This window comes from Rubripirellula tenax (genome assembly GCF_007860125.1).
Taxonomy (GTDB): Bacteria; Planctomycetota; Planctomycetia; order Pirellulales; family Pirellulaceae; genus Rubripirellula; species Rubripirellula tenax.
On record NZ_SJPW01000006.1, the window covers coordinates 416,858 to 474,528 of the forward strand.

Genomic DNA, 57,671 nt, shown 5'->3' on the forward strand with positions numbered 1-57,671 from the left:
CTCGCTCGCGATCGTTGAAGGAGTGGAACTCGTCCATGACGACCGACGAGACGTCGGCGAAATCAAACGCTTCGGTATTGAGCAATCGATTCAACAGAATTTCGGCGACCACGACCAACACCGGCGCATCGGGATTGACGCGACGATTGCCCGTGACCAAGCCGACTTGATCGGGCGAGAAGCCCCAGCGGACGGCCGATTCGCGAAGCTCGTCGAGTTTCTGGTCCGTCAACGCGATCAGCGGCGTGGTGTAGTACATCCGTGTGCCGGTTCGCAGCGCCTCGTACACCGCAGCTTCGGCGATCATCGTTTTGCCGGTACCCGTCGGGGCGCATACCAAGACTCCTTGCTCGCCCGTAAAATAGGCTAACATCGCCTCTTCCTGGACCGGATAGGGCGCGTAGGGCAGGACCTCGAAATACTCTGCCGCCAATTCATCGCGGTCGGGCACATCGCTGGTATCGGCGGCTGGGTGCTTGTTCGTCATGCGAAACAACTTACCTTGCCCAGCGATAGGCTGCGACGGGAGCAGCGTTTGTGTGCGATGACTGATCAAGAATGGCGAGAGCGGCGATGAATTTAGCACGGCAACACGCGACACAAATATGGATGGCGGGATTGGATGCGGTTCGCGCCGAGGGCCTGGTTCGGCGTGAGGTCGTTGTCGACGTCGATTCGCTGTTAATCGATGGTCACGAATTTCATCGTAGTGACTTTGATCGAATCATCCTGGTTGGCGGTGGCAAAGCCGGCGCGGCGATGGCCGTGGGTTTGGCCCGCGCCGTCGGTGACTGGTTACCGATCGTGGGATGGATCAACGTGCCCGAAGGGACACAGTGTGATTTGCCGGGCATTCGTGTTCACCCGGCCCGACCGGCGGGAGTGAATGAACCGACGGCCGAAGGTGTCGAGGGCGTGCTTCAGATGTTGCAGTGGGTCCGCAGTGCCGATTCACGTGACCTATGCGTCGCATTGATTTCGGGTGGCGGAAGTGCGTTGATGCCAGCGCCGATCCCGGGCGTGACTTTGTCGGACAAGTTACGGGTGACCCGATTTCTAAGCGCCGCCGGAGCCGACATTACCGAACTGAACACGGTTCGCAAACACTTGAGCATTGTGAAGGGTGGTGGATTGCTGCGTGCCTGTCGTGCGGGTCATCTGGTCACGCTGGTGTTGTCGGATGTGCTTGGCGATTCATTGGACTTGATCGCATCGGGGCCAACGGTCCTGGACATGTCGACCGCCAGGGAAGCGCGGACCGTGCTGGAACGATTTGATCCGAATCGGACGCTTCCGTCGGCGGTCTACGCGGCTCTAGAGGGCCAGGCGGCGAGCACAGCGGATGCGGAAAACAGATGCGCCAAAAACAGTCACAACGGGGTTTGCCCGCATACGACCATCGTGATCGGAAACAATGCGGTGGCGGTTGACGAAGCGGGCGTCTGTGCGGAACGACTCGGCTACAACCACGTGATGCAATCGGCAAGAACGTGCGAAGGAAACGCCGAAGACGTTGGTCGCCACTTGGCATCCATGACGATGCAGATGTTACGTGCTGATCCCGAGGATCATCGTCTTGATTGTTTGATCACCGGGGGCGAACCGGTGGTGAAGTTGGCACCGGTCGAAGTACGCGGTCGGGGTGGACGCAATCAGCAACTGGTGTTGGCGGCGTATCAATGGCTGTGTCAAGAAAACTTATCGTCCGAGCAATGGCAGCGCATCTGCATTTTGTCGGGTGGAACCGACGGCGAAGATGGGCCGACGGACGCGGCCGGCGCCTTCATTGATCAGAAGGTTCACGCCAAGGCCATCGCATTGAAGTTGGACGTCGCTGCGGCGCTTCAGCGGAACGACGCGTACACCTTTTTTGCTGCGGCGGGCGGTCTGTTGACGACCGGCCCAACCGGAACCAACGTTTGCGATGTAAGAGTCGCGCTGGTCACGCGATGATTGTCATGCCACCAAAAGCTAGTTATCGCGAGTACACGTAGAACGGCACATGGACACGCCGCGAAGTGTAGCGGCTCTGCATCATCGGCAAAGCACTCCACTGGGGACGTGAAGGTTCGTAACCGATCCAAGCGTTGTACTCCATCCGCGCCGCCCGCTGGTCGGCTCGCAGAAGTGCCCGTGCTTGACGCAATTCGTTGACACTTGAGAACGACGTTCGTGCGGATTCACTCTTGCCGGGTGACGCGTCCAAGGAATCAAACAGCTTGATTCGGTCGATAGCGTTGTCCGCGGAAAGGTCGCTGGGCGACTTAGCGACATCTTGAGCGATGCCGACACTGGCAAGTGCGAGAGAACCGACGAGAGCGGCGATTGAAAAAATGCGTCGGATTTGCATGACGAATCCAGAGCCCCAAAGAGAGCGATAGAGAGTTCTTGTAGTTGACCAGTGGATGCATCGACGTTTGGGAGTCGCCGATCTGCGGCGAATTCCAAGGTTTGCCCGAGTTCTGGTCCGGGATGGTCGGTGGCGCGTTCTGTGAGGATCTTTCGCGGTTATTCGGGGCCTGACGGATGCGGATTCCGTGCGGGATGCGGGCGGTCGTCGGCCCGTGGGGCGCCGGATTGCCCAAGAATGCCGTCCAGTCGCTAGGACAAATCCGAACCATCAGTTACGATGGCTGCACAGTCCCACCTTTCCTTTCGATGGAGAATTCCTGCCGTGAAATCAGCTCTCGTATTGTTCCAAGCCACTATCGCAGCCTTCCTTTTGACGTTCACGTTCGGCTGCGCTCCGCCGGCGCCGATCCAAGCTGATACGTCGACGGATATTGCACCGGAAACGAGCTCGAACATGACCACCGGCGGTGAAGCTCCCGGCAGCAACATGACCACCGGCGGCGACGCACCCGCAGCCGAAGCACCGGCTGAGTAACTTTCTCTGTCTGGAACGCTTTGAATCGAAGCGAAGCCTTGCGATGTGGAATCACGTCGCGGCTGCTGTGAATGGTCTTAGATTTCGCCGCTGACTGATGTTTCTGCAATTTCTGATTGCAGAAAGCGGCGACAATGGTTGGCCGTGGTCCGTGTTGTGATCACGACCGGCCGTTCGCCTTCCTACTTCTCGATCAGATCCCGCGCGAGGTTCCCAGGCAATGCCTGGGAACCTTTGACTTGAGAACGTTCAATTGGGAACGTTGAATCGGGAACCTAGCCAGTTAAGCGACGGGCTTCTTCATGTAGGCCGTTTCGGCTGCGATATCGCTTCCATCCGGCACTGCGTCGCTGTTGATGTCGAACCATTCTTCTTCGAACTTCAAGTAGCCACCCTTGCCCGCATTGGCATTCTTGAGTGCCACGTTCGTGCCCAATGCGATGACCGCATCCCCCATGGCGACTTCGGGATAGCAGCGGGGATGGTTCTCTTTGTCAGGGTTGCGAATGCAGTAGGCCCAGTGCTCGATTTCTTCGCGATATCCGCGGCTGACGGGCCCCGAATCGGCAGCCTTCGCGATCGGTGCCGCGTAGTCTCCGCTCGCACTGGTATCGAGCGCGTAGCCACCGCCCTTTTTCGACACGCCGACTTTGCTGCTGGTGTCGCTGTCGCGGTAGAGCAGAACGTCGGTTTCCTTGTCTAACACCAAGGTTCCCTTCGTTCCCATCACGACTTCGCCCCAGCCGCCGAACCCGTTGCCGTTGATCGACGAGTACGTCACGACGACTTTCTTGTTCGGGTCATCGGAATAACCGGGGACGGGGCCCGATCGTTCCCACTCTTTCGACTTGTTCAGTGTCGACGCGGGGAAGTTGTCGATGGGGTCGAAATAGCCGACGTCAAAGTTCTTGCTGTACTCTGGGCCAGGGAATTCATACATGCAGTAGACATGGTCACCTACGCTGCGATCTTCCGGCATGATGTGCAATCCGCCGACTGCGTTGACGGTCAATGGATGGACCTTCTTGCCGTCGTCACGAAGCGAACTCAAGAAGATACTGACGGCGTCCAGTTGGTGACTGCCCAGTTCCGCCATCAAGCCGGCCCCGGTTCGGTCGAACAGGCGCCAACGATGCAATTCTTCCATCGCGGTGAAGACCTTGTCACCCATCGTGAAGTCTTCGTATCCGAATCGCTTGGGATCCACTTCTTTATCCGCGTCCCAGGCTTTGAACATCGCCAATTCGGCTTGTAAGGTAGCGATCTCGCCGGGATCCACCGCCGTTTTCAGTCGACCTTCGCGATTGCGGATATCGCCTGCGATCTTATCAAACATCTTTCCGCCGGCGCCCTTTTCGCCACCGGGAAGCGGCATCTTCCAGCTATCGGCGCCCGGCAAATTGCCTCGGTGCCATTGGGCGCGGATGTGGTGGATCTGTCCGAGCAATCCCCAGCGGATCAGGTTGATCGCGTTGTCGTACTTGACGTTGTAGTGGCGTTGGTGACCTGTGGCCAAGTGAATCGGATTGCCGGCCGTATCTTTCAACTCGGCCGCCATCCGCGACATGACCTTGCACTGGGCAACGTTGTGGGCCATCAACTTTTCGGTCAACACGTGTAAGCCACGCTCCATCGCAAGCGCCGCGACGGACGCATGCAACCAAAGCGGCAAGGCAATGATGACAGCTTCGATGTCGGGATCATCCAAGCAGGCCATGATGCCACCGTTTTTACCGTCATACACTTTGACATTGCGACGGGCTTCGGCTTCATCTTTGTAGCCTGCAACGCTGATCAAACCTGGGCGGCGACCGAGCGCCGATGGGCTGGACCAATCGCCGTGAAAGGCGCGGTGTTGCCCGAACGGTCGCATGTCACAGATTGCTTTGACGTCGACGTATTCGGGGTTACAACCACCAATCAATACGTTGCCTTCGTCGCCGGTTCCGATGACCGCGATCCGTACCGGATCATTGACTTTTCCGTAACCGAAATAGGCTGCGCCCAGACCGGCGCCACTGACCGCACCGGCCGCAACGATTCCACGCAGGAAGTCGCGACGGTTGACGTCGTAGTAGCTGCCAACGGCAGAGTAGTAGTTGTGTTCACCAACTTCACGTTGATCGGCAGAGAGTTTATCAACCATGGGAAATACCTGGGATTAAGTAGCTGTATTGAGTTTGTTGTGTGGGGTGCTTGGAACGGACGAACTTCAAGCATCCGGGTCCGGCGCGTGCCAAAATTTTCGAATGATCAGGTGCAAAAAGAAGTCCAGTCCGGCGAACCTGCCGGCGCCCGTTCCCGCCAAGACCAAGCAAGCCATGCTTTCGATCAACTGGTAGTTGCTCGACTGCGGTCCCGTCGATGGCGGATATTGGCTTAGGAATACAGAACCGAGAAAACCAGCGGCGGCCAACGCGGCGACGGGCGTAAAGAGACCAAAAAGTAGGCACAAGCCGACCGCGATGTCGAAGTACGGAATGATCCCGTCAACAACGCTGGTATCGACACGAGCGGTTCGCGGCTTCGCCATTTTGAACATGGGGCGACCCTCGGATTGCTCGGACGTCGCTACGGCATTTTGAGCGATTTCGTAGCCCTCCCAAATCTCGTCGATTTGCTTGAGCGCCGACGACGCCTTGCTCGTCCATTCCTTGCGGATGGTGTCGCGTTGCCCACCTAGACTGGTGACGCCGTCGCGAAGCGTTTTTTCGCGACCCTGGGTTTCCAGAGTGGCGATTCGATCACGACCGAGTTCGTATTCTTCTAACTCGGCCGCATTTTCGTCGATCACCCAATCGTATTGTTCAACCGCCTTGGCATAGTTCACCTGAGCTTGGCGTTTTTGAGCATCGTCGAAGCCGTAGTGGGCACCGACCTGATCGCGAAAGACGGCCCAGTAGTGCAGATTGGCTTGTTTGTTCAGCCGCAGTGCGCCGTCGGCATCCCAAACCATCTTTCGAAATTCGCCTGCCAGCGGACCTTTCGCGTTGGCGAAAAACGGTGCGGCACTCCAATTTCCGGCGTCTCGTTTTTCGACACCTTCGCTGTAAAAGTGCCAGCCGATGGAAATACGAAGTAGCACCAACATCGTGGCAGCGATCAGGCTGAGCAGACGTGGTGAGAGGCCCCAGCCGACGCAAAGACGAAGCGGGAAAAGGAGAAACTTACGCACGAAACGAAAAATCCGGTGCTAGGGGAAATGGAGGGTCGCGACGTCCAAACGCGGGCGTCTGCAATGGAGGCGTGATCGTCGCGAAATGGGGTCAACGTCTGGCGACTCTTCAGCGACGGGCAACCCCTGTGACGAGAGTGCCTGTAAGGGACGCTTTGGGGTCTAGATCGGAGCGTTGCGGGTGGACTCGCAGTGTACACAATCTTCCACCAGATTCGCCACTAAGGTCACGTTTTCGGCGTAAAAGGAACGGCAATCTAGGGCTGCTTGTTCGGACCGGGCAAGAAACTTGGTTTGCGTCGTCAAAACGCCTTCGAAGTTATAAATTATTCAGAGGCCAACTATTCTCTCAAAGCCCGACGCGCCCGATTGGAACGCGACGATTCGGTTTCAAAGCCAGTCAGGGCTCGAAATTTTTCCAGATCAAGGCGTCCAGAATCCGCCGTGGTCGCGAATGGATCGAGCCTCCCTCCTACGCGTGACCGCCGCCGCCCTTGGGGCCGCATCGATTCCGGGGCGTCGTTGCGGTTGCGGCCATTCGATTCGGCGGCCAGGGCAAATTCGCTCGCCGCCGGGTCTGCCGCTTGATTGCGAATGATGTCTGAGGTGCTTAGTCGAAGACTTGATCGGAAGTCCCGCAAACGTCGGCCGACTTCATCCCTCAGGGATTCGTCAAACCAATCGGGCCCCGGATCTGACGATTCGCCGCCTGATTCCGCGATCGCTCCGTCGCCTTTCGAATCCCCATTTTTCGACTCGTGTGGTTCGTTTACCCCGCCCGGTTGGAACTTCCGATCGCCGTAGTCGATCGCGATGTTCGGATTGACTTTGAAAGCGTTTTGGACGGTTGCGGCGTCGACTTTGCAACCATGCATGATCAAACCCTTTAGGGTGGGCGAAGCAGCAGCCAAAGCAATGATTTGCTTTAACTCGGACGGATCGGCGGGACAGTACGAAACGTCCAAAAGTTCGAGTGACTCACCGGCCAAAAGTGACGCCACATCGTCTGCGCGGATGTTCACTTCGCGCAGCCGCAGTGCCGACAGTTGGCGCAGTTCTGCAAGTGCTTCCGCCGCCGGTTGATCCAAAGGAACCCGATTGAGTGACACCGAGCGTAGCGACGGTAGCTCGCTTAACCACGCAATCGTGTCCACGCCGACGCGGCTATCGTCCAGGTTGATTTCCCAAAGCGACCGCATCGACGTCCAACGGGAAGTGACATCGTCATCGATTTCGGCACCCGGAATCACCAGAACCGACAGCCGGCTGAATTCGCCGATGCGGTACAGCAATGACTTGGAAATCGCGGGATACGCGAGTGTCAGCTGATCGAGGTAAGGGCATTCCAAAAGTTCATTCACAATGGAATCGTTCACATGCTTCCCACCCGCGGCGAACCAACGCAAATCTCGTAAACCCGTAACGATCGAATTGGACGGCCAAGGTTCAGCGATGGCTAAACCGCGCAGCGAACGAGCGTCGCGAATCTCAAAGGACTTCATCGGATGCTCGATGCGAAAGGACGCGCCTAAATCCGGTTGTCCCGCCATGCGAAACGAATCAACTTTGCGAAGCGTGCTGACCTCGACACGCGTCAAAGTCTGTTCGCACGAAACGTTGACTTCTTCGAGGTTCTCGCCATTGATTCGAATCGCTTCCAAACGTGGGAATGTTCTTAAGAACCACGACAGATCGTCTCCCCTGATTTCACAACTTCCCAAACCAAATTCAACAATTTCGTTCATCGGCGCGAGTTCGCGGACTTGCTCGATTCTTAATGGGGACTCGATGAATTGCAGTCGACGGATGCCACGGTTCTTCGCCAGACTGGTCAAATCAACTTCATCCAACGGCAACCCAGCAAACACCACCTCGTGCGGTCCATCGCTTTCGCCGACTTGGTCAATCCAGTCTTGGCACCGATCTTTTTCAACGAAATCTGTCAAAGTGTCGCCATACAGTGAAACCAGGTATGAGCCGATTTCAAGACTCTTCAGATTGGTAACGTTCTTGAATGAAAACGATTCCAAGTCCTGCGCGAAACACTGAACTTTGGTCAGACTCGGCATGTCCTCGAGATGCAGTTGGACGTACCAGCCCAATCCAGGAATCCAAATGTTCTGCTCCATCATGAACTGATCCGGCGTAGTCTCGTCGCTGATTTGTTCAAGTAACGGAACGTTTCGCATGTGAAGCCGGTGTTTTTGCAAACGGTCGAGTCTTAACTGCGTCAAGGATGGTAGATCGGCCAAACGGACTTCGAAAACTTCGTCGTTCGCAGCCAGCGTGTTGCGGTGCAGCAGCAGCGTCTCAAGCCGCGGCCAACCCTCGATCTTCAGTGTTCCGCTTGTGCCCTTTGCCGGACGAGACAGCGTCAACCGAATCAATTCGGATGCCCATCCCGGCGTGCCAATGTCAGACGGTGCCAGATTCGTCTGTGAAAGATTGAGCGTGCGTAACCGTTTGATCGAATCAAGTCTTGCGAGCCCTTGGCTGTCCAAATCGGTTCGTGATAGATCGAGTTCAGCCAGCCAAGACAACTGCGTCACCAAATCCAACTTCTCGCTGGACAACGTTTGTCGCGTCATGCCCAGTGCATACAGAAATGGATTGCCCTTCAAGCCGGAAAGGGAAGGGCCGTCCATCGTTCCGCCGAAAAGTTCAAGGTGAACCAAGGTCGGCAACTCGCAAACTCGCCGCGCCAACCCCGATTCCGCGTCGATGCATTGCACTCTACGAATCCGCTGCAGCCAGCCATACAATCCACTGGGCAGTGTGTCGACAAGCGGTTCCGGAACCCAAGCCGACACCAGGCAATTACCACTGAGCGTGATCTCGGTGATCAGTTTCTCGTGATGAACGGTCACCCAACGAAGATAGGCAATCGCCGACGCTGGAATCGTCACGATGAACGCCGCCAAAGCGATATCAAGAACGGCCTTCGTTCGCCGCGAGTTCGCGGACCTCTTGATTCGTCTCGCTCGAAAGATGGCTAACCAGAATACGACTCCCGTAATGCAAATGCCAAGCAGCGTGTTGACCAGCAAGCGAACGCCGGACCAGTATCGCTGCTGTCGCACGTCGTCGGCATCGACGTAGATCCAATACCGCAGCGGCCAACCCGCGATTGTCGGGTTGGTGTGATCCACGCTTCCCAAAATTCCGCTGAATTCCACCATCCCCAACCAATGGGGATTCAGTTCGATATATCGAAAGGGCAGATTCGTGGCAATAAATATCACCGCCACGATCGATGCCAAAACGAGACCGCCGAAAATGCTTTTTCGGTCGGTGCGTGCTGATTCCATCGAAACAAACTTCCCCTAAAAGTTCCAGCAATGGCGGTTGTAAGCGGTCGCCCATCGCCAACGATTAGCTTACCAGACAGTCGCCAGTTGGTGTTTCGACAGATGTCGCGACCACGAGCGCTCGATTGCCAATACGCATCAGGAATCTGCGGGTGTCGAAGAAGCGGCTCGGCTGCGCCGGTACCCGAGCATTGCAAGTGCCATTTGTGATCTGTCGGCTATGATGGAGATTAGAGTTGTGACACCGATTCACGAACGTTCATCCCTTTGCACCTCGACGCTTCAAGGTTTTTTGATATGGCAATTCCTCCATGGACCGTTGACTTGATCCGTCGCGGACTCAGCGACGTGGCACGTAAGGCGAGTCAGCCCGAGACGATCGAGCGGCTAAAGAATCAGGCGGGTGAGATTCTCCAGGATCTGCCCCAAACTGCCGCTCGCGGCATTGACGCGGTGATGCGATCCGCCGAATCGGGTAAAAAGTCTGTCCAACGCTGGACTCGCAAACACACAACCTTGGCGATTCCGATGTTGAACGCGACGGGTGTACTTTGCGATGCATCGGGGACGGGGGTGCCGCTTGACGACTCGATTCTGGAACTCGGATTCGAACTGCTTAGCGGCGACACCGTGACGGACGACGAATTGACTCAAAAACTTCAGCGGCGACTCGACCGGGCGATTCCCGGCGCGGATGAACATTCCGCTTTGGTCGCTCATCAGTTCGATGCCGCCATCGCGGCGATCGCGCTACTTGCAAGCGACGAGCGCCCGGTTGTTCTGCATCGCGGACACGCCATTCGCTTGCCAAGCGGTCGCGCTTTGCCGGCGGTCTTGGCCGACACGACGGCGAACCGAAGGGTCGTGGAAGTCGGCGGAATCAATCGCGTCGACGTTGCTGATTTTGCCGGACTTGCCTCGTGCGTTGTTGTGCTTGCCGATGACGGAAATCGCGGCGTCGAGTTGTTTGATTTCGAAACGTTGGCGGCGAAGTCCTCATCCGCCGGAAAGCAGGATGCCATTCAAGTGGTGGTGTTGCCGGTCGGCACCGTCCGAGAATCGGGGAAAGCGGGACTCCCGTCTGCGGAATCGCTGTTAAACGCCGGTGCTGATCTAGTCGTGGTCGCCGGTGGTCCGCTTGCCAGCGGGCCGCCATGCGGTGTTCTAGTGGGTCGACGGGAATGTATCCAACGCATCCGACACCAAGAGGCGTGGAGGGCTTTGTCGGCGCCAGATTCGGTGACGGCGATGATGACCATGGCGATCGAGACTTCCGCAAACACGAACAACCTGATCGCGACGGCGTTGCCGACTCCGATGGATCGGCTTCTGACAACGGCGGAAGAGAATCTTCACGGTCGCGCGGAACGCTTGTCGACGCGTCTGCTCGGTAACGATCTGATCGCGAAGTGCGAAGTTGGGGCTGCGGAAGCGAAAATCACTGACGACGGTCGATGGAAAATCCCTTCGCGTCAGCTTCGCATTCGCCATCAACATTTATCGGCGCAAGATTGGGTGGATAAGCTAAGAGGCGACGTGCCGGCGGTATTCGCCAACGTCGACGGGGACGACTTGGTTCTGGATCTGCGCTGGATCGCTGCTGCTGACGACGCCAAGTTGGCGGACGCAATTTCTGGCCACGCTGTGGAACGCGATTCTGTGAAACGCGACGCTGCAAGTCAGGTGTCGAGCCAGCAGATGGGAGAAGTTTAACGATCGTGTGGATTGTAGTGATTACTACACCCGGTCGATGTCGATGAATGAACCAGACCTTTCGTCGTTTTTGTGTCCGCATTTCTATTTTGCTTGGAAAGGATGATGAGCAAAAAAGATCCTCAGCCTAGCCGTCGATATCTGGACATGTGGGCACTGCCGGGAATGCACCCCAGCAACGTCGAAATTCTGCAGCAGATGAAGTCGGCGGACACCAACCACTTCACGACGCACATGGACACCGTCGGGACCGTTTCCGAACAGGATCCGAAGACCGGCGATTGGGAAAAGACCCACATGGTGGGCTTGCGCACCGACGTTTGGAAGCTCGACGGCGAAGAACTTGAAGACGCCCTCGGTGTGATGCAAGACCAGCGTCGCCAAGTCTTGAAAAAGGACATCAAGAAGTCCGGTCGACTGAGTGCGAAACAGCAAAAAGAGTTGGATGCACGCTTGGAATCTGACTCGGTGATGACGATGAAGTCGGGCGAGATCGAGAAACGCCGATTGATCCTGAAGCTGTTCAAGACATCGACCGAACGAGTGCGTTGGTGCGGAACAATCGAGCAAGTGACGACGACCGAAGTGCACAATTCGATCGGTTCACGCCGAAACTTATTGACGATGGTCGTCATGTTGCCTCGCAATGACCATGTCACCTATATCCAACAGAACCACCGGACGTTCCGCATTCCGTCTTTGTTTACGTTTGGTTTTTACGACGGGTCGCGAATGCACCACGTCACGATCAAACGTAAATGGGTATCGATCGGCGCGGACTTTGACGTCGAGTGTGACGGAAACTCGATCGGCGAGATCGACGGCCGATTGTTTTCTTTCGGCGCCGACAGCTACGTCGATGTCGATGCTTGCGACCTGAGTGAAAACGTCGGCTTCGTGGACTTGATGACGCTTTTCACCGCTAGCGTCGGTTATCACAAAGCCATGCGAAAGAGTGTCGACCGTCGCGTCAAAGCGGCGCTCAACGGCGAATCGCATTGCCATCTGGTGTGCAACGAAGAACTTAGGTTGTTGCACAACGGACGCGCGGCGGCCTAAGTTGTGGCGGCTTACGTTGTGGCGGCTTACGTTGTGGGGAACGCCATCATAGCGTCGCTTTCGGATACGAACCCAGTACCGTCAAACGCTGGGACTGCGCCGTCAATTCATCGACGGCGGCGATGACTCCTGAGTCGTCGCGATGGCCTGTCAATTCGACGAAAAACAAATACTCGTTGGCGGCATCGGGCGACGGAAACGATTCAATCCAAGTCAAATTCAGTTTGTGGTTTTTGAAGACCTGCATTGCATCGGCCAACGCGCCGGGCTTGTGCGCGACTTGAAACAGAATCGCCGTCTTGTCGACGCCCGTTCGCGGCGGACGCTCTTTGCCGAGCACTGCGAACCGAGTCACATTGTGTCGATTGTCTTCGATGCTGGCATCGATCACATCCAAATCATATTCGCGACCTGCTTCGATGCTGGCCACTGCTGCGACACCGTGCTTCTTCGAAGCCAACTCGGCGGCCGCGGCGCTGCTGCTGATCTCGACCAGCCGCGCCGAAGGCAAATTCTTTGCCAGCCAACCGCGACACTGGGAAAGCGCTTGTGGTTTGCTGTGGACTTCGACAATCTCGTGACGCGGCGTTTTGGAAAGTAGGTTGTGGTGAATGGCCATCACGACTTCGCCACAGATCTGCATCTCGCGCCGAACAAACATGCCCAGCGTATCGACGACGCGACCATCGGTACTGTTTTCGATCGGTACAATTCCCGACGCGACGTCGCCTCTTTCGATCGCATCGAATACCGCCGGAATCGACGAAACGGGGGTCAGTGCCGATGCGTCGCCAAAGTACTTGATGGCGGCGAGGTGGCTGTAACTGTGTTTCGGCCCCAGATACGCGACACGCAGCTCATGAATCGATTGCAAACACAGACTGGCCAAATGCCGCAGCACTTCGGACTTGCCCGACGTCGACAACAAGTCGTCACTCGACGCGTGTTCCGTCGCGAGCGTCCCGATCCGTTGGGCCGACGCAGCAACGCGTCCAACAACGCGGCCCGGATCGGCGGTCTGGTCGCGCATGACTTCACGAACTCGTTTTTCGAACAAGGCCAACAATGTCCGATCGATCTCGTCGATGGACCGGGTGGCCGGCAATGAGGGTTCGGAAGTCGGTTTGTCGCTAGGAATCGTCATGCGGTCGGGCCGAATCGAAAAGTCTGTCAAAATGACACTTGGCCATTTCCAGAAGGAAACGGTCAAATTTATCTACTGCCAAAAAAGTCGCTCAACAGCGGTGTCATCGCCAGAATTGACACTGAAAAGCACTGCAAGGGTAGCTCAAATCCATTTTCGCGGCCACCATCGACCCCGACTGGCACGGGCTTTGCCTAGTTGGGGTTCCAGCGAAAAGCGGTGCCCATTTCGACAGTCGCTGCTAAACCTCAAAAACAAAACACCTCCGTCTGACGACGCGTAGACCCGACACCTTTTCAGGAGATTCACATGGCCCAGGGCGAAAAAATCATCGGCATTGACCTCGGCACGACCAACAGCGTCGTGGCCATCATGGAGGGCAGCGAACCGAAAGTTATTCCCAACGCCGAAGGCAACCGATTGACGCCCAGCGTCGTTGCATTCACCGACAAAAACGAAACCATCGTCGGCGAACCGGCTCGTCGCCAAGCCGTCACCAACCCCAAGCGGACCGTCTACTCGGTCAAGCGTTTCATGGGCCGCCGGCATGCCGAAGTCGAATCCGAAGAGAAGATGGTGCCTTACGGCGTCGTCGGTAATGCGGACGAGTACGTCAAGATCGCGGTCGGTGACACGAACTACACGCCACAGGAAATCAGCGCGAAGGTACTTCGTAAGCTGAAGGAATCGGCCGAATCGTATCTTGGCCACAAGGTTAGCAAGGCCGTCATCACGGTCCCGGCATACTTCAACGACGCCCAACGCCAAGCGACGAAAGACGCCGGGCAAATTGCCGGACTGGAAGTAGCACGGATCATCAACGAGCCGACCGCCGCCGCACTGGCCTACGGTTTGGACAAGAAGAAAGACGAAAAGATCATCGTCTTTGACTTGGGTGGTGGTACGTTCGACGTCTCGGTTTTGGAAGTCGCTGATGCCGGCGATGAAGACCAAGAGAGCCGCGTGTTCCAGGTCATCAGCACCAGTGGCGACGGTCACTTGGGTGGCGACGACTTCGACGAAGCACTGATCCACTACGTTGCCGATACGTTCAAGAAAGACAACGCGATCGATCTGCGCAACGATCCCATGGCTTTGCAACGGCTTCAAGAAGCGTGTGAAAAAGCGAAGAAGGAATTGAGCACGTTGCCCGAGACCGACATCAACTTGCCGTTCATCACGATGGACGCCACAGGTCCAAAACACCTGACGATGAAGATTTCGCGCAGCAAGTTCGAAGAACTGATCGACGATCTGGTCGAGCGGACACGCAAACCAGTCATGCAAGCGCTTTCGGATGCCGGAATGAAGCCTAGCGACATCGACGAGATTGTTTTGGTCGGTGGTAGCACGCGAGTGCCCAAGGTTCGCGAGTTGGTCAAGGCGATTTTCGGCAAGGACCCGCACCAAGGCGTCAACCCAGACGAAGTGGTTGCCGTCGGCGCTGCGATCCAAGCCAGCGTTTTGGCCGGCGATCGCACCGACGTGCTGTTGTTGGACGTGACGCCGTTGACGTTGGGTATCGAAACGGAAGGTGGTGTGATGACCGCTTTGGTCGAACGCAACACAACGATTCCGGTCGAAAAGAAAAACGTGTTCAGTACAGCAGCAGATAGCCAAACTGCAGTGACAGTTCGTGTTTTCCAGGGCGAGCGAAAAATGGCGGTCAGCAACCGATTGCTTGGCGAGTTCAATCTGGAAGGTATCCCCGCCCAACCTCGTGGGGTACCACAAATCGAAGTCAAATTCGACATCGACCAGAACGGTATCCTTGCCGTGTCGGCCAAGGAATTGAAGACCGGCAAAGAGGCGTCTGTTCAAATCAAAGAAGCGGGCGCTCTTAGCGAGGACGAAATCGAACAAATGCGGAAGGACGCGGAAGCCAATGCCGACGATGACCGCAAGACGTTTGAATTGGTCGAAGCGAAGAACAAGGCCAGTCAACAGGTTTATCAGCTCGAAAAGCTGATGAAGGAAAACGACGACAAGCTGAGCGATTCGGACAAAGAACCGATGAACAAGGCCATCGAAAAAGTGAAGACGGCTTCCGAAGCCGATGATGTCGATGCGATCAAGCAAGCGACGGACGAGTTAGACGCTGCTTCGCAAGCGTTCAGCAAAGTGCTGTACGAGAAGTCGGAAGCAGCGGGCGGTGCCGAAGCTGCAGGTGCGACCGCATCGGCGGCCGCTGACAACGATGACGACGCCATCGACGCTGATTTCGAAGTCAAAGAATAGCCACAGCCAAGGCTGTGATTTAATAGAGAAGGCGAGTGTCGCAGGATGCTCGCCTTTTTTTATGCGCCCTCTCGGGATCTGGTGGCGCTTGCGCTGGCGGTTGGGAAAACAGCGAGGTGACGAGGGGAACCGGATAGATTCGGACGGTTGCTAAATCTTTTGCCGGCAAACCCCGTCGCACGGGTACGGTTTTTGCGATGGATGAACATCAAGGAGATACAACTGCCATGACATTTCGATTTGACAAACTGACCACCAAGTCTCAATCCACTGTTGCCGAAGCACAGGCACGCGCCGCGTCGACGGGCAATCCAGAGATCACGACGCTACACATCTTGGCAGCCATGATGGAGGAGTCGGAAGGGATCACTCGCCCGCTGCTGGACAAGATGAAAGTCGATGTTTCCACCCTTTCCGGCACCGTCAAGAGTGAGCTATCGCGATTGCCAGCCGTTTCCGGCGGACGACAACCGGGCATTGCGCCGGAGTTGCAGAAGACGTTCGATGCGGCGGCCGATGCGGCGGCATCTTTGAAGGACGAGTATGTTGCGACCGAGCACCTATTGCTGGCGCTCGCGCGCGTCGAAAGCAAAGCGAATCGGCTACTGAAGCTGGCGGGCGTTTCTGACAACGATGTACTTGCCGCGATGGCAGAAGTGCGCGGATCGGCGCGCGTGACGGACCAGAACGCCGAGTCGACCTACCAAGCGCTCGAAAAATTTGGGATCGACCTGACCTTGCTTGCTTCCCAGGGCAAACTCGATCCTGTGATCGGACGCGACAACGAGATTCGACGCGTGATTCAGGTGCTGTCGCGTCGTACAAAGAACAATCCGGTTCTGATCGGCCAACCGGGCGTCGGTAAGACGGCGATCGCCGAAGGTCTTGCGATTCGCATCTTTGACGGCGACGTTCCGCAGAGCTTGAAAAATAAGAAGGTGATCTCGCTTGATATGGGAGCGCTCGTCGCCGGAGCGAAGTTTCGTGGCGACTTCGAGGAACGATTGAAATCGGTGCTTCGTGAAGTCAAAGACTCTGGCGGACAAGTGATTCTGTTCATCGACGAATTGCATTTGGTCGTCGGGACGGGCAAGACAGAGGGATCGCCCGATGCTGCCAACTTGTTGAAGCCGGAATTGGCTCGCGGTACGCTCCGTTGTATCGGGGCGACCACGCTGGACGAGTATCGCCAGAATATCGAGAAAGACGCCGCGCTCGAGCGGCGTTTCCAACCCGTCTACGTTGGTGAGCCGACGGCGGACGATACCGTCGCGATCTTGCGAGGATTGAAGTCGCGGTACGAGTCGCACCATGGCGTTCGCATCACCGATAGCGCGATAGTGGCCGCGGCGAACTTATCCAATCGCTACATCGCGGACCGGTTCTTGCCCGACAAGGCAATCGACTTGATCGATGAAGCGGCCAGTCGCTTGGCGATGGAAAAGGAAAGCGTGCCCGAACCGATCGATCGCATCCAACGACGATTGCGGCAATTGGAACTCGCCCATCGCCAATTGGTCGACGAACAGGAAGAATCCGCCGTCGCCAAGAGAACGGAAATCGAACAGGAGATGGAATCGCTCGGTCGCGAGTTGGCGAATTTGCGAGAGCAATGGGAGGCTGAAAAGCTGGGTCTGGACGATGTTCAATCGATCCGTCAGGAAGCCGAATCGTTAAAACACAAGTTCGCCAAATTGGACGTCGAAGCGAAGCAGAAGCAGTTGGGCGGCGAGAGTCCGGAAACGATCTACCAAGAAATGTTGGCGACGCGTGCGAAACAAACTCAGCTCGAGGCAAGACTCGAGGAAATCGAAGCGCACGAGACCTCGCCGGCGGACGACGTCAATGCCGACAAACGACGACTGCTAAGACGCGACGTCACCGAAGACGAAATCGCCGAAGTCGTCAGTGCTTGGACGGGCGTTCCGGTCAGCCGCATGTTGGAAACCGAGCGAGCGAAATTGTTGGTGATGGAAGAACGCTTGCACGGCCGAGTGGTCGGACAAGATGAAGCCGTCGCAGCAGTTTCCGATGCCGTGCGCCGCAGTCGCAGCGGTCTGCAGGACCCCAGTCGTCCGATCGGTTCGTTTTTATTCCTGGGACCAACCGGCGTCGGAAAGACGGAACTTTGCAAGGCACTTGCGCAAGTCATGTTTGATGACGAATCGGCAATGGTGCGGATCGACATGAGCGAGTTCATGGAACGACACAGCGTGTCGCGGTTGATCGGTGCGCCACCCGGATACGTGGGCTATGAAGAGGGTGGCAAATTGACCGAAGCCGTCCGTCGTCGACCGTACGGCGTGTTGTTGCTGGACGAGATGGAGAAGGCCCATCCGGACGTCTTCAATATTTTGTTACAGGTCTTGGACGATGGTCGGCTGACCGACGGTCATGGACGCACGGTCGATTTTACCAACACGGTTGTCGTGATGACCAGCAACGCGGGCAGCCAAGTCATCCAACAAGTCACCGAACAAGGTGGCGGCGAGGATGAAATGCGCGCGGCGGTCAACGAATCGTTAAGAGCGAGGTTCTTGCCCGAGTTCCTGAACCGAATCGACGACATCGTCATCTTTCATCCGCTGCGCAAAAATGAGATCCGAACAATCGTTGGCTTGCAATTGGAACGTCTGGCTGCTCGCGTCAAAGCGAACGGTCTTGTGATCGAAGTCACCGAGGCGGCGATCAGCGAGATCGCGGCGGTGGGTTACGACCCGACGTACGGTGCCAGACCGTTGAAGCGAGTGATTCAACGCGAGATCGAAAACCCGTTGGCGACGTCGCTGCTGAAGAACTCGTATCCGGAAGGCTCGACTGTGACGATCGACTTTGTCGACGGTCAGTACACGTTCGCCGGTGCTGCGAAATTTTAGCGTTGGCAAACGGAATGGAATACGTTTACTTCTTCGTCTGGATCATCGTTGGGGCACGCCCCGGGATGATCCGGACTTCGATGTCATCAAGACTCTTTTTGCGAAGTTCGTCTTCGTTTTCATCTTCGATGTCTTCGAGTTTCCGGTCCTTCAACCTGTCGGCTTCTTTGGCACGGGAGTCCTTTGTCGACGAGTCGTCTGCGGCGTCGCTGTCTCCGTCCTCGTCGTCCATCCCGGGATCCAGATCCGAGTCACCTGATCTTTCGGTTTCTAGCCTTCGGATTATCTCATCGGGCTGATCGGGACCCTCACGATCGATCAGCGAAGCCAGTTTGGCGCCGCCGGGATCGAAGACGCTGCCGACTCGCCCTTTTTCTCGCTCGGTTCGCTGCCACGCGCCACCGTAGGCCGGGTAGGCGAGATCTTCACAGTCGGCGCAAATACGACATCCGCCCGCCGGAATCGCCGCCAACAGCACCAGGGCTGTCAACGACAACTGGATCCACTTCGATGGCGAATCGACAGAACGGCCAGATTGGAGGTTTATCATCATGACAACTCGGGCGTTTCCAAACGCGTCAACAAAAACGACGCCCACACTGGGGACATCGGTTTGTATCGGTAAAATGGACCGCACCGATGAGTCAAACTTTGCCGGCTAGGCAATTGGTGCGTATCAGACGGCGGAGGCTCGAATCGGAACGATTTCGGCGTTTTTCTGCAAAAAGTCTCAAGTCGCCCTTCCGCATACCGGCCGCCAAATGGCATGAATGGTGCAAGGCCGCACGGATGGCAGCCTTCTTATCTTTCGAACGCGGAATATGGAGTTTCCCAGCGTGACCGATCTATCCCAAATCACCTCCATGATGGATGCTATCTTGCTGCCGTTGATGGGTTGCGTGACGCTGATGTTTGCAAAACTCTGTCATGGTGAAACGGCTCGTTGGGCGGAGCGCCAATTTTTTGCTGCGTTGGTGGTCATTACGATCGTGACGTTGCGGACAGTGATCCTCTGCGACGACTCGTGGCTCCTTCACACGGCAACCCTGGGCACTATGACCGTCGGCGCGCTGGTGATTCCCGGATACGATTCATCGCTCGCCGCATAGCCAGCCGAATCGCCGAAGACCTGAACATCGATGCACGACTCTGACCCCGCTTCCCACCCCTCCGTCGAGATTGTGCCCGTCGATCGCGTTTGCGGTCGCATTCGCCCGCCGGGCAGCAAGAGTCTGACAAATCGAGCCCTGATCTGTGCCGCGTTTGCCGATGGTGATTCCGTCATCACGGGCGCACTGCGAAGCGAAGACACGGAAGTCATGATCGAGGCGATTCGGTCGATCGGTGTGGTCGTCGAAGCATCCGATGGCGGTCGCCATTTGAATGTCTCGACATCCGGCCGGATCGCGCGCACCGACGAAATTCCAATCGAGATGTTCATCGCCAACAGCGGTACGACGATCCGATTTCTGACGGCTGCACTGTCGGCGTTCGGCGGGAACTATCGGCTGCACGGCGTCCAACGCATGCACCAACGCCCGATCGGTGACTTGGTCGATGCGATCGCGATGGTCATTGACGGAGATATTTCCGCAACGTCACCCAGCGGTTGCCCGCCCGTCGTGATGTCATCGCGAGGGTGGCAATCGGATTCGATGTCCGTCGCCGGCGCAGTCAGCAGCCAATATTTGAGCGGCTTGATGATGGCCGCGCCGATTCGCAGCACCGCGAACTCGAACCTTACAACTCGCATCAACGTTGTCGGTGAATTGGTCTCGCGTCCCTACGTCGACATGACGGCGGAGGTCATGCGTTCATTTGGCAGTGTTGTCGGCGTGATCGATGACGCCAGTGGAACTCAGGTTGCCGTGGACATTGGCAGCGCCGGTTACATCGGCGGCGATCATTCGATCGAACCCGATGCTTCGGCGGCGAGCTATTTTTGGGCGGCCGCAGCGATCACGGGTGGGGAAGTCACGGTCGAAGGCCTGAATCGCAGTGCGATGCAAGGCGATGTCGGTTTTGTCGACGTGCTCGAAAAAATGGGATGCGAAGTTCGGCACACCGACGATTCGATCACCGTTGTCGGGCGACCACTTAGCGGTGTCGACGTCGATATGAACGTGATCAGCGATACGGTGCAAACTTTGTCGATGGTCGCATTGTTCGCCGAAGGCCCGACGCGCGTCCGCGGCGTGGCACACAATCGATTCAAAGAAACCGATCGCATCGGCGACTTGGCTTGCGAGATCCGGAAACTGGGTGCAAGGGTCGACGAACACGACGACGGGCTGACGATTCACCCGGCTGCCCATTTGCATCCCGCAACTTTGGAAACTTATCACGACCACCGAATGGCGATGAGTTTTTCGCTGGTCGGGCTGAGACTTCCGGGTGTCAAGATTCTCAATCCAGCGTGCACGTCAAAAACGTACCCCGAATACTTCGCCGATTTGGAACGCTTGATCGGCCATGCACACCGTTGGCATACCGCGTCGTCATAGCTCTGATGCCTGTGACGTCGGCGACGTAGCCGGACTTGTTAGAGTTCCGGCTGTCTGGGCGAAGGGCGACCGACATTCGGTCGCTTAACTTTAAACAGTGTTCGCTTCCCAGATCAGTTGATCCGCTTGAAGCTGCGGTATTGAAGCGCCAACAAGATCACCGCACCGATGGTTGACCCGATCCAGCCGCTGGATTGAATGGGTGATCCGCCGACCAGGAAGAACCCGATCAGTCCGCCGATGAACGATCCGGCGATTCCCAGAAACAGAGTCTGGATCAAACTCATCGGCTGCTCGCCAGGCAATATCTTTCGCGCGAGCATTCCGATGATCAATCCGAAAATGATCCAACCTATGATCCAGAACATCGTGCAATCTCGTAGGGGGGCGCGGCAAGTGACAGTCGTTCCGATAGACAACGGGTGAAGATGCACTATTCGTGCCACATCCGCCGAAATTGGCAACCCACGAAAAAACCCGCGTTTCGGACGTGATGTCAGAAACCCGGGTTTTTCGAAAATAGCGACGAGTGGACTTGAACCACCGACCCCAGCCTTATGAAGACCGTGCTCTAACCAACTGAGCTACGTCGCCGTGAGGGCGAGAGTATGCCAAAAAATGAAAACCCCGCCAAGCCCTCCCCAAGCCCACAAAAACATGGGTCCCATGTGCATCAAGAATGCATGTTTGCCGCTCGGTGCGTGTTTTCTTGGACATCGAGTAGCAATTTGATGACTTCGGATGCCGCCATCAGCGTCGTACCGACCACCGCGCCGCTGAGGATTACCGATATAGCCGTCATCCCGGCAACGAGCAAAGCTTGGCCTCCATTGGGGATGGCCAATCCCAAAACCGCGAGCGCGATGATCACGGACCCAGCCATCCACAAGTACGCACAGATACGATAAAGCTTGCGGATCAAATCCAACATCGGATAGGTCCGCGATTCTGCAGTGACTTCACCGCTTCGCGACGGACGGTGACGTTCGGCTGCCATTTGCGACGTCACCTTGCTCGAATGCTTCGCCGCGTCGAGTTCGAAAGCCGGCGAATCGCTGACGGGCGCGTCTTCGTTTGCAGATGGCGAGACATCGATGGGCGCTTCGTCTGCCAACTCGACGGGTGTCTCGACCCGTTTCTTTACCGCTGGCGAATCGAGAACCAGGTCGTCGGATTCGGAGACAGACTTGGATTTCTTCGCGGGCTGAAACTGTATCGGTCCCAGTTCGTCGGCGTCGAAGCGTCTCGGTTCTCGCGACCTTGTCGACCTGGAATCCTTGCGTTGTTTGCGCCCAGTGTCCATGCTTGGTTCGGCAGGCTGCCTCGAACTGGGACGCTGCGAACTGGGACGCTGCGAACTAGGACCCTGCGAACTAGGACGGTGCGAAGTAGGACGCGATTCTGGTTCCGTATCGAGATTCACAACCGCCTTGCCAGGAGACAAAGAAATTTTTGGCAACACCGGAGCGGCGGTCACTTTGTTCGCGTCGGCGTCTGCGGGCGATCTTGGTGTCGATGATGACCGTCTTGACTCTCGGTCAATCGTTTCAAATGAAGGCGCGGTTGGCCCAAACGGTGAACCACCACCGGACTTCAAAAAGGAAAAAGGATCCTTGAATTCGCCCTCGGCCGACTTGCGAATCGGAGCGTTTTTCGGTTTCGGTTCGGACGAATCCGTCGAATCGTTCGCGGGCATGGGAATGCGAATCACGGCGCCGCAATCGGGGCAGCGGACTTTCTTGCCCGCGGACGACGCCTTCACTCGGATCGCTTTCCCGCAATCGCATGCTGTGCTGATGACGCCATCTACCATGTATTGTTAAACCTGTCCGCGTCTCACGATGCCGAAAACTGATCCCCCTCATCCCTCTCGCCGCCCCTGGACATCATGACTGTCAGGCCAGCGCGTATCAAGAAAACAACTGCGACCTAGAACAATTCGCCGACTGGAGGCGGGTTTTTTCCCGATTTTTCCGCCCGTTTCTTCTTTGCGGGCTTGGCCGGAACAGGTTTCGACTTGGAAACGGTCGATTTCGCCTGATCCGGACTGGCCGTGGCAACCGACTCGTATGAGTCGTCAAGCGACTGGACGAACAGTGCGTCCGCCGCGACGGATTGACGAGCAACGTCGATCAAATGTTGGTGGTGGGTGAACATGATCACCTGAGTCTTTTTCGACAGCGCGGCCAAGACACGCAGGGCCGCGGCCGACCTGGCGTCATCAAACTTGACCAGAATATCGTCGACCACAAATGGAACGGGCGGGTTGCGCTCGAGATACAGTTCCAGCGATGCAATCCGAAGCGACAAAAACAACTGGTCGCACGTGCCTTCACTCATCCCGTCAACGGTGACCAGCGATTCGGAAGCAACATCATTGGAATCGACCGCGGCACCACGAACGCCGACCAGCACCGGTTCGCCGGCGTCGGAATAATCGGATCGCAAACCGCGGAACGCGCCGAGGGTCAACTCCGCAAAAAGTTCGCTGGCCCGTTGCAACACCGGCCCCTGATTTTGCTCGCGATACCGTTTTACCGCTCGCTTCAAAATCACCGACGCCAACTTCATGCGACAGTACTCCTCGGCATGATCGCGAACCTGAGTCAGCGCGACCTCGGCGTCTTCGTTCGCCTTGGTTGCTTCGGCGCTTCCGTCGATGCGATCCAGGTCCGTTTGTTGACCACCGATCGATTCGGAATACGCTTCACGCCGACTCTTCGCGTCGTCGATTTCATCGACAAGCTGCGCCATCCGCGGTGACAGGCTGTCGGGATCCTCTGCTTCGGCTTCGGTAATGAACGAATCCAAGTCCGTTCCTTGAGTCCACTGGCGAATCTGTTTTTCAAAGGTGGCGATGTCTTGTTCGATCGCGATTCGTCGCAGCGCACCTCGTTCGACGTCCAACAAGTCGTCTACCGAATTGCACCGTGCTTCGGCGCACAGGTCCTCCAAGATCGCCGTTTCTGCAGAGATCGATTGCCGGGCCAATGAAAATTGCTTTTCGATTCCATCCCGCTGAACCATCAAACTGTCGCGTGTCGCCTTTTGTTCGCGTGCCCGGACCAATCGATCGTGCAAGTCCGTGACCGTTTGATGTACTGAAATATCACCCAACTCAAGACCGAGTCGCTCGATCAAACTGGCAACCGATTCATCGTACGCTTCGATCTGATCATGCTGGTTGGTCCATCGACGCGTTAACTCGGCGGCTTGATCAATGTCAACGACAACTTGATCGATCGCCTGCAACATGGCCATCGCCTGCGTCGCCGTCAAATCCGCATTGCCGTCCAGCACTTGCACTGCGTCTCGCCACTGTGATTGCCAGAGCGTCTTGCGTGCCTCAGCCTCGTCGAGCCTCTTTTTGGCCAGCGAGTGTTCGTGCTTCACTTGTCCGACACGCTCGGTCCACTGGCCGCGGCGGCTTTCGACCGCTTCAAACGCTTTGCACCGGTCGCAGGCCATGTCCAGTAACGAAGCGAGCGAAGCGGCCGAGTCGACCGCGATTCCTCGCTGGGAAAGTTGGTTGGCCAACTCGGTTCGATGTTGTTGAATCGATTCGCGATCGTGATCGCATGTCAGCGACTGTTCCCGAATTTGAACTGCAAGTTCGCATAGTTTTCGATATTGATCGAGCCACTGTCGCATCTCGACCGGCGATATCGGATCGATGTTCGCCAATAACCACAATTCTCGCCAGTCGGACACCGTGTTTTGACGATCCGCCTCTGCGGATGCCAGACGCGTTCTTCGCTGTTCGAGCGATTGTTTCCACCGACTGCTGTCCGCTATCCAACGCGTTTTTTCGGCGACACGTTCACCCTCGCGGCGTAAACGGTCGCTCAGCTCGTCCGACTTCCGCACCAACGCTTCGTACTGTGCGATCACTCGTTCCTCGGGCCTTGATCCTTTATCGCCCGCAGCGTCAAACGCAGCCGAAAGGACCGCCCAAGATGCATCACGTTCGGATCGCACCTGGTCCAACTCGCCTTCGGTTGGGACGTCCTGGTTGAGCTGAAGTTTCGACAGTTGCGATTGGGCGTCGGCAATCTTGTCTTCTAAGTCTTCCGATTCCGCTCGCAACTGGGTGATACTTTGATCGGCGACTCGGATTTCCGATTCGAAACGGGCGACCGAATCGATGGAGGGAACGGGCAGACTTTCCAGTTCCTCGATCGATCCTTGCCATAGCGGCAAACGATTGATCTCTCGAATGCCTCGATCCGCAAGTTCGCTGAGTTTCGATTCTTTCGTGAGCAACTGCGATTCGCAATCTCCCATTTTCAATGCCGCGTCGATCGCCAGCCGCAGCGATCGAACGTCAACTGCAGGGGGCAACTCGGACAATTCGGACTGAATCGTTTCGAGCGTTCGCTGCTTCTCGCTCAATTCCTGTTCGGCATCCAACACCGACTGCATCAGCGCCAATCGTTGCTCTGCCAATTCGTGGATTTGCACGCGATTCGCTGTGCCAATTCGCACGTCATCGGCATCGTCCGATTTCGGGTCGCGTCCCAATTCTCGAAGCGCCCGCTCGGTCCGAGCCTCTAAGGACTTGCGCTCGGATTTTAATTCGGGACAAGTGCGGACCCAATCGAGATACCGTTCATGGTTCTTGTAGAGGTTGCCGATTGCCGACGCGTGATCCAACAACGACTGTGGCACGTCCAGTGTTTTGATCCGAGCGTCAACCGACACCAATTCTTGTTGTGCAAGTGCCAAAGTCGATTCGGCCGCAGCGAGCGCCGAAGTCGAGGCGATACGGACATTGGCAAAGTCCTTTCGCAATCGCGGCGCATCGGCGACTTCCGTCAGCGCATTGCGAGAATCCTTCAGGCTGCTGATTGTCGGCAAAGCGTGGGAGATCCGATTGAGCCTTTCTCGCTGCGACTCCAATCGCACAATCGATTCGTCGAGTTCACGCCGCTTGGCGATGGTGGATTCAAGCGAATCGTTCAGGGACTGCCATTGCTTGCTGGGCGTGCTTTTCTCGCTGACGACCTTTTGCGCTTCGTTATACGCGATCAGTGCAGCGTTGATGGCGGGACGCGTGCCGCTGGATTTTAACAGTCGTTCGCATTCGCCATCGACCCACTTGCCGACCGCACCGACGCTTGCGGCGCCCGCACCCGCTGCGAACAGCGAACCACCGACGTCACCACCTCCGGCAACGATTGCGTGCCCACCGCTGACCAATTGTTGCAAATCGATTCCGAATTGCGTTTCGAACTGGTCCTGGGTAATGCGATGAAGGAAATCACTCAATCGATCCGGTTCAATAATCGCCTTGTCATTGGCGTCTCGCAACGACTTCGCACCGCCTTTTCGCCTTATGCAGTGCAGTCGTTCACCGTTGTCGGCTTCGATCACGCCGCCGATTCGAAGTTCGTTGTGCGTGTGGACGAAATCGTCACGGCACGATCTTTCGCCGCGGATCCCAAACAGCCATTGCTTCAGCGCACGAAGCGACGAACTCTTGCCACCTTCGTTGGGGCCGTAGATCAAATGAAAACCGTACTCGCCCTGTTCGAAGGTGAGCGCGCGATTGGTGAACGGTCCAATGCGAATCAAATCCAGACGGCGAATTCTCAAGACGCCACCTCTTCGCTGGTCAGCCGATGCAACAACATCGGTTGGATCTCTGACACGATGGAACGCAGCTTCTGTAGATCGTCTTTCGTTGCAATGGCGTCGGTGCCGTTCAACAACTCGCCGGGCAACTTGCCACGCAGGTCATCGAGTTCGCGATCCAGTTCGCGGGCGAGCTCATCATCGACGGCCAACTCGTCAAACAACCGCAATACTTCCGCGATTGGTCCGCTGGCAACATCCTCGGCCGTCAGTTGCTTCAATGGCCGTGTTTCGAATTTGACTTTCTCGATCCAGACATCCGCGCCACCAAGGGTGATGGCGTCGGCCCGCATTTGTCGCGACCATTTGTCGGGCTCGGACAACCACGTGTCGTGCGCCGTGGACGTGCCCGAGACGATCACACGAATCGCCATCGGCAAACCGTCACCGCGGGTGACGGTTTCCCGCATGGATGCCGCGAATCGCGACAATAGATCGTCGGCGTCGTCGACGCCGTCCACGTTGATGTCACAAATGTCCCATCGAAAGACGTCCAACGGCACGAACTGCATCGAAATGTTTTGCGCATCGTCCACGGTCACGACTTCGCATCCCTTCGGTCCGGATTCGCGAATATGGCGGCCTTGGATGTTGCCGGGAAACACGATCGGCGTTTCACCAGGCTTGTGATGGTGTTTCCGAGTATGAATGTGACCGAGCGCCCAGTAGTCATATCCGCGGCTGATCAGGTCGGTGGGCTTGCATGGTGCATAGCGATGGTGGACTCCGCCAGACGTGCCATCCAAGGATGTGTGCAACATCCCGATATTGAACATCCCCGGTTGCGCGGGCGGGTATTGTCGCACCAAGTTTTCGGCTTCGGCTTGCTGGGCGAATCCGCGACCGTGGATTGCTACGTCAAGATCGTCCAACAGAATCGTTTCCGCTTCGCTGGATGACAACATCACAGGTTTGCCGCTGGGATTGTTGGGCAAACGGAATACATTGGTCATTTTGCTTTGTGCATCGTGGTTACCGCTGATCGCGTAAACTTCGATGCCCGATTTTTGCAATCGGTCGAGCCACTTTAAAAAGTACAAACCCGTGTCGGCGGTGTCCCATGTTCCGTCATAGATGTCGCCGGCGATCAAAACGAAGTCAACTCGTTCGCGTTCGGCAAGATCGGCCAAGCTGACCAATGCTTCTCGTACCGCGCCGCGGATCCGGTCAACCGGCCCGTCGCTGGCCAGTCCTCGCAGCGGACTGTCGAGGTGAATGTCCGCAGTGTGAATGAACTTAAAGATGGCTCCGTCCTATGGTTCTTGGTTTCGTGGCGCGACGCGTGGCGACGTCCCCCAAGTCTATTTTCAGAACCCCGACAAGAACAGCCGTGGAGCCACTTGGCCATCGATTGGACGGCTGAATCGGTGATGAACGCCGGTCTTCATCGAAGTGATCGTGACTCCGATCACAAAACATGCCAACCCCGAGTGGATCGGCAGATTCGCGCCGCGTAGCGATCCGCTGCGGTACGTAGAAACGCCAACCAAACCCGCCAGACACAAAGCCTGAATTCCCGCGACATACCACCACGCCGTTCGCCGAACGACGATCGAATACACCAGCGTCGCGATGATTGCGGCCGCCAATACCGCCATCGCCAACCAGCCTCGTCCGCTGGCACCGTCCGGCGAAAAATGCCATACGGCTACTCCGCCGGCCGCGATGACGTTCCCCATACCTGCGAACAAACGAAGCACCTCGGCCAGCTCGGTCGCAAAGAGTGCACCGATCGCCATCATCGCCACCAACGCAAACCCGCCGGCAATCACCAACCCGAGTTCGCGTTGGCCGTAAGATCGAAACGCCATTGCGATCGTTACGGTCGCGATGGCAATGAATGCTGTCCAGACTTGGTCCGATCGCCATGCGCGAAGACACACGACCAACACGATCAACGTCGCCGACAACGCAAACATCCAAGGACGCACACCGACCTGGTAAGCCGCAGCGGGAACTGTGCCGAAAACGCTCAGTCCCATCAAAGAAACCACAACGGCGCGGTTCGCCATCGGCACACTTCGCAACCAAGCGTAGGCGTAGAACGCGCCCACGGCCAACATGCAAAAGGTGCTCGTCGAACCGAAGGTTTCGCGTAGGTCGCCCAGGAACGGCAGGTGGCTGGTTCGCCCTGGCGACCAACTTCCCAGCAACATCAACGGGGCCAAAAACATCGCAAGGGTCGCGCATGTCGGTGAAGCCTTGGTAGCGTCGACTTCAATCATCAACATCAGGACCGCGAATGCGATTGGCAACACTAGCAACGGTTCGAATTGGACCGGAGCACCGATGAACCCGAATGACATCCAAATCGCGTGCGTTCGTATGGCGGCTAAAACGATCAAGATCAAAAACAGTGACAAAGGGTACAGCGGCCAAGACCATGGCGAACCGTTCTGGCGGACGAGATCGGCGCCGCGCCGCATCGCCGGCACCATGACCAACAACGCGGCCGCGATTGCGATCGAAAACAACATCGCGCCCCAATTGGTTAACGTTGCCGATCGTTCGGCAACGGCCTTTCCGAGTACCAGTGGCGAAACGAAGAAGACGAGCATCAACGCATAGAACGACAAGCGGTAGGACGACGGCAGACTCAACCGACAAGCCTTCAACAACGTTTCCGTGACGGCGACGGTCACCAACGCACCGGCCAGCATGATTGCGGCGGCGCTGTTCCAATCGACGACGCACAACTCGTCAAGCCCGATCGAGAAGGCGACCAATGTGATCGCAACGACCAGAAAGATGGATCTCGCGTCGTCCCAAACCTTACAAAGTCGAACGACGCCGACGCACGTTATCGCCATCAGCAATGCGTAGGCGATGGTCCCGCCCGACAGCATGATCGATCGAGAAACCAGGTCGCGATTGGCGACCGCCGCGATCTGCAGGCCGTAGATGATCAGAAAACAACTGATCAAATAGAACGGGTTCTGCGTGTAAAGAAAACGCCCTAGCGAACGTAGTTGCAAACCGTTATCCATGACCGACTCCTTCACCAGAAAAGACCCCGTTGGCGGAATTGCCGACCGGGCAAGGCAGTGTTCGGTTTGATAGATCAGATGACTGTTGAGCCCATTATACGCAAACGGCCAACCGTTTGTGCGAAAGAATCTTGCGGGTAACAATGGTGGACCCGAGACCCCGTTCGCGCGATATCAACTGCAAAGCAGTTCAGCAAATAGAGGGTGCACCCTGCGAACGGAGTCGCAGGGGCCACGAAGGGTGTCCCGCAGTTACACCGTATGAATCGCCCGCTTGTCCACATCCAGTGCCGCTTCGTGAACAGCTTCGGCAAGCGTCGGGTGCGCGTGGCATGTTCGCGCGATGTCTTCGCTTGACGCACCGAACTCCATTGCCGAGGCAGCTTCCGCGATCAAATCGCCTGCACGATTGCCGATGATGTGGACACCTAGAACGCGATCCGTTTTCGCGTCCGCCAAAATTTTGACACGGCCATCAAAGTCACCCAACGTTCTGGCACGTCCATTGGCACCGAACGGGCATACTCCCTTTTTGTACTCGATACCAGCTTCCTTCAACTGCTCTTCGGTTCTACCGACCATGGCGATTTCTGGATTGGTGTAAACGATCGCCGGGATCACATCGTAATTCATGTGACTCTTGATGCCCGCCATCCTTTCCACACAAACGATTCCCTCTTCCATCGCCTTGTGCGCCAGCATCGCGCCACCGATACAGTCGCCGATCGCATACACGCTTTCAACGGAAGTCTCGAAGTTGCCGTTGACGGCGATAAACCCGCGCGCGTCGGTTTCCAGCCCGATCGACTCGAGGCCTAAGTTGTCCGTTGCCGGCGTGCGTCCCGTCGCCAGCAAGACACGATCGCACTCGATCGGATCGCCGCCCTTGATTGCGACCACACACTTGTCGCCAACAACCTTGGCTGATTCGACAAACGTACTGGTTCGGAAATCGATGCCCTGCTTTTTGAACACGCGGTGCGCCAGGCTGGCCAGTTCGTTGTCCAAGCCCGGCAGGATTCGGTCGAGCGCTTCGAGCACAATCACTTCGCTGCCCAGTCGTTTCCAAACACTGCCCAGTTCCAAGCCGATGTAGCCGCCGCCGATGACGACCAAACGTTTGGGTACTTCGGGGAACGACAGGCCCGTCGTGCTGTTGCCGATTCGATCGCCGTCTTCTTCGACGGGTCGAAGACTTGCCGGGCGACTGCCCGAGCAAATCAGCACTTGGTCGGCCTGCAATTGGATCGATTCGCTTCCGTCCGACGGCGACACCTCAACGGTTCCGACATCGCGAAATTTACCGCGCCCTCGGTATGACGTGACGCCCTTTTTCTTGAACAGCATGTCGATGCCGCCCGTCAATGTGTCGACGATGTCGGCTTTTCGCTTCATCATCTTTGCAAGGTCCAGCTTCACATCGCTGACCGTGATGCCGTGGTCGGCCAACTTGTGCTGAGTCTCTTCGTACAAGTGGCTGGATTCCAACAACGCTTTGCTTGGGATACAGCCGACCCGAAGACACGTGCCGCCGAAGCGATCATTTTCGTCAATGCAGGCGACGTCGATCCCCAACTGGGCCGCACGAATCGCCGCGACGTATCCGGCGGGACCGCCGCCGAGGACCACGAGCTCATGTCGGACCGATTTCATAACGCTACCTTCGATGGTGTCACTAAAAAAGAGAATGCGTGTAGTTTGCCTTGTTCACCTAGTTGGCGAAAGGACCGGGTGGGGCCCGGTTTTTCCGGTTCGGATGGTGCCGCCTTGCCAAGGAACACGCAAGCTCGAAAATAGAGCGGTCTGGGTGTGCTTGCCGAGGCTCGTTTCTTCACTTTGTCACGGCGGTCCCTTTGGCCAAAGTCCACCTTCGCAATGTCGCCGGCCCGCTGCTAGCTATCGTGTTGTTCGGATTGGCCGTTCGCTTGCTGGTTCACGAAGCCAATTCGATCACCTGGGACGATTTTAAGATCGGATTGACTAGCGTTCCGACGTTGTACTTGGTGTTTGCGGCGTTTTTGGTCGCGCTCAATTACGGATTGCTGATTTCGTACGACCTTTTGGCGCTGCGGTATTTGTGCCGGTCGTTGCCGTTGCGGCGAGTTGCTTTGGTCTCGTTTCTGGGTTTCACACTGGGTAACAATTTCGGGACTTTCTTGGCTGGTGCCCCGATTCGGTTTCGCTTTTATACGCGATGGGGATTGTCGCCCAGCCAGATTGTGGTGTTGATCTCGATCTTGGGGCTGACGTTTTGGAGCGGGTTGTGGTTCTTGGGCGGCACAGTATTGGTTTGTGTGCCGATCGAGTTGCCGCCGCCCTACGTTTTACCTTTCGGCACGCGTACCCTTGGCGTGATTTTGCTGTCGCTTGCCGTCGGCTACTTGTTGGTTTGCACGTTTTGGCAGAAGCCTTGGCCGATCGGCAAACTTCACCTGCGACCGCCTGAACCTGGTTTGATGGCCGTGCAGGCATCGGTGGCGGCGGTCGATCTGTTGATATCGGCAACCGCGCTGTACTTGGTGCTGCCCGGCGAAGCGCTGGTTCCGTTCACCTTGGTGCTGGCGGCCTATTTGGCCGCGATCGCGGTTTCATTGATCAGCCAAGTGCCCGGCGGATTGGGCGTGTTGGAGGTGATCTTGTTGGCGCTGTTGAAAGAATCGGTGGGCGACGCGGTCTTGGCGTCCGTCATTATCTTCCGAACGATCTATTACCTGATCCCATTGGTTTTCGGAATGACTGCGCTAGTCATCCACGAGATCTATGGCGGCGCGGTCGAAGCCCGACAGGCGAGACGGCCGTAGCCCAAAAAGAGCTGTCAACAGGCTGGTAGGCGTCCGCCTTGGACGGATGGCTACTTTTACATGCCCGAGTTGTCGAACTCGGCGAGCCCGTCGAATTCGCTGTGACGTTCGGGCGCGCGGTCGCTGAATTTCGTGTACTCGGCTTCCCACGTCAGTTCGACGTCGCCGACAGGACCGTTCCGCTGTTTCGCGATAATGATTTCCGCTTGCCCGGCAAACTGAGCCTTGTCTTCGCCACGGTGATAATATTCCTCGCGGTGAACGAACATGACCACGTCGGCATCCTGCTCGATCGCACCCGATTCTCGCAGGTGACTTAGCTTCGGACGGTGATCCTTGCCATCTTCGGCTTGCCGGTTCAATTGCGACAAGCACAACAGCGGCACTTCCAGTTCCCGCGCCATCCCTTTCAAACGCCGCGCGATCTTGGCAACCTGTTCCTGGCGTGGGTCACGCGAATTGTCAGGATCGATCAATTGCAAGTAATCGATCACGATCAAACCGAGTCCGTTTTCTTTCCGCTTGATGCGGCGGGCCGTTGCGGCGATCTCACTGACCGTCCGGCTGGGCGAATCGTCGACGTAAAGCGGCGCCTCGCTGATCTCGTTGGCCTTGGAAATCAACCGATCGCGATCGTCCGACGAAATCGATCCGTTACGCAGTCGGTGACCGTTGACGCGTGCAAGCGAACACAGCATCCGGTCGGCCAATTCGATGCCCGACATTTCAAGGGATACGAACAGCACCGGCGCACGTTGGACGATCGAACAGTGTTCACCGATGTTCATCGCGAGTGCTGTCTTTCCCATCGACGGACGGGCAGCCAAAATGATCAGCTCGCCGTTGTGGAGTCCACCGGTCATCTCGTCGAACATCTTTAGCCCGGTTTCCGCACCGCCGTCGACGTATTCGTCGCGCAAACGGGCTTCCATCCGATCCATCGCTTGATGCAGCACGTCGCTGATGCTGTGAACGCTCTGCGACGACCGACCGTCCATGATCGCGAACACTTTCTGTTCCGCCTGGGCACACAATTCTTTGGCGGTGCTGTTCTGTTCGTAGGCATCGCGAAGAATCTCGGTGCTCGATTCGATCAAACGCCGAAAGACCGCTTTCTCCGAAACGATCGCCGCATAGAACGACGCGTGCGCCGCATTGGGAACCGCGCTGGACAATCGGGCCAGATACGCGGCGCCGCCGACCTCTTCGTAGTCGCCGGCCGTCCGCAATCGCGAAACCAGCAACGTGATGTCAATCTTTTCGCCGCCGTCGTACATTTCACGCATCGCATGATAAATCTTGCGATTCGCGTCACTGTAAAAATCTTCGGCCTTCAGCGATGCAATTTCGTCGCAAATCGATGGCAGCAACAGAACGCTACCCAGGACGCCCATCTCTGCTTCGAGGTCGAACGGAGGTTCGCGTTGGAGGACTTCCGCCGCCGTCGGTTCGTTCTTCTTTTTCTTGAACCGAAATTCGCTGGGGTCTTTGATCATGGTTCCGCGTCCTTGGAAAGTGCAGCAAGCGACAACATTTAATCTGTCGCGAAGAAGGGTTAGACGCAAGGGTTCGACGCAAGGGTTGGAAATAATGGCGATGGAATTTCGCCCCCGATTTACGCCCTCAACAGGTTTTCAATCCGCTCGATCGCCTCTTGGGCCGACATCGCGACTTGCCCGCGACCGATCGATTTGCCCTTGTCCAGCCACCCCTTCACGTTCTTCTCCGCTGCCATTGCCGTGCTGTGTGATTTGCCGCCAAAGTGCTTTGCGATTTCTGTATAGGCTGCGGACGTCATCTGGCGCGATAAGTACATTGCCAGCATCCGAGGCTCCGTGACCGAACGAGTCTGGGCGCCGCTTCTCAGCACATCCAACGGCAAATGGAACGCTTCGCACACGGCAGTTTCGATCACCGATAGGCTGGCAACCGGTTTCGCCGAACGCAGAACATCGCCGCCGAAGCGGCGTATCTCGTCCATCGACGGATTGCGACGATACATACGTTGCAGCAGATTGATGGTGTTGACGACACCGCTGATCACTCGGCCGTCGCCGGCAAGCATCGACGTCAGTTGTTCAAGCGACGCATCGTCCAACGGCATCGAACAGGTTTCATCGACCCATCGACCCAGGATCGTTTTTCGCGTCGACAAGTCGAGCGGTCCGATCGGACACACCAGCCCGCTGGACATCCGGCCCGCCAGTTCCTGTGTCAGACCCTGAATTTCGGTCGGCGCGTGCGAACCGCTGAAGATCAACGGACGGCCCGCATTGGCCAGCGTTTCGACCGTGTAAAGGACTTCGCGAAGCGTCGCCTTCTTGGCACCCAAAAATTGGACGTCGTCAATCAACAACGCATCGACTTCGCGGTATCGCCGACGAAACGAAGTGATCCCGCTGTTTCCGACCGACGTGATGAAGTCGTTGGTAAATTGTTCGGCCGTCAAATGCATCACCCGTCGCATGCGGTGCACGCGGCGAAACTGATCGGCAATCGCGCTCAACAAATGCGTCTTACCACTTCCCGAAGGACCACACACAAACAATGGCGATGCCAGACCCGGTTGTTGGCAAACCATCGTCATCGCCGTGTACGCCAATTGGTTACACGACCCGGCAACAAACGTTTGCACGTTCATTGTGCGACGTGGCCCGAGCGTTTTCATGCTCGACGAATCTTGGCCGTCTGTTTTTTCCGCGGTCGGGCTAGTGGCAACCGTTGGGGCTATCGTCGGCCGCGCTGCGACGAAGTCATTCGGCTGGCTCACTTTCGCCGCGACGGGATTCACGGATGCGGAAGTCTTTGACCGATGATTCTTACGCACCGTTCCCGCACCGCCGGCGATCAGGTTCGACATCGACATCGTTCGACCGCGTGTCACGCCATCGCCACCGCGCTTCGCACGTGTCATCGGGGCGCGACGTTTGGGTTCCGATGGAGTCGATTTTTTTGCCGTCGACGCAGTCTTGGTGACCGCGGTGACTTCATCGACAAGCGGCAAGTCGGCTTGAGCGGCTTGGGGTTGGTCCAATTCGACCGACACGTTTGTCGACGAGCCACAGGCTTGCATCGCTGCGCCGCGCAGCTCGCTGAGGAAATTCTTTCGCATCCGGTCGAGTGCGAACTGGCCGCGAACGCGAACCATTACGCAACCGCGAACGATGCTGTCGCGATCGGACGACTCGTTTACGTCGGTTGCCGCCTGCGCTAGGTCGGCCTTCGATGCGACTCCAAAGGAAACACCGTTGGTAAACCACATACGAAACCGGTCTGCACCGATGCGTTGTTCAAGCGCTTCCTTGAAAGATGCGACAACATCCATGTCGTCGGTGCAGCCGTGCGGAACAGACATACCGGTAGCGCAATCCTCCTTCATGGACGTTTCGCGGACCAAACCGACATCGATTGCAACCAAATCGCCCACGCGAATTGAATCGATGAATCTATCGAAGAGAAGCAGCATTGGTGCTTCGTTCGAAATTTTGTTGCACGTCCCGATGAGCAACTCTCCTGCGGACGTGAGGCCAGATTCTAGGGTTGCTAGCATCCAAGTCAAACGCTGTTGACACCATTCGACAAAGAAAGAAATTTGTGACGCCCACCGGGGATGCAGTTGACGCAAAAATCCCGATTCTAATGGCCACGCAGCCGACCGGGCCTTCCGAGATTTCTTGGCTGACAAGATGTGCGCGATTGTGGATAACGTGTCGGACGCCTTGCCTCAAAATCGCCGCGAAGGCCCTCAAATTCTCGTAAAGCATTTGCAAAACGCGGTTTACGACGATCGTTTGTGTGAAGTTTCGGAGTGCGAGCGATGTTGGTCCGGTTTCGCATTTTTTGAAATCGATTTACACCATACTTCCTCGCTCATCATCGGTTTCATCCCCGCCAGTTCGTACAGACGCTTGGCTGGCGTATTGTCGCGATCGACGGCCAAGATCAATCGGTCGCCTCCGATCGCGATGGCACAGTCCATTGCGTGCGCAATCAAGTGCGCAGCGAAACCTCGCGATCGAGCCGCCGGCGCAAGCCCCATGTAGACCAGTTCGACGACTTTGTCGTGAGTCGCCAAGATCACGCATCCGGCGTCTTCGCCGGTCTGTCGATCGATCGCCGTGAACCAGAATCGCTGGTCAAACGCAGCCGCACTGCGATAACCCTGCAGCGTTTGCTGAACCGTGCGAAACTCGTTCAACCGCGGACAATCCATCGTGCCGGCGTACGTGGATTGAATCAATTCGACAAGTTGCTGCCACGGACGACTCGCTTCGATCGGCGAATCGCTGACATCCTGAAAATCCAGCTTCGAAAATTCCAATGGGGACGTCGCGTCCTTGACCAGTTCGGATCGAGCCTGCCCGTCGGCGGGGCCGCTCAAATAGTCGAGTGTGGCGATGGTTTCCAAGTCAAAACCGCGACACCATCGGGCAGTGGATTCGGCATCGCGATCGTTTTCAAATCCGGCCCGCGGGTCGGTCGCCCATTGAACAAACGAGACGCCTAGTCGAGCCAATTCGGCGGCCAAGCAATCACCGAGACGACGGACGATCTGATCTGAAATCGCAAACGAATCGCCTTTCAGTGTGCCGGCATGAACCATCGTCGCGGCGTCGGAAATTCCGGTCTCGGCCAGCGTATCCGAAGGCAGGATCGCGATCGCGACGGCGACCGGTGTGTTTTGGTCGCTGTCCGGTTCGACCGCTTCCAGTCGATCAGCTTCCGACTTGCCGTCCGAAACGTCAAGTTCACGAGCCGTTGCGACAACGATCCGGCCCGAAGTCGGACTTTGGAGCGTCGATCGTAGCTGATCGATCGCAATCTGAGCCCGTCCGAGCGACAAATTTGACAGCAGTGGAGGGAGCCACTGTTGCAACTGGTCGGCCAAGGCGGGTTCGATTTGGCATTGGAACGCGTCAGATTGCATCAATCGTCTTTTTTACGACGGAATTTCGGGTGGCAACGGTTTTTCTTATCGGCATCTTCACCCTATCATAGGGGCCGTCCTGCGAAGCGAGGCTGAACCCAACAAAATGGTGTCTGGCCGGATCCGCCGCGCAGGTCACGCCGACGCTGGGTTTGACATTCTGCGTCGGTCGCCCTTTTCGATCGCCTTTCACGGAATTCTGGTTCGATGATACGCCGATTCTGCCTTGCCTGTTTGATTGTTCCATTGGCAGCAAGCTTTCTGATTTGCGATTCTCCTTCCGCAGATGCCCAGGGGCTGCTGCGCCGGATTCAATCGAGGATTCAGGGACGCATCCCACAAACGGCACCGCCCCAGCGACCGGCGCCGAACCCGACCCTTTCTCCGCCGAACACGCGGCCCGCTCCCTCCGCGGTGCCATCGACCAATGGCACGGCCGACGGAATGCGACGCGTCAGCCCCGTTGGAGCGGCGAATCCATCCAACGCCGGTGGATCGACGCCCAGGACGTCGGCCGTCAATCCGTCGCAGTCGGGACGAAGTATCCTCGACCCGCGTGCTCCCGGCTCCAAAGGACTGCCACCCGGAATGGTTCAACCCGGACTCCAAAACGACGAGCGTGGTGCAGCTGCGAAGTTAAATGCGACGGAAACGTATGGCAGTTCGATTTTGTCGAGTTCGGACCCGGCTGATGCCGCCACATCGGCTGCGAGCTCTCGCGCATCCATCGGCGTCAATGTCTTTGAGCCCGCCGACGGGACGCCGGGTGTCGAGATCGCGAAGTTCCGCTCCGACTCCCTTGCCGACGATTCGGGAATGAAGGTTGGGGACATCATCATGGCCGTTGAAGGAAACCGAACCACGTCGTCACGCGACGTTGCAGAGCAATTGAAGGGAAAGAAGGGCGGCGACCGTGTGAAGATCCAATTCCGTCGCCAAAACAGGAATTTTATGGTCTACATCCCGTTGGTCGAAACTCCGAACAAGGTCGCCACAGAATCGCCCGCCAAGGACAAAACGGCCGCAAAACCTAATACCCAACAAACACCGAACGTCTCGCCGTCGACGGCTTCCGTCGAACCGACCTTGGCAGCACCCAAAAACTCCCCAACTCGCCAACCCGATGTGACTCCAACGACCGCCATGAATGTGACGGCCGATCTTCCCGAGTCCGCGAAACCGACCGCGCCCGCTGCGACTACTGCGGCACCCAAACAAGCCGAACCGGCAACGTCGACGATCACCAAAAAGAAGCAAGCGGCTCCGATGAGGACCAAGTTTGGCGTCACCGCGGTTGATGCGGACCTGATTCGTGGCGCGGTCATTACCGAAGTCGTGCCCAAGTCGCCCGCCGATCGTGCGGGGCTGCAAGTGGACGACCGCGTTGTGTCGATCAACGGTCGTTTGTTGATGGACAGCGAATCGTTGATGCGACAAATGGATTCGCGTGCCTCGGACATCGACGTCGCGATCCAATGGGTCCGCGGATCCAAGCTGCTTGCCGCCGACGTCCATTTTAATTCGCCGAAAACGGCTCAAGTCGCCGATGCGAATGGCGCGGGTGAAGCGTCCAGCGGACTCAGTTCCATTTTGGGCGGTTTGTTTGGCAGCAAGAACAAAGAGCCCAGCCGAGCGGATGACGCCATGGCGTTTGGCGACGAAGATTCGGTGAAGCAAGTCGACTTCGAGTCCACATCGAAGGCCAAAGCCGGCGGAAATGAATCGGATGGCTTCATGGAATTGCCACCTGGAAAGGCTTCCAAAGCCGAACCATCGTCGTCCGAAGTGGAAAATGCGGCAAAGAAGCAATCCCGCGACGATTTGTTACGACAGATCGAAGACTTGGAAGCCAAGTTGAAGCGGCTTAAAGGCACCGAGTGACCGAAGATTCGCACCTCGTGCCCGACGAAGATGATTCGGGCGACGCGCCGAAGGGATTCGAGTACGCGGCCGAAAAGGTGCGTTCGTTTCCGCAAACCTCGGGCGTTTATCTGATGAAGGACACGGCCGATCGGGTGATCTATGTCGGTAAGGCAAAGAGCCTGCGCAGCCGCGCCGGAAGTTATTTCTTAAAGGCCGCCGCCGAAGACCAGCGGACCGCGTCGTGGATCGGCGAAATTGCCGACATCGACTTCATCGAGTGTGACAGCGAAGTCGACGCGTTGTTGATGGAGTCGCGGTTGATCAAGGACATTCAACCCAAGAACAACAAAGATCTGAAAGACGATAAGTCGTTTCCGTACTTGATGATCACCACACGCGACGAGTTTCCTCGTGTCGAAGTCACGCGAGAACCGAAAGAACGCGGCGTCAAGTTGTACGGGCCGTTTCCAAGTGCGGGCGCGCTACGCGGCGCCATCCAAGTTCTGCAGCGGATCTTCAAGTTCCGAACCTGCAACTTGGACATCACCGAATCGGACGAGAAGTGGCAATGGTTTCGCCCCTGCTTGCTGCACAGCATCCACCAATGCACGGCGCCGTGTAATTTCCGAATCAGCAAAGAAGAATACCGCCGCGACATCAAGCGACTGCAAACGTTCATGGAAGGCGGAAAGAAACGTTTGCTCCAAGAAATGAACAACGAAATGATGACAGCCAGCAAGTCCTTGGACTTTGAACGGGCTGCCGTCCTTCGCGATGAAATCAAAATGCTCGATCGACTCGAAGAACGTGGCGAATTGGAAGCCAACGCTCAACCGGAAGTCTTCTATATCGATCCGAAAAAGGGTTTGGCGGGACTGCGGAAAGTGCTCGGCTTGGCCGAAACGCCGCGAGTCATCGAGGGCATGGATATCGCTCATCTGGGCGGCGATGAAACGGTCGCATCCATGGTACAGTTCATCGATGGCTTGCCGTTCAAACCCGGGTATCGGCGTTTTCGGATTCAAGATGTCGACGGCATCGACGATTTCCGAAGCATGTACGAAGTCGTTTCGCGTCGTTTCCGCCGGCTGTCGGACGAAGGCGAATCGTTTCCCGACATCCTGCTGATCGACGGCGGCAAAGGCCAACTCAATGCAGCTATGGCGGCGTTCCGTGACCAGGACATCACACCGCCGACAGTCATTTCGCTAGCCAAACGCGAAGAAGAAATCTTTCGACCGGGTGAATCCGAATCGATCAAGCTGAGTCGTAACTCTTACGCGCTTCGTTTGCTGCAATACGTGCGAGACGAATCACACCGATTTGCCCAGCACTACCACCACATCCTGCGATCGAAGTCGACCTTCGATCGCTAGCCTCGGCCGTTTCGGAGACTCGAAACGCGGGCACGTGATTCTTAACAGCAGCAAGCCCTACTCGGCGGATTGAGCTTTGTTGCGGCGACGTTGCCGCACGACGATCGCACCACCGAATACTGCGAGTACCGCGAACGTGCTCGGCTCTGGAATGGCGGCAACCTGATACGAGACGACGTTGTCGAACGTGTAGTTGATGCCGCCGACGCCCATTTCCAAGAGGTCGACTTCAAAGATCGTATTGGTGCCGTTCGTTTCCACGAGGCCAAGGAAAAATGCTTGGTCAGTATCGATCGCCACACCCGAATTCGGATCGACCACCGCAAACGATCCCGTGACATCGTCAATGTCGGTCAGCGACATCAGCCCATCATTGGCGAATGAATTCCCGTCGTATTGGACCCACAGTCCGACTGCCGAACGTCCGTTGTCAAACAGAATCGAGACCGTTTGGAATTCGTCGATCCCTTCCGAGAAATTGAATCCAATGTCGTCACCGACGTAATTTGTCGGGGAAATCGTGAACGTCGGGTTCGTGTCCCGAACGATCAATTCGCCGTCATCGATAAAAAACGAAACATCATCGACCATCACCAACGGATCGCCGACCGTTTGCATTTCAAAAGTAATCGTTGAACCTACGCCGGATGCCGCCGCTTGGAAGCTCGCAAAGTCGGTATAAGGCACAATTGCTGCGGACGCGTTTGCAGACCAAACGAGCGAGATCATTGCGAAACTCGCACAGAAAATACGGAACCGCGATTTCCAACGACGTTGCATCTGAATCTCAAACTTTCGACAAAGTGGGCGAAAAGGCCAGCAAATTTCTCGCAATCGACCTAACCGGACAGATTAGTCCTGGTTTTACCGCTTGCAAGTCTTTCTCGATACGAACGCAGGGCAAATCAGTTTTCGCAACTGGGTAGTTTGAATTGTCGTTGGTTGCTCCGCAATCCAACGTGTTCCAGGCATTGGAGCGATCCACGACGATCGTTGCCTCCGTTGTAAAACTGGTTAGCCCTGAATACGAACGACGTTCACGTGTCGACTACCCCACCGATGGCGGTCAGATCGCAGATTCCGATTAAAGCTCGCCGTCGACGCCCAGTTTGTGAAAAAAGTGCTCGACGGTGTCTTGGTTCTCAAGCAACCAATCGATATTCGGCTCGCATGCGATTGCCTTTCGGATCGCTTTGACGGTGGCTTCGCGATGGATTCGGAACAGTTCTTGGTGGTCGACTTTGTCCACTTTCAAGACGCCCGGATCGAGCCATACCGAATAGATGATGCCAAGGTCGTTCGCCTTTTCTTTGGGAATGTGCCCGGCGCGGACAGCATCCAAAACACCGTTTGCGATGCCTGCTTGGACGCTGCCCATCAAGATGTTGGTGTATCGATTGTCCGAGACGGTCACTTTGCTGACCATCAAGGTCACGGGACGCACTTGCACGTCGCTGTTCAGAATCGCGAATACTCGGGTGTGTCCTTTGACTTGGTCGCCGACCAACGTCGCCAGCGCTTGGCCAACCGGACCATCCAATTCGCCGATCACGATCTCGGGCTCGGCGCAAAGGTATTCGGCATCGCCTTCGACCAGGGCTTCGCCGGTACGCATCACGATTCGATCACTCATCAAATTTTCTTCCAAACGAAAGGGCCAAGACGGCGAGAAAAAAGTGTCCGACCCCATTTGCCGGGAACCGGCCCTTCGGGTGCTTTGCACAAAAGGGGTCGGACACTTCTTTTCCGCTCACGAAGATCCGAATTTAGCACCCCGCCGCTTGGTGAAAAGGAGCCAGCAGAGCTTCCAGATACGAATCGAGACTGATTCGATCAAAAGTTGCAGGTCCGGCGAAACTAACGATTGCCGCTGGGTGGCATCGCGTTGCTAAGTCGCTCGAACCCGCTGCCTTGCACTTCCATCGTTTTGGGATGCACGGTCAATGTGCGCACCGCACCTTCGATTCCCGGTTGACCATCGGCACGCGTTTGACGGAAAACGACGGGACGGTTGGGAACGCCGTCGACCGTGAACACGTCCTTCGATGCCGAGTAGGCGGCGCGGCTTGCGGTGCCTTCCAGCAATCCGTCTTCGTTGCGTGTTCGAAAGATGACTCCCGTCGTGGCTTCCATTTCCCAAGCCGTTTGGCTCGCCGACATTCCTGACGAAGCAAACGCGCCGCCGCTGGCGTTTCGTCCAGGCTCGACCGAGAACCGAAGTCGATCGCAATCGAGTGTCGATTGTCCCACAGAAATAGCGTCCATCTTGGCAGCATCGAATGCTTGATCCCATCCGCTGACCGACTGAACACCGACCCGAACGCCTCGCAAGAAATCCAGATTCCGAGTCGTTAAGTCGACTCGCATCGAATCGTTGAAGGTCAAGTGAATCCCCGTCAATTCGTCGCGAGCACCGTCGACCATCGATGCGTTGGATACCAACGCGCCTTGCGGCTTCCCCGTTGTGGGTTTCGCCATCGGGTTCGCCGTGCCACCCACGGACCAGCCGCGGTACCAACCGGGGCCTTCGCCGATCAATTGACCGCCGTCACCTGGCGACATCGTTAACTGGTTGGCATACACCAAGTGCTTGGTCTCGCGGACTCCATCAGAACCGTAGTGCATTGCTTGCACGATGACGGGGCGGTCGTTTGCTTGAAGGATCGTTATTTTCTGGATCACGGCATTCTTCATCGATGCCATGTCTCGCATTTGAACGCTTTCCTGCAGATCGACTTCCAAGCGATCACCGCTCACCTTCAATTCCCACGGCTCGCGGTCACTGATAAGCGACGCTTCGATATCGACGCCATCGGTCAGCACGGCTTTGCGCCCGTCAAACAGCATTTCACCCTGCCAACGACAATGAGGCGGCTTGGTCCAAACAAACCCGGACGCACCGTTGCGAGTCGACGAATCGTTCCCCGATGGCGCCAATCCGGTGGGCAGGGCCGCGGTCGGAATCTGGAACTCACCCGCCGCATTGATCCAAACCATGTTGTCGCTGGGCCGAATTTGGATCTGTGGACCGACAAAGAAACCGTCGCCGATTTCAAATCGCGCCGGCGACGCGGCGCTGCTGCTTAACTGTAAAACGTCTTCTCCGCCGCCGTCCTTCAATTCAAGGCTTTCGCCGGTCAGGCGTGCCGCCAATGACTGTCCGCCCGTTTCGATTTGGTGTTCGACTTCTACATGCCCGACGACACTCAACCGCTTCGCACTTAGGCCGGCTGAGTTACGACGAAGCTGTGCGTTGATCGAATCGCCTCGCACGACGGGTCGCGCCCGAGCTACCGGGTCCACCATGCCCGAGTCCGCGTTGGGCTGTGAAACCCATTGCCTTAAAGGCGACGCAGCATTCGATTTCCCACCGCCGCTGGTCGGTCCACCGCCTTGCCGGTTCGATGGCCCTGCTTCGTTGACAAAGTTCAGCCACATCTCTTGAGTTTCCGCAATGATCGCTGCCGACACGATCCGCACATTACCCTTGATGTTAAACCACTCCGGTGCAAGCGTTGTTTTTGCGTCGTCGTTCCCCGATTCGTTCGTGGTACCGATCACGCTTCCGTCGGCAACAGATTCGTTCACGGGTTCAGGCACAAACAATCCGAACACCGAGTCGGCTTCGAACTCGCCACCATCGACTAGCCAAGCACGAACTTCGCCATCGATCCGCACTTCGACATCCACGTCCATCTTCTTGGCGGTCGGAATTCCCTTGGGGCGGACGTGCAATCCGTCTCGCCAGCGTGCTTCGCGAACCGGAACGTCGGGGTCTTTGACGGTCACGATGCCAGCACCGTCAGCGTCCAGAATCCCGAAGGCCGCAGGATTTGCGGGATCAAACTGGTAAATCAATCTCGCCAAACTCGCCGTCAGGGGTCCGCGTCGAACGCGAATGCCACGACTTCCCGTCGCGTTGAGGAGCCCGCTGACGGCGTTCAGATCAATCGTGTCGGCGGCAATTTCCGTTTCGATCGAAGGCAGCTTGGCAATTGCCGGTGTGCCGGTCGCAACGATTCGCACCAGCCAATCCAATGCCGATCGTCGCTCGATCGCATCGTTCGTGGGATCGTTGAGCGTCAGTTCCAGTTGTTGGCAATCGAATCGATCGGCGAGAGCTCCGTCGGTCTGATAGACAAGCGAAACGGAATCGCGCAGCAGCAGTTGATCGATCGCGAAGTCGTACTCGACACGGCCGCCGCACGCGACGGAAATCATCGCTTCCCGGCCCGCCGCATCGCCATGCGGTTCGCCGTCGGACGGGCCTTCGCCAAACAGTCCTCGACCGCCGATCGGCATCATCAACTGATCCAAGTAGATCAATTCCATTCGGTCCAACACCGTGGACGGCGCGGACCCGTTGCCTCCCGCCGCTGCCAAATGGATGGTCAAGTCGCGACCGACCATTTTCGCTTCGCCAACCGACATTTCGATCGTTTTGGTTGTCCAGATCTTCCGCGTGTCCATTCCAACGTCGGCCGTACGTAGATCCATCGAGTGGCGACCGTCGCCGCCCGGTCGACCGTTGCGATAAATATGAACGCCACCGACCATCCGGCCCCAATCGATCGGCGGTGCGCCGCCGCTCATCATGTCCAGCGACTCGGTGAACTTCAGCTCAGCACCCTCGACCGCATCGATGACGATTGGGGCGTCGGCCGTTTCGTTGGTCAGCCCTCGTCCGATGACGACGGTGATGGGCCAAAGTTTCCAATGAGAATCGTCGGTCTGTTCCCAGTTCTGGAACAGCAGTACGCCTTGGGCCGTTTGCAGACGCTTACAAGAACTTCGCTGCCAAGCGCCTTCGGGAAACAGATCGTCAAGCGAATCATCGGTCCGGTGAACCGGCGACTTTTTTAACGCGATCAACTCGACATCCGGTGGTGACATCCATGGTGTCAGCGCATTGGAATAGATGACCGCCGAAGCGACCAAAAAGATGAGTGCGGAAAAGTAGTGCGTCAACCGATCAAGCATGGTGAACCGGTGCGAAGATCGTCGGGGTTTAACCCGAACGTCGCACGTACTCCTCCCATCGTTTGCCGGCGCGAAGCAACCGTTCGATCAGTTCGCGAATGGCACCATCGCCGCCACGGGTGTTCAACACCCAATCGGCCGACTCGCGTACGTCTTGCGCCGCATCGGCCGGTGCGACCGACAAGCCCACGTGACGCATGACCGCCAAGTCGGGAAGATCGTCGCCGATATAGCACACTTGGTCAGGGGTACAGCCGAGTGATTGGAACATCTCCATCGCGGCGGGCCATTTGTCGCGTCGGCCCTGCATGACCGCTTCGATGCCCAATTCCGCTGCCCGACGAGTCACCATCGGACTGTCCCGCGCCGTCAAAATTCCGAAATGAAAACCCGATTGCATCCACGCTTTGATCGCCAAACCATCGCGAACATGAAACCGCTTAGTTTCCGTACCATCGCTACCGTAAATGATTCTGCCGTCCGTCATCACTCCATCGACATCCGACAAGAGGAAGCGAATCGAATCGGCGTACTGCGAATCGGCGTACTGCGAATCGGATTGGGCGTCGGAAGTTTGCGGCGTCATCGTTGTCGTTTCGTTGACCAGATCGAATCGTGGTGACCAAGCGTGTTTTGTAAGCAACTATCTAAAGTGAACGTTGCTTATGGGAACTTCAATACTTTTGCCGAGTCCCCGTCATCGTCGGTAAGCGACACGATGTCGGTGATGTCGATCAAACCGACCGGACGCGATTGTTCATCGATGACGGGAAGTTCGCTGATTCTTCGATGCGACATGATCGCGGTCGCTTCTCGTAACATCGATCCCATCGCCACCGTTGCCGGCCGAGTCGTCATCCGTGTCGCAATTGCTTGGTCGAGCGCCACTTCGTCGCGTCGCTCCAACAACCGAGCCAAGTCGCTATCGGTAAAAATGCCAGCCAGTCGCCCGTCGTCGTCGACCAACATGATCGCGCCCGTGCGCCGACCCGTTACGACTCCATCGGCCGTCGGTTTTGCAATCATCGATTCGCGAATGGTCGCGTTCTGCATGGCAACGCGGCACGACGCGATCGGTCGCATGATTTGATCCACCGTCGCCAACTTCCGACCAAGCGATCCGCCGGGATGGAAACGCGCGAAATCCTGTGCTGTGAATTTGCGAAGTACGCTGGCGAGCATCGCGATCGCATCGCCGACCGCCATCATGACGGCGGTGCTGGATGTCGGCGCCAGTCCGTTGGGACATGCTTCGTCATAGCGTCCGATCGAAACGACACAGTCTGCCGCGGTGGCAAGCGGATTGTCGTCGGAGGCGGTGATGGCGATCAGTCCAGCGCTGTTTTCGGCTAAATGCGGCGCGATCCGAACCACTTCCTCGCTTCGACCTGAATTGCTGAGCGCCCAAACAACATCGCGTTCGCGGACGCGGCCCAGGTCGCCGTGGATGGCTTCGGAAGGATGCAGGAAGTGGGCCGGTGTCCCAGTGCTGGCCAAGGTTGCGACCAGCTTTTGCCCCACCAATCCCGCCTTGCCGACGCCCGTCACCAAAACGCACCCGTCGCAATTCGCCGTCATCTCCGCTGCGCGGACGGCTTCCGGTGACAAGATGGATGCCGCCGAAAGGATCGCGTTACCTTCGGCCGAAACGACCTGCCGAATCCACCTCAATCGCTCGAGCATCGAAGCAGGCGCTACCGTTGGACCGGTCGGATGCGAGTTCGGAATGCGCGAGGGAGCTGACACGGGAGACCTTCCTTGGTACACCTGCGGGCGAAAATAGGAGACGATGAGCCGGATGATAGTAAAAATCCATAGCCGCGGGCAACGCTAAACCAATTCTTAAATTCGGCAGCCTGGGTGACTTACGGTGTTTTGTGATGAGCGATAAATCGCCGCGCGAGTCGATTGCCGCAGCGACCGGCCCAGCAATCTCTGTTGTGCGATGGATGAACGCCCTTTCGATCGATGCGGTCGTTGTCGGGGTTCTTTGGCAGACGCTGTTCGCATGCAGTTTTCGTGGTTCCTGGCCGACGATCCCTGAATCGGTCACTCTGGGCACGACGCTGTGGCTGATCTACACGGCTGATCATCTTCTCGACGCGCGAAGCTTAGACATCGATCGGATGCACACCTTTCGCCATCTTGTCCACCTTCGCCATCGAAGTGCATTGGTCGCGTTGTGGAGTTTCCTGACGGTCTGTGACGCGGTCGCCATCATCACTTGGTTGCCCGATTCGTTGATTCGTTGGGGGCTTGGTATGGCGGCTGCGGTTCTGGTCTATGGCGCGGGTGTTCATTTCCGCCCGAAGACAAAGATTTGGCTTGCAAAAGAGTTCCAGGTCGGCATCCTCTTTGCCATCGGCGTGGGCCTGCTGGCCTGGGATCATGCGCCGTCTGTCTCGCTGTTGTTTGCGACGATGCTCTGTGCAGTCCTTTTTTCCGCCAACTGCATCATCGTTGCGCATTTTGATCGGGAAGCCGATCGTGAACAGCAGTTTTCGTCCATTGCGACAAAGCAAGTGGCAGCAGTCCGCTACTTGCCAACCGTTATGGCCGCCGTAGCGACGATCGCGATCGCCGGTGCTGCGGTCAACGCGCTGCCACGCTTGATCGCATGCTCGATCGTGATCAGCAGTGTGATGCTGGCGGCGCTTGCTCACGCATCTTGCATCGAAGCCTCGACGACCGATGCGACGTTGGCTAACAACCGATTCAACGTTCGACACGGATTGGCCGACGCGACGTTGATCGCTCCGATATTGATCGGATGGTTGGCGTGAACGGCTATGACCGGATCGCTCGCTTCTATCGGGTCATGGAGTGGGCCGCGTTCGGTCCGCATCTGAATCGATCTCGCGTGGCGATTCTTTCCGACTTGCCTGCGGTAAGTCGCGTTCTGGTCCTGGGCGACGGCGACGGAAGGTTGTTGCAGCGACTTTGTCTTGAGCATCCCGATGCAACGATCGTCAGCGTCGACCAGAGCCCCAAGATGCTCGAGTTACAACGGCGGCGGGTCAAAGCGATCGGCGGCGAGGATCGCGCTGAATGGATCCAATGCGACGCGATCGATTTCAGTCCTGAGCCGGGCCGATTTGACTTGCTGGTCACGGCATACTTCTTGGACTGCTTTACCGAATCGCAGCTCGAAACAAATTTGACGAAATGGCTGGCCGGCGTCCGAGACGGCGGGTGCTGGTACGTGGTCGAGTTCACGCGTCCGGCCAGCAAGTTGCAGCGGGTGGTCGCCGATCCGATCCTCTGGATGATGCACGCGTTTTTTCGATGGCAAACGGGATTGCCCAATCGTAGCCTCGTCGATCTGAATCCCATTCTGGGTCGACTTCCGATTCGCATGGTAAAGCGGCAGACGAGGTTCTGCGGGATGATGACGTCACGCATCTATGCCAAGATGCCCTTGACCAGTTCACCGTGAACGTCGGTCAGACGGTAGTCGCGACCTTGGAATCGATGCGTCAATTGTCTGTGGTCGAAGCCCAACAGATGCAGAATCGTCGCGTGTAAATCGTGGACGTGGACCGGGTTTTCCGCAACGTTGAAACCCAGTTCATCGGTCGCCCCATAAACCGTGCCGGACTTCAATCCGCCGCCCGCCATCCACATCGAGAACGAATTCGGATGGTGATCCCGGCCGTCATTGCCGCCTTGAACCATCGGCGTGCGACCGAATTCACCGCCCCAAATGACCAGCGTTTCGTCAAGCAAGCCCTGCTGCTTCAAGTCTTTGATCAGCGCCGCGCATCCCTGATCGGTATCTTGGCAATTTTTCTTGATATCCGACGTCAAGCCGCCGTGCTGGTCCCACGACTCGTGAAAAAGTTGAACAAACCGAACGCCTCGTTGGACCAACCGACGCGCGAGTAAGCAGTTATTCGCAAACGACATCTTCCCGGGCTCGGCCCCATACAGCTTCAGTATGTGTTCCGGTTCGTCATGGATCGACATCGCCTCGGGTGCACTCGATTGCATCCGAAACGCCATTTCGTACGAATTGATTCGCGTCGCGATCTCGGGATCACCAACGATATCCAACCGGTGGCGATTCAATTCATTGATGGCGTCGAGCGAACGCCGCTGCGTCGCGTCGTTCATTCCGGGTGGGTTGGATAGGTACAAAACGGGATCGCCGCTGCTGCGAAATTCGACACCCGAGTGAGTCGACGGCAGAAACCCCGAGTTCCAATTTCCGGCCCCTGCACTGGGACCTTTCTTGCCGCTATTGAAAACGACAAACGCGGGCAGGTCCTGCGACTCGCTGCCCAAACCGTACGTCAGCCAGGAACCCATGCTGGGTCGGCCAAATTGCTGTGACCCGGTACTCATCAGCAACTGCGCCGGCGCATGGTTGAACGCGTCGGTCTTCATCGATCGAATGATGCAAAGGTCGTCGACGACCGAAGCCGTATGGGGCAACAGCTCGCTGAGTTCGGCGCCGCACTGGCCGTGCTTGGCAAACTTGTATTTTGCGCCAAGCAGTTTCGAATTCGGGTTGATGAAAGCGGCACGATAACCACCCAGCAAGTCCGCCGGCGGCAACGTTCCGTCCAACCGCGCCAGGGTCGGCTTGTTGTCGAAAAGCTCGAACTGGCTCGGCCCACCGCCCATGAACAGGACAATGACATTCTTGATTTTCGCCGGAAAATGAGGCTCTTTCGGCGCAAGTGGATTCGCGGCAAAGCCTGTCGCGCTCGTCTCGCCGTGGGCGACTTTGGAATCAGCCATCAGGCTTGTCAAAGCGACCGACCCCAAGCCGATGCCACATTGCTGCAGGAACCACCGGCGCTGGATCGATCGAACCTGGGCGTCAACCTTGCTCGAGCTCACCGGATCAGTTTTCGAAGACATCATGATTTCGTGATCGTTTCGTCAAGGTTCAAAATCGTTCGCGCCACTACCATCCACGCCGCTAGCTCCGGCCCATCCGTGCCAATCAATTGCCGACAACGCTCGACCCGGACGCCGATCCATTGGCTCAATGCGGCGTCGGACTCGTCGGCAAAGACCTGGCGTTGGCTCTCTAACAATCGAGCAACCACCGCTGCCTCGTCCGCATCGGGCGAACGGCCCGTACAGTACCGAAAGATCAGCGTGATCCGGTCGGCGTCCATACTCTTCGAGTCTTTTGTTTCGTTGGCAGGCAATTCACGCAACACTCGCGTCGCCAACCCTCGCGCCGCTTCGACAAATTGCGGCTCGTTCAATAGCACCAAAGCTTGCAGCGGAGTATTGCTGCGTCCGCGGCGGACACATGCGGCGTCGCCCTTGGGAGCGTCAAAAACTTGAAGCGGTGGAAACGGAACGCTGCGATACTGGTGAACGTAAAGGCTGCGCCGATATTGATTGCCGTCCGTATGTGTATCCCAGATCTTCGGACCATAGCTTGTGGGCGGCACAAAAAGAAAATCGGGTGCCGGCGGATAGACGCTCGGGCCGCCGACCTGTTCAACCAGCAACCCGCTTGCCGACAGGGTCGAATCGCGAACCATTTCGGCGTCCATGCGAAACCGAGGCCCACGACCGAGCCACTGATTCACAGGGTCCTGCTGCCATGCATCGGCTGGCGCCGATGATTGCTGGCGATAGGTGGCGGAATCCACGATCAGCCGGTGAATGTGTTTCAAGCTCCAGTCGTTGTCCATCAATTCGGTTGCTAAAAAGTCGAGCAGTTCAGGATGCGACGGCTGCGAAGACTGAAAACCAAAGTCCTCTGGCGTCGTCACCAAACCGCGTCCGAAATAGGCTTGCCAAATACGATTGACGACCACCCGCGCGGTCGTCGGCGAATCGTTGGACACCAACCATCTCGCAAACCGCAATCGATCCGGCGCGTCGGCCTTCCGCATCGGGTTCAGGAACTCCGGTGCATCGGCCTGTACACGATCTGTCTGATTCAGAAAGTCGCCTCGCGCCAGCACGAATGTTTCACGCGGCTTTGCTAACGACTGAACGACCAATTGAGTCGCGGTTTCCGGGTATTTCGTCCAGGCCGCTTCGACGGAAGATTCCGTCTTCGCAAACGCTGTGTTGGGGCCGGCTAGATTCTCGGGTAAACGCCGCCACTGGGTGAAGACGGCGTCCCAATCGCTGGCCGTCCAATCTTGACGCGGCTTGCCCAGAATTGTTTCGACGGCGGACGCGACGGCGATTTCGGGCAGGTCTTTGGCGTCCGTGATGCTGAATCGATAGCGTCCGATCAAAAAGTTCTGATTGTCATCGCTGTTCCAGCCGCCATGCTTCTGGACCATGGTGAAGGTCAGCGTTGCTTCGCCGTTGACGATGACGGGTTCGGCAGGCACAAAGATCGCATGACGCGATTGATTGCTTCGACCGGGACCAATGTCAGTTGTCCAAGCGGTTTTAAGGTCGTCGTCGAACGCGTATTCGATCGGGCCGACGACGCGGTCATCTTTGTCGGGATCGCGGTCACGATACTGGGGTTTCAGGTCGCGGCGTAGCGGTTCAACATCCGCCATGGCGCGGACGAACTTCACCTCGATCGGCTTTGCACCGGGCCCCGAGGGCGTGATTTTCAGCTTGAATTCCGTCAATGCGCCCGTGCCATCGATGCTTCGACCGGGGCCGCCCCGAGGAAGTTGGGGGTGCGTCAACGCATCCATGCGAACCGCCGTGATCGTTCCGACGTGCAAGGTACTCGAGAATGGATTTTCAGCTTTCGTCGGCGCGTAGCTTTCGCTCAATATCGAACCGTCGTCGAGGATCTCGAATTTTTGGCCCTCGTAGGGAACGTCAGTGGGCGTCACCGTCGACCAGGTCGGAAGGCTTGACTGATGGTCATCGGCCCACCGCCCGGTTCGCTCTTTCCAGTCCGGAACCAATGCGCGAAGCACGTCTTCGTGACCGGCAACGATTGCTCGCACTTCGTCCCGTCGCAGCGCTTGTTCGGCTGTGTAGACCGTGATGCTGGCTTCGTGGAAATCGTTTAACGCCGCAAACATCTGATAGTATTCGTGATGACTGATCGGGTCGTACTTGTGTGTGTGGCATTGGGCGCACTGGGTGGTGATGCCCAGGATCGCTTTGCCGATCGCGTCGACGCGGTCGAACATTCCTTCGACGCGAAATTGCTCGGGGTCGGCGCCGCCTTCTTCGTTGGTCATCGAATTGCGAAGAAAACCCGTCGCGACCCGCTCGTCTTGACCGGCACCCGGCAACAGGTCGCCCGCAATTTGTTTGATGACGAATTCGTCGTACGGCATGTCTCGCGACATCGCATCGATCACCCAGTCGCGATAGAAGAAGACTTGCCGTTGCATGTCTTTTTCGTAACCTGCCGAATCGGCGTAGCGCGCCGCATCAAGCCACCATCGCGCCCATCGCTCGCCGAAGCGATCGCTATCGATGTGCATGTCGATCCAAGCTTGCATCCACCGCGCATGATCTGCGGATCGCGCTTCACTTGATCGCGAGATATCGTCAAGTTGCCCAGGCGTCGGCGGCAGTCCCGTCAAGTCCAAGGCGATCCGCCGAGCCAGTGTCGACGGATCAGCGGGCGGGGAAGGCGACAACTTCATCGACTTCAATTTTGCGAGCACAAAGCGATCGATGCCGTTGCGGATCCATCGGCGGTCTTCGGGCAATGTGAACTTCGGTGATTCGGGCGTTTGCGGCGCAACGAACGCCCAGTGAGCGTCGTAGTCGGCACCTGCTTTGATCCATCGTGCCAGAACTTCCCGCTCGCGGTCGGTAATGTCCTTGCCCGTCGTGGGCGGTGGCATCACGGCGTCCGGGTCGTCGCTGTTCACGCGAGCAAGAATCTCAGACGCTTCGGCGTTGCCGGGGGCGATCGCGCCGCTGTCGATCGCACTTTCACGCACGTCCAATCGAAGTCCGGCTTCGCGAGTCGATTCGTCGGGTCCGTGACAAAGGAAGCACTTGTCCGACAGGATTCCGCGTACGTCGCGATTGAAGTCGACCGAGTCATCGGCATGGGCAAAAGACGCGACGACGACCATCAACGTTGTGGAGAAAAATGTGGCCGCAAAGCGAAACTCCACGCGGTGACGGCAAAAATTTCGTCCTCGACAGCGATTTTGAAGCAAGACCATAAAAGAATACACAACCTTTGAAACGTCGAATCAACCGAAGATCATCACTGGCGAAGAAAGGGTCGCTCTACAGCATAACCCGGCCATTCTCGTTGTTTTCTGACCAGATTGTGTATAAGGCTGCGCCGCCGGGTTGGCTACCGTACCTTTCGAAGGTGAGCGAATTACCGAATTCCTGAAACCGTTTTCAAGAATTTGCGTTGACGGCGAATCGAAACCGCATATATTCAGCTGAGCATGGCCACGGGAGATTTATTACCCTTTAAAGGCGTGATAGCGTTCCGTTATGCTCGCCGGTGATCGGCTGCAAGACTTGGCATGAAACCGCTTTCTAGGTTAGTGCCGGGACACCGACGGACGATTCGCTTGGGCAACGCTTAAGCATGGCAACGAGCTTTCCACGACATTTGGTTAATCGTTTATGGTTCAAGGCAATCGAGTAACGATCGACGATATCGCTCGGCACGCCAACGTGTCGAAGGCGACCGTGTCTCGTGTATTGAATAATAGTGCGGCGGTGACCGAGTCGCGCCGTTTAGCTGTTCTGGAAGCAATGGGGCAGTTGGACTTCCAACCAAGCTCGATGGCGCGGGCTTTGGCGGGCGGACGATCGATGACGATCGGCATTTTGACCCAAAACCTTGGGACGCCAGCATATGACGCGATCGTTCGCGGAATCATCAAGGGGCTCGAAGGAACCGGGTACTCGCCGATCTTCGTGGACGGATTGTTCAAGAAGGAAACCGAACACCAAAGCATCGGCACGCTGCTGGGACGCCAGGTGGACGGCTTGATTTTGGTCGGCGGTGATTTGCCGGTCGAAGACCTTGAGGGGCTGCGCAAACGAGTTCCAACGGTTGTTGTTGCCCGCAAACTGGAAGACAGCAGACTTGAGGACTGGGGTGGCCAGTGTCTGTTCGTTGACAATTTCGACATCGGTTACCTAGCGACGAATCATTTGATCGACGCGGGTCACCGCAAGATCGGACACGTCAAGGGAATCGAGACGCACGAAGACGCAATTTTTCGCTACCAGGGTTTTTGCCAAGCGATGTCGGATGCGGGCTTAGAAGTTGACCCCGACCTTGTTTACCAAGGCAACTTCTACGGCCAAAGCGGGATCTTGGCGATCGAGTCGTGGTTGATGCGGGGCAAAAATTTTACAGCGGTGTTTGCAGCGAACGATTTGTGTGCTTTCGGTGTTCGGTTGGCATTGTATCGACGCAACATCCGAGTTCCGGACGAGGTGTCCATCATCGGCGTCGACGATCAATTGGAAGCCGCCTTGATGGCTCCGCCGCTGACAACGATTCGCCAACCGTCGCACGAGATGGGTTCGGCGGCCGCTGAATCCATCTTGAAATTGATCGAGGGCAACGTCCCTCCGATCAAGCCCTTCTTTGGCAAATTGCAGAATCGCGAATCGGTCGCGATGCATCGATGAGAGCGATTCGCCAGCGGTGATCGGCACCGGACAAGACAAGAAACTGAACGTGTTCCCCATTCGTTGATTTGAAGATTCAAAGATGAAAAAGCAATTTCTAGCACTGGCCTGCCTTACGTTTGCCCTTGTCGCCGGATGTGGCGACTCGGATTCCGCTTCGGTGCCGGCTGCCGGTGAACCGGGGCCTGCCAGCATGAACGACTTTTCGCCGGAGGAGCAAGAAGCTCGCAAGAAGGCGATGGAAGAAGAAATGGGCAAGTAGCGTTCTTACGGATGCGCTTGGCGTCAAGAAGTTCATTGGCGGCAAGAAATAGTAAGTGGTTTTTGATCGGCGGCGTCGCCGTGCTGTTATCCTCCCTTTTAGGTGTGTCAAATGTATTGGCGAAAGAGTAGAGCCGGCTTCACGCTGGTGGAACTGTTGGTGGTGATTGCCATCATCGGCGTCCTTGTTGGGCTCCTGTTGCCGGCGGTGCAAGCCGCTCGCGAAGCAGCCCGTCGTATGAGTTGCAGTAACAACTTCAAGCAAATCGGATTGGCAATTCACAATTACCATTCGGCGTACAAGCAGTTGCCGATCCACGGCACCGGTACCGGATTCGATCCAAACACCGCGAACTGGTTTGACGACACTGTTCGAACCAGCCAAAGCGAACTCAGTTTTTTGGTCGGGCTGTTGCCTTTTATCGAGCAACAGGCCTTGTGGGAGCAAATCAGCAATCCGATGAACACGGACCTGCAAGGTGTTTCGCCGCCGGCCGCGACGGCGCCGCTGCCTTGGCCGGCGATGGGGCCGGTTCCCGGTTACACCGTACCGGGATCGCCGGATTTGACGGAAAACTACGTTCCTTGGCGAACGGAATTGCAGGCGTTTCGTTGCCCAAGCGATCCTGGAACAGGTCTGCCGGGTTGGGGCCGCACGAATTATGCAGCTTCGTTCGGCGATTCGAACTTCCCGACCCTGACTCACGGGCCTTTGAGCAACCAGCTGGGTTCGCATCAGAACCGCTCGATCAATCATCGAACGGGAGCCCGCGGCTTCTTCACGGTTCGTCAATCCATGAAGTTTCGTGACATCCTCGACGGTCTTTCGAACACGATTGCCGCTGGGGAAATTGCAACCGACCTGGGCGATCGCGACAAGCGAACGATGCCAGCAGTCGGCGGCGGCCAGGCGACCGCGTGCGGTCACGCCATGTCGATCACCATGTTGCCCGTTGCCGCTCGTGCCGGTGCCCGCGACTGGATCGATCCGCTGCGACCTTCGTTCTGGCGCGCGGCGACTCCGGTCGGTGGCGCCGTGTTCGGTCGTGGTTACCGCTGGGCGAGCAAGTCGCCTTGCTTCACTCTGATCAACACGATTCTGCCGCCCAACTCGGAATGCGTGCTCGGCGGAACCGGAATCGACAGCGACGGCATTGTGCCGACGTCGAGTCGTCACCAAGGTGGCGTTCACGTGCTGATGGGCGACGGTGCGGTTCGTTTCGTCACAGATTCGATCGAAGCCGGCGATAGCCGACACAGCCCAGTCGCCGAGGCACCCGCCATCGGCGGACCTTACTGTGCCGGATCGGCTCCTGGATCGATGTCGCCGTACGGACTTTGGGGAGCGCTGGGCAGCCGCGCTTCGAAGGAAGTCATTCAAGAGGAGTTCTAGTCTGATTCCCATTGCTTGAATTGCTGAAAACATAGGAGCCCGCGGTTGTCCCTGACCGCGGGTTCTTTTTTACACTCAACCCATCCATCATCGAAACCTGCAACACGAGCGTGATCCATGTTGAACTTAGGACGTCATCCCACTGTGGTTCTGCTGTCTTTGACGATGGCCTTGTTCTTACAGTGCCGCGTCGATGCGGCTGAAGTTGGCCGTCCGAACGTCTTGATGATTGTCGTTGACGACTTGAACGACTGGGTCGAGCCCCTGGGCGGGCACCCACAAGTCAAGACCCCGGCGATGGCCGCGCTTGCCAAGCGAGGAGTTACGTTCACCAACGCCCATTGTCAATCACCGCTTTGCAATTCATCGCGTACCAGCATGATGATTTCGCAGCGACCCTCCACGACGGGCATCTACGGTCTGGCGCCGTGGTTTCGAGGCATGGCTGAGCACCAAGAAACGATCTCATTGCCACAGCACTTTTTCAACGCCGGATACGAGACGTATACCGCGGGCAAGGTTTACCACAACAGCATGGGCAGGAATCCACCACAAGGCGTTGCACCGGAGTTCACGCACTGGGGCCCCGGTGGCGGACCGGGCATCACGCCACCCAAGAAACTGGTCCCGCCAACACCCGCGGGGAACAATCCATGGGTCGACTGGGGTGTGTTCGATCATCCCGAAGAAGAAAAGGGTGACTGGATCGTTGCGGACTGGGCTGAGAAAACCATTGCCGACATGCCCAAGGACGGCACACCGTTCTTCATGGCGTGCGGTTTCTTTTTGCCGCATGTGCCCTGTCACACGACGCAAAAGTGGTGGGACATGTACCCTGAAGATACGCTGGTCATGCCCCCGCGGAAAGACAACGAACGAGCCGATTGTTCGCCGTTCAGTTGGTACTTGCACTGGAATCTACCGGAACCGCGAGTCAGCTGGCTGGAACACTACGACCAGCATAAGAACTTGGTCCGATCGTACTTGGCCTGCATCTCGTTCGTCGACAGCCAA

General features: G+C 57.0%; 41 protein-coding genes and 1 tRNA gene (2 of these 42 running past the window's edge). 18 read left to right on the plus strand and 24 right to left on the minus strand.

The window, feature by feature from the left end; translation table 11 throughout:
• A protein-coding gene (locus tag Poly51_RS22420; RefSeq protein ID WP_146460303.1) for a DUF3516 domain-containing protein crosses the window boundary here: on the minus strand, window positions 1–487 show its 5' end (the start). 1,979 nt of this gene lie to the left of the window's left edge; only the first 487 of its 2,466 coding nucleotides appear in the window; its start codon is at window positions 485–487; the stop codon falls past the left edge of the window.
• A gap of 86 nt (window positions 488–573) precedes the next feature.
• Between Poly51_RS22420 and Poly51_RS22425 the strand changes: the two genes are divergently transcribed.
• A complete protein-coding gene (locus Poly51_RS22425) occupies window positions 574–1,953 on the plus strand; it encodes a glycerate kinase type-2 family protein (protein WP_146460305.1) in 1,380 nt (459 codons plus the stop codon).
• Between the two features lie 22 nt (window positions 1,954–1,975).
• On the opposite strand, the gene Poly51_RS22430 is transcribed toward Poly51_RS22425, so the two are convergent.
• Window positions 1,976–2,350 (minus strand): hypothetical protein, encoded by a 375-nt coding sequence (locus Poly51_RS22430; RefSeq protein WP_146460307.1) that lies wholly within the window; start codon window positions 2,348–2,350, stop codon window positions 1,976–1,978.
• A gap of 324 nt (window positions 2,351–2,674) precedes the next feature.
• Here Poly51_RS22430 and Poly51_RS22435 point away from each other — a divergent pair, with 324 nt between their 5' ends.
• Window positions 2,675–2,887 (plus strand): hypothetical protein, encoded by a 213-nt coding sequence (locus tag Poly51_RS22435; RefSeq protein ID WP_146460309.1) that lies wholly within the window; start codon window positions 2,675–2,677, stop codon window positions 2,885–2,887.
• 283 nt (window positions 2,888–3,170) lie between these two features.
• On the opposite strand, the gene Poly51_RS22440 is transcribed toward Poly51_RS22435, so the two are convergent.
• From Poly51_RS22440 to Poly51_RS22450, 3 genes are all read right to left on the minus strand, one after another.
• Window positions 3,171–5,033, minus strand: a complete 1,863-nt coding sequence (locus tag Poly51_RS22440; RefSeq protein ID WP_146460311.1) for a Gfo/Idh/MocA family protein — start codon at window positions 5,031–5,033, stop codon at window positions 3,171–3,173.
• Window positions 5,034–5,099: 66 nt separating this feature from the next.
• Entirely contained in the window at window positions 5,100–6,062 is a 963-nt protein-coding gene (locus tag Poly51_RS22445; protein ID WP_146460314.1) for a DoxX family protein, read from the minus strand.
• A gap of 341 nt (window positions 6,063–6,403) precedes the next feature.
• Window positions 6,404–9,370, minus strand: coding sequence for a hypothetical protein (locus Poly51_RS22450; RefSeq protein WP_146460316.1), 2,967 nt, complete (start codon window positions 9,368–9,370; stop codon window positions 6,404–6,406).
• 297 nt (window positions 9,371–9,667) lie between these two features.
• On the opposite strand from Poly51_RS22450, the gene Poly51_RS22455 reads away from it, so the two are divergent.
• Both Poly51_RS22455 and Poly51_RS22460 read left to right on the plus strand, forming a co-directional pair.
• Window positions 9,668–11,083: a hypothetical protein gene (locus Poly51_RS22455; protein ID WP_146460318.1), complete on the plus strand. Its 1,416-nt coding sequence runs from the start codon at window positions 9,668–9,670 to the stop codon at window positions 11,081–11,083.
• A 105-nt stretch (window positions 11,084–11,188) separates the two neighbouring features.
• On the plus strand, window positions 11,189–12,142 hold the full coding sequence (locus Poly51_RS22460; protein WP_146460320.1) for a hypothetical protein: 954 nt from the start codon (window positions 11,189–11,191) through the stop codon (window positions 12,140–12,142).
• 46 nt (window positions 12,143–12,188) lie between these two features.
• On the opposite strand, the gene pheA is transcribed toward Poly51_RS22460, so the two are convergent.
• The gene (gene pheA, locus Poly51_RS22465; RefSeq protein WP_146460322.1) at window positions 12,189–13,286 is read right to left on the minus strand and encodes a prephenate dehydratase; all 1,098 of its coding nucleotides are present in this window, start codon (window positions 13,284–13,286) and stop codon (window positions 12,189–12,191) included.
• A gap of 309 nt (window positions 13,287–13,595) precedes the next feature.
• Here pheA and dnaK point away from each other — a divergent pair, with 309 nt between their 5' ends.
• Window positions 13,596–15,524, plus strand: coding sequence for a molecular chaperone DnaK (gene dnaK / locus Poly51_RS22470; RefSeq protein WP_146460325.1), 1,929 nt, complete (start codon window positions 13,596–13,598; stop codon window positions 15,522–15,524).
• A 227-nt stretch (window positions 15,525–15,751) separates the two neighbouring features.
• Entirely contained in the window at window positions 15,752–18,400 is a 2,649-nt protein-coding gene (gene clpB / locus Poly51_RS22475; RefSeq protein WP_146460327.1) for an ATP-dependent chaperone ClpB, read from the plus strand.
• Window positions 18,401–18,425: 25 nt separating this feature from the next.
• Here the strand turns inward: clpB and Poly51_RS22480 are convergent, their stop codons facing one another.
• The gene (locus Poly51_RS22480; protein ID WP_146460328.1) at window positions 18,426–18,953 is read right to left on the minus strand and encodes a hypothetical protein; all 528 of its coding nucleotides are present in this window, start codon (window positions 18,951–18,953) and stop codon (window positions 18,426–18,428) included.
• A gap of 283 nt (window positions 18,954–19,236) precedes the next feature.
• On the opposite strand from Poly51_RS22480, the gene Poly51_RS22485 reads away from it, so the two are divergent.
• Both Poly51_RS22485 and aroA read left to right on the plus strand, forming a co-directional pair.
• Entirely contained in the window at window positions 19,237–19,509 is a 273-nt protein-coding gene (locus Poly51_RS22485) for a hypothetical protein (protein WP_246114690.1), read from the plus strand.
• A 30-nt stretch (window positions 19,510–19,539) separates the two neighbouring features.
• Window positions 19,540–20,904: a 3-phosphoshikimate 1-carboxyvinyltransferase gene (gene aroA, locus Poly51_RS22490; RefSeq protein ID WP_146460330.1), complete on the plus strand. Its 1,365-nt coding sequence runs from the start codon at window positions 19,540–19,542 to the stop codon at window positions 20,902–20,904.
• A 113-nt stretch (window positions 20,905–21,017) separates the two neighbouring features.
• On the opposite strand, the gene Poly51_RS22495 is transcribed toward aroA, so the two are convergent.
• From Poly51_RS22495 to Poly51_RS22505, 3 genes are all read right to left on the minus strand, one after another.
• The gene (locus tag Poly51_RS22495) at window positions 21,018–21,272 is read right to left on the minus strand and encodes a GlsB/YeaQ/YmgE family stress response membrane protein (RefSeq protein ID WP_146460332.1); all 255 of its coding nucleotides are present in this window, start codon (window positions 21,270–21,272) and stop codon (window positions 21,018–21,020) included.
• A gap of 152 nt (window positions 21,273–21,424) precedes the next feature.
• A tRNA-Met gene (locus Poly51_RS22500) sits at window positions 21,425–21,498 on the minus strand.
• Between the two features lie 79 nt (window positions 21,499–21,577).
• Entirely contained in the window at window positions 21,578–22,207 is a 630-nt protein-coding gene (locus tag Poly51_RS22505) for an SdpI family protein (protein ID WP_146460333.1), read from the minus strand.
• A 127-nt stretch (window positions 22,208–22,334) separates the two neighbouring features.
• Here Poly51_RS22505 and Poly51_RS22510 point away from each other — a divergent pair, with 127 nt between their 5' ends.
• Window positions 22,335–22,727, plus strand: a complete 393-nt coding sequence (locus Poly51_RS22510) for a hypothetical protein (RefSeq protein WP_146460336.1) — start codon at window positions 22,335–22,337, stop codon at window positions 22,725–22,727.
• 106 nt (window positions 22,728–22,833) lie between these two features.
• On the opposite strand, the gene Poly51_RS22515 is transcribed toward Poly51_RS22510, so the two are convergent.
• From Poly51_RS22515 to lpdA, 4 genes are all read right to left on the minus strand, one after another.
• Window positions 22,834–26,499: an ATP-binding protein gene (locus tag Poly51_RS22515; RefSeq protein ID WP_146460338.1), complete on the minus strand. Its 3,666-nt coding sequence runs from the start codon at window positions 26,497–26,499 to the stop codon at window positions 22,834–22,836.
• Complete coding sequence (locus Poly51_RS22520) at window positions 26,496–27,782, minus strand: metallophosphoesterase (protein WP_146460340.1); 1,287 nt, start codon at window positions 27,780–27,782, stop codon at window positions 26,496–26,498. The genes Poly51_RS22515 and Poly51_RS22520 overlap by 4 nt, the downstream gene beginning before the upstream one ends.
• Before the next feature lie 63 nt (window positions 27,783–27,845).
• Window positions 27,846–29,525, minus strand: a complete 1,680-nt coding sequence (locus Poly51_RS22525; RefSeq protein WP_146460342.1) for a hypothetical protein — start codon at window positions 29,523–29,525, stop codon at window positions 27,846–27,848.
• A 252-nt stretch (window positions 29,526–29,777) separates the two neighbouring features.
• The gene (lpdA, locus tag Poly51_RS22530; RefSeq protein WP_146460344.1) at window positions 29,778–31,178 is read right to left on the minus strand and encodes a dihydrolipoyl dehydrogenase; all 1,401 of its coding nucleotides are present in this window, start codon (window positions 31,176–31,178) and stop codon (window positions 29,778–29,780) included.
• A gap of 200 nt (window positions 31,179–31,378) precedes the next feature.
• On the opposite strand from lpdA, the gene Poly51_RS22535 reads away from it, so the two are divergent.
• Entirely contained in the window at window positions 31,379–32,326 is a 948-nt protein-coding gene (locus tag Poly51_RS22535) for a UPF0104 family protein (protein ID WP_146460346.1), read from the plus strand.
• A 56-nt stretch (window positions 32,327–32,382) separates the two neighbouring features.
• Here the strand turns inward: Poly51_RS22535 and dnaB are convergent, their stop codons facing one another.
• The 3 genes from dnaB to Poly51_RS22550 all read right to left on the minus strand — a co-directional run bounded on the left by dnaB (window position 32,383) and on the right by Poly51_RS22550 (window position 37,253).
• Window positions 32,383–33,822: a replicative DNA helicase gene (dnaB, locus tag Poly51_RS22540; protein WP_146460348.1), complete on the minus strand. Its 1,440-nt coding sequence runs from the start codon at window positions 33,820–33,822 to the stop codon at window positions 32,383–32,385.
• A gap of 119 nt (window positions 33,823–33,941) precedes the next feature.
• On the minus strand, window positions 33,942–35,792 hold the full coding sequence (locus Poly51_RS22545) for a DnaA/Hda family protein (protein WP_186775729.1): 1,851 nt from the start codon (window positions 35,790–35,792) through the stop codon (window positions 33,942–33,944).
• A 312-nt stretch (window positions 35,793–36,104) separates the two neighbouring features.
• Window positions 36,105–37,253: a GNAT family N-acetyltransferase gene (locus tag Poly51_RS22550; RefSeq protein WP_146460352.1), complete on the minus strand. Its 1,149-nt coding sequence runs from the start codon at window positions 37,251–37,253 to the stop codon at window positions 36,105–36,107.
• Window positions 37,254–37,460: 207 nt separating this feature from the next.
• Here Poly51_RS22550 and Poly51_RS31060 point away from each other — a divergent pair, with 207 nt between their 5' ends.
• Window positions 37,461–39,134 (plus strand): PDZ domain-containing protein, encoded by a 1,674-nt coding sequence (locus Poly51_RS31060; RefSeq protein ID WP_146460354.1) that lies wholly within the window; start codon window positions 37,461–37,463, stop codon window positions 39,132–39,134.
• A gap of 17 nt (window positions 39,135–39,151) precedes the next feature.
• Window positions 39,152–40,492, plus strand: a complete 1,341-nt coding sequence (locus Poly51_RS22560; protein ID WP_246114691.1) for an excinuclease ABC subunit UvrC — start codon at window positions 39,152–39,154, stop codon at window positions 40,490–40,492.
• A gap of 57 nt (window positions 40,493–40,549) precedes the next feature.
• Here Poly51_RS22560 and Poly51_RS22565 read toward each other — a convergent pair whose 3' ends face one another.
• The 5 genes from Poly51_RS22565 to Poly51_RS22585 all read right to left on the minus strand — a co-directional run bounded on the left by Poly51_RS22565 (window position 40,550) and on the right by Poly51_RS22585 (window position 47,218).
• Entirely contained in the window at window positions 40,550–41,221 is a 672-nt protein-coding gene (locus tag Poly51_RS22565; RefSeq protein WP_146460356.1) for a PEP-CTERM sorting domain-containing protein, read from the minus strand.
• Window positions 41,222–41,576: 355 nt separating this feature from the next.
• Complete coding sequence (gene fae / locus Poly51_RS22570; protein WP_146460358.1) at window positions 41,577–42,125, minus strand: formaldehyde-activating enzyme; 549 nt, start codon at window positions 42,123–42,125, stop codon at window positions 41,577–41,579.
• Between the two features lie 224 nt (window positions 42,126–42,349).
• The gene (locus tag Poly51_RS22575) at window positions 42,350–45,472 is read right to left on the minus strand and encodes a hypothetical protein (RefSeq protein ID WP_146460359.1); all 3,123 of its coding nucleotides are present in this window, start codon (window positions 45,470–45,472) and stop codon (window positions 42,350–42,352) included.
• Between the two features lie 28 nt (window positions 45,473–45,500).
• Window positions 45,501–46,058 carry a KdsC family phosphatase gene (locus Poly51_RS22580; RefSeq protein WP_146460361.1) on the minus strand — a complete coding sequence of 186 codons (558 nt, stop codon included), beginning with the start codon at window positions 46,056–46,058 and terminating at the stop codon, window positions 45,501–45,503.
• 77 nt (window positions 46,059–46,135) lie between these two features.
• On the minus strand, window positions 46,136–47,218 hold the full coding sequence (locus Poly51_RS22585) for a KpsF/GutQ family sugar-phosphate isomerase (RefSeq protein WP_246114692.1): 1,083 nt from the start codon (window positions 47,216–47,218) through the stop codon (window positions 46,136–46,138).
• Between the two features lie 134 nt (window positions 47,219–47,352).
• Between Poly51_RS22585 and Poly51_RS22590 the strand changes: the two genes are divergently transcribed.
• Window positions 47,353–48,255: a hypothetical protein gene (locus Poly51_RS22590; RefSeq protein WP_146460362.1), complete on the plus strand. Its 903-nt coding sequence runs from the start codon at window positions 47,353–47,355 to the stop codon at window positions 48,253–48,255.
• Complete coding sequence (locus Poly51_RS22595) at window positions 48,252–48,908, plus strand: class I SAM-dependent methyltransferase (RefSeq protein WP_186775730.1); 657 nt, start codon at window positions 48,252–48,254, stop codon at window positions 48,906–48,908. The genes Poly51_RS22590 and Poly51_RS22595 overlap by 4 nt, the downstream gene beginning before the upstream one ends.
• On the opposite strand, the gene Poly51_RS22600 is transcribed toward Poly51_RS22595, so the two are convergent.
• Both Poly51_RS22600 and Poly51_RS22605 read right to left on the minus strand, forming a co-directional pair.
• Window positions 48,875–50,338 carry a DUF1501 domain-containing protein gene (locus Poly51_RS22600; RefSeq protein WP_222435906.1) on the minus strand — a complete coding sequence of 488 codons (1,464 nt, stop codon included), beginning with the start codon at window positions 50,336–50,338 and terminating at the stop codon, window positions 48,875–48,877. The two genes, Poly51_RS22595 and Poly51_RS22600, sit on opposite strands and share 34 nt — an antisense overlap.
• Window positions 50,338–53,508, minus strand: a complete 3,171-nt coding sequence (locus Poly51_RS22605) for a PSD1 and planctomycete cytochrome C domain-containing protein (RefSeq protein WP_246114694.1) — start codon at window positions 53,506–53,508, stop codon at window positions 50,338–50,340. The genes Poly51_RS22600 and Poly51_RS22605 overlap by 1 nt, the downstream gene beginning before the upstream one ends.
• A 472-nt stretch (window positions 53,509–53,980) precedes the next feature.
• Here Poly51_RS22605 and Poly51_RS22610 point away from each other — a divergent pair, with 472 nt between their 5' ends.
• From Poly51_RS22610 to Poly51_RS22625, 4 genes are all read left to right on the plus strand, one after another.
• A complete protein-coding gene (locus tag Poly51_RS22610) occupies window positions 53,981–55,003 on the plus strand; it encodes a LacI family DNA-binding transcriptional regulator (protein WP_146460366.1) in 1,023 nt (340 codons plus the stop codon).
• Window positions 55,004–55,085: 82 nt separating this feature from the next.
• Window positions 55,086–55,265, plus strand: a complete 180-nt coding sequence (locus Poly51_RS22615; protein ID WP_146460368.1) for a hypothetical protein — start codon at window positions 55,086–55,088, stop codon at window positions 55,263–55,265.
• A gap of 111 nt (window positions 55,266–55,376) precedes the next feature.
• Entirely contained in the window at window positions 55,377–56,657 is a 1,281-nt protein-coding gene (locus Poly51_RS22620; RefSeq protein ID WP_146460369.1) for a DUF1559 domain-containing protein, read from the plus strand.
• Window positions 56,658–56,822: 165 nt separating this feature from the next.
• A protein-coding gene (locus Poly51_RS22625; RefSeq protein WP_146460370.1) for a sulfatase crosses the window boundary here: on the plus strand, window positions 56,823–57,671 show its 5' portion. The gene runs 642 nt beyond the window's last position; 849 of the gene's 1,491 nt are visible here — the first part of the coding sequence; it begins with the start codon at window positions 56,823–56,825; its stop codon lies off the right edge, out of view.

Bases quoted from the DNA above. Each gene is read 5' to 3' on its own strand.
- Poly51_RS22425 (WP_146460305.1), top strand. From the start codon at position 574: ATGAATTTAGCACGGCAACACGCGACACAAATATGGATGGCGGGATTG.
- Poly51_RS22430 (WP_146460307.1), bottom strand. From the start codon at position 2,350: ATGCAAATCCGACGCATTTTTTCAATCGCCGCTCTCGTCGGTTCTCTC.
- Poly51_RS22440 (WP_146460311.1), bottom strand. From the start codon at position 5,033: ATGGTTGATAAACTCTCTGCCGATCAACGTGAAGTTGGTGAACACAAC.
- Poly51_RS22450 (WP_146460316.1), bottom strand. From the start codon at position 9,370: ATGGAATCAGCACGCACCGACCGAAAAAGCATTTTCGGCGGTCTCGTT.
- Poly51_RS22455 (WP_146460318.1), top strand. From the start codon at position 9,668: ATGGCAATTCCTCCATGGACCGTTGACTTGATCCGTCGCGGACTCAGC.
- Poly51_RS22460 (WP_146460320.1), top strand. From the start codon at position 11,189: ATGAGCAAAAAAGATCCTCAGCCTAGCCGTCGATATCTGGACATGTGG.
- pheA (WP_146460322.1), bottom strand. From the start codon at position 13,286: ATGACGATTCCTAGCGACAAACCGACTTCCGAACCCTCATTGCCGGCC.
- dnaK (WP_146460325.1), top strand. From the start codon at position 13,596: ATGGCCCAGGGCGAAAAAATCATCGGCATTGACCTCGGCACGACCAAC.
- clpB (WP_146460327.1), top strand. From the start codon at position 15,752: ATGACATTTCGATTTGACAAACTGACCACCAAGTCTCAATCCACTGTT.
- Poly51_RS22480 (WP_146460328.1), bottom strand. From the start codon at position 18,953: ATGATGATAAACCTCCAATCTGGCCGTTCTGTCGATTCGCCATCGAAG.
- aroA (WP_146460330.1), top strand. From the start codon at position 19,540: ATGCACGACTCTGACCCCGCTTCCCACCCCTCCGTCGAGATTGTGCCC.
- Poly51_RS22495 (WP_146460332.1), bottom strand. From the start codon at position 21,272: ATGTTCTGGATCATAGGTTGGATCATTTTCGGATTGATCATCGGAATG.
- Poly51_RS22505 (WP_146460333.1), bottom strand. From the start codon at position 22,207: ATGGACACTGGGCGCAAACAACGCAAGGATTCCAGGTCGACAAGGTCG.
- Poly51_RS22525 (WP_146460342.1), bottom strand. From the start codon at position 29,525: ATGGATAACGGTTTGCAACTACGTTCGCTAGGGCGTTTTCTTTACACG.
- lpdA (WP_146460344.1), bottom strand. From the start codon at position 31,178: ATGAAATCGGTCCGACATGAGCTCGTGGTCCTCGGCGGCGGTCCCGCC.
- dnaB (WP_146460348.1), bottom strand. From the start codon at position 33,822: ATGATCAAAGACCCCAGCGAATTTCGGTTCAAGAAAAAGAAGAACGAA.
- Poly51_RS22545 (WP_186775729.1), bottom strand. From the start codon at position 35,792: ATGCTGCTTCTCTTCGATAGATTCATCGATTCAATTCGCGTGGGCGAT.
- Poly51_RS22550 (WP_146460352.1), bottom strand. From the start codon at position 37,253: ATGCAATCTGACGCGTTCCAATGCCAAATCGAACCCGCCTTGGCCGAC.
- Poly51_RS31060 (WP_146460354.1), top strand. From the start codon at position 37,461: ATGATACGCCGATTCTGCCTTGCCTGTTTGATTGTTCCATTGGCAGCA.
- Poly51_RS22565 (WP_146460356.1), bottom strand. From the start codon at position 41,221: ATGATCTCGCTCGTTTGGTCTGCAAACGCGTCCGCAGCAATTGTGCCT.
- fae (WP_146460358.1), bottom strand. From the start codon at position 42,125: ATGAGTGATCGAATCGTGATGCGTACCGGCGAAGCCCTGGTCGAAGGC.
- Poly51_RS22575 (WP_146460359.1), bottom strand. From the start codon at position 45,472: ATGCTTGATCGGTTGACGCACTACTTTTCCGCACTCATCTTTTTGGTC.
- Poly51_RS22580 (WP_146460361.1), bottom strand. From the start codon at position 46,058: ATGACGCCGCAAACTTCCGACGCCCAATCCGATTCGCAGTACGCCGAT.
- Poly51_RS22590 (WP_146460362.1), top strand. From the start codon at position 47,353: ATGAGCGATAAATCGCCGCGCGAGTCGATTGCCGCAGCGACCGGCCCA.
- Poly51_RS22600 (WP_222435906.1), bottom strand. From the start codon at position 50,338: ATGTCTTCGAAAACTGATCCGGTGAGCTCGAGCAAGGTTGACGCCCAG.
- Poly51_RS22610 (WP_146460366.1), top strand. From the start codon at position 53,981: ATGGTTCAAGGCAATCGAGTAACGATCGACGATATCGCTCGGCACGCC.
- Poly51_RS22615 (WP_146460368.1), top strand. From the start codon at position 55,086: ATGAAAAAGCAATTTCTAGCACTGGCCTGCCTTACGTTTGCCCTTGTC.
- Poly51_RS22620 (WP_146460369.1), top strand. From the start codon at position 55,377: ATGTATTGGCGAAAGAGTAGAGCCGGCTTCACGCTGGTGGAACTGTTG.